The 48,605-nt window shown below is 28.7% G+C and carries 35 protein-coding genes and 1 pseudogene (1 of these 36 running past the window's edge); 25 read left to right on the top strand and 11 right to left on the bottom strand.

Features of this window, described 5'->3' with window-relative positions:
- The first annotated feature begins 234 nt into the window (after positions 1 to 234).
- Positions 235 to 1,215, top strand: coding sequence for a site-specific tyrosine recombinase/integron integrase (gene xerA / locus MCJ_RS01965; RefSeq protein ID WP_012751616.1), 981 nt, complete (start codon positions 235 to 237; stop codon positions 1,213 to 1,215).
- Between the two features lie 4 nt (positions 1,216 to 1,219).
- A complete protein-coding gene (locus MCJ_RS03730; protein WP_012751615.1) occupies positions 1,220 to 2,467 on the top strand; it encodes a restriction endonuclease subunit S in 1,248 nt (415 codons plus the stop codon).
- Here the strand turns inward: MCJ_RS03730 and MCJ_RS01955 are convergent.
- From MCJ_RS01955 to MCJ_RS03790, 4 genes and pseudogenes are all read right to left on the bottom strand, one after another.
- Entirely contained in the window at positions 2,464 to 2,955 is a 492-nt protein-coding gene (locus MCJ_RS01955; protein WP_012751614.1) for a restriction endonuclease subunit S domain-containing protein, read from the bottom strand. The genes MCJ_RS03730 and MCJ_RS01955 overlap by 4 nt on opposite strands.
- Positions 2,956 to 3,241: 286 nt before the next feature.
- A complete protein-coding gene (locus MCJ_RS01950) occupies positions 3,242 to 4,882 on the bottom strand; it encodes an N-6 DNA methylase (RefSeq protein WP_012751613.1) in 1,641 nt (546 codons plus the stop codon).
- A 23-nt stretch (positions 4,883 to 4,905) separates the two neighbouring features.
- Positions 4,906 to 6,420: a type I restriction enzyme subunit R domain-containing protein gene (locus tag MCJ_RS03795; RefSeq protein WP_231833535.1), complete on the bottom strand. Its 1,515-nt coding sequence runs from the start codon at positions 6,418 to 6,420 to the stop codon at positions 4,906 to 4,908.
- A gap of 66 nt (positions 6,421 to 6,486) precedes the next feature.
- A pseudogene (locus MCJ_RS03790) lies at positions 6,487 to 8,024 on the bottom strand (type I restriction endonuclease); the annotation flags it as partial.
- A gap of 419 nt (positions 8,025 to 8,443) precedes the next feature.
- On the opposite strand from MCJ_RS03790, the gene MCJ_RS01940 reads away from it, so the two are divergent.
- The 16 genes from MCJ_RS01940 to MCJ_RS01860 all read left to right on the top strand — a co-directional run bounded on the left by MCJ_RS01940 (position 8,444) and on the right by MCJ_RS01860 (position 35,892).
- Entirely contained in the window at positions 8,444 to 9,739 is a 1,296-nt protein-coding gene (locus MCJ_RS01940) for an ATP-binding protein (protein WP_012751609.1), read from the top strand.
- 157 nt (positions 9,740 to 9,896) lie between these two features.
- Positions 9,897 to 10,160 (top strand): KilA-N domain-containing protein, encoded by a 264-nt coding sequence (locus MCJ_RS01935; RefSeq protein ID WP_318025590.1) that lies wholly within the window; start codon positions 9,897 to 9,899, stop codon positions 10,158 to 10,160.
- Between the two features lie 663 nt (positions 10,161 to 10,823).
- Positions 10,824 to 15,041: a P97 family adhesin gene (locus MCJ_RS01930; RefSeq protein WP_012751606.1), complete on the top strand. Its 4,218-nt coding sequence runs from the start codon at positions 10,824 to 10,826 to the stop codon at positions 15,039 to 15,041.
- A 26-nt stretch (positions 15,042 to 15,067) separates the two neighbouring features.
- Positions 15,068 to 17,911 carry a P110/LppT family adhesin N-terminal domain gene (locus tag MCJ_RS01925; protein ID WP_012751605.1) on the top strand — a complete coding sequence of 948 codons (2,844 nt, stop codon included), beginning with the start codon at positions 15,068 to 15,070 and terminating at the stop codon, positions 17,909 to 17,911.
- Between the two features lie 214 nt (positions 17,912 to 18,125).
- A complete protein-coding gene (ptsP, locus tag MCJ_RS01920; RefSeq protein ID WP_012751604.1) occupies positions 18,126 to 19,853 on the top strand; it encodes a phosphoenolpyruvate--protein phosphotransferase in 1,728 nt (575 codons plus the stop codon).
- 62 nt (positions 19,854 to 19,915) lie between these two features.
- Entirely contained in the window at positions 19,916 to 20,350 is a 435-nt protein-coding gene (locus MCJ_RS01915) for an RpiB/LacA/LacB family sugar-phosphate isomerase (RefSeq protein ID WP_012751603.1), read from the top strand.
- Complete coding sequence (gene mutM, locus MCJ_RS01910; protein WP_012751602.1) at positions 20,350 to 21,165, top strand: DNA-formamidopyrimidine glycosylase; 816 nt, start codon at positions 20,350 to 20,352, stop codon at positions 21,163 to 21,165. Before MCJ_RS01915 ends, mutM begins: the two co-directional genes overlap by 1 nt.
- Positions 21,140 to 21,433, top strand: coding sequence for a hypothetical protein (locus tag MCJ_RS01905; RefSeq protein ID WP_012751601.1), 294 nt, complete (start codon positions 21,140 to 21,142; stop codon positions 21,431 to 21,433). Before mutM ends, MCJ_RS01905 begins: the two co-directional genes overlap by 26 nt.
- 98 nt (positions 21,434 to 21,531) lie before the next feature.
- A complete protein-coding gene (locus MCJ_RS01900; RefSeq protein WP_012751307.1) occupies positions 21,532 to 22,713 on the top strand; it encodes an IS3 family transposase in 1,182 nt (393 codons plus the stop codon).
- A 201-nt stretch (positions 22,714 to 22,914) separates the two neighbouring features.
- Positions 22,915 to 23,772: a hypothetical protein gene (locus tag MCJ_RS01895; RefSeq protein ID WP_012751600.1), complete on the top strand. Its 858-nt coding sequence runs from the start codon at positions 22,915 to 22,917 to the stop codon at positions 23,770 to 23,772.
- A gap of 513 nt (positions 23,773 to 24,285) precedes the next feature.
- Positions 24,286 to 30,111, top strand: a complete 5,826-nt coding sequence (locus MCJ_RS01885) for an SGNH/GDSL hydrolase family protein (RefSeq protein WP_012751598.1) — start codon at positions 24,286 to 24,288, stop codon at positions 30,109 to 30,111.
- 118 nt (positions 30,112 to 30,229) lie between these two features.
- Positions 30,230 to 31,582, top strand: a complete 1,353-nt coding sequence (gene eno, locus MCJ_RS01880) for a phosphopyruvate hydratase (RefSeq protein ID WP_012751597.1) — start codon at positions 30,230 to 30,232, stop codon at positions 31,580 to 31,582.
- Between the two features lie 6 nt (positions 31,583 to 31,588).
- Positions 31,589 to 32,833: a serine--tRNA ligase gene (gene serS, locus MCJ_RS01875; RefSeq protein ID WP_012751596.1), complete on the top strand. Its 1,245-nt coding sequence runs from the start codon at positions 31,589 to 31,591 to the stop codon at positions 32,831 to 32,833.
- A 57-nt stretch (positions 32,834 to 32,890) separates the two neighbouring features.
- A complete protein-coding gene (locus MCJ_RS01870; protein ID WP_012751595.1) occupies positions 32,891 to 34,390 on the top strand; it encodes a phosphohexomutase domain-containing protein in 1,500 nt (499 codons plus the stop codon).
- Positions 34,383 to 35,348 carry a glycosyltransferase family 2 protein gene (locus tag MCJ_RS01865; RefSeq protein ID WP_012751594.1) on the top strand — a complete coding sequence of 322 codons (966 nt, stop codon included), beginning with the start codon at positions 34,383 to 34,385 and terminating at the stop codon, positions 35,346 to 35,348. The genes MCJ_RS01870 and MCJ_RS01865 overlap by 8 nt, the downstream gene beginning before the upstream one ends.
- A gap of 10 nt (positions 35,349 to 35,358) precedes the next feature.
- The gene (locus MCJ_RS01860) at positions 35,359 to 35,892 is read left to right on the top strand and encodes a DJ-1/PfpI family protein (protein WP_041594516.1); all 534 of its coding nucleotides are present in this window, start codon (positions 35,359 to 35,361) and stop codon (positions 35,890 to 35,892) included.
- Here MCJ_RS01860 and MCJ_RS01855 read toward each other — a convergent pair.
- The 3 genes from MCJ_RS01855 to MCJ_RS01845 are packed head-to-tail and all read right to left on the bottom strand — an operon-like array spanning position 35,889 to position 38,087.
- Positions 35,889 to 36,698, bottom strand: a complete 810-nt coding sequence (locus MCJ_RS01855) for an alpha/beta fold hydrolase (RefSeq protein ID WP_012751592.1) — start codon at positions 36,696 to 36,698, stop codon at positions 35,889 to 35,891. The genes MCJ_RS01860 and MCJ_RS01855 overlap by 4 nt on opposite strands.
- Complete coding sequence (locus MCJ_RS01850; RefSeq protein ID WP_012751591.1) at positions 36,691 to 37,698, bottom strand: lipoate--protein ligase; 1,008 nt, start codon at positions 37,696 to 37,698, stop codon at positions 36,691 to 36,693. Before MCJ_RS01850 ends, MCJ_RS01855 begins: the two co-directional genes overlap by 8 nt.
- 53 nt (positions 37,699 to 37,751) lie before the next feature.
- Positions 37,752 to 38,087, bottom strand: coding sequence for a hypothetical protein (locus MCJ_RS01845; protein ID WP_012751590.1), 336 nt, complete (start codon positions 38,085 to 38,087; stop codon positions 37,752 to 37,754).
- A gap of 75 nt (positions 38,088 to 38,162) precedes the next feature.
- Between MCJ_RS01845 and MCJ_RS01840 the strand changes: the two genes are divergently transcribed.
- The 7 genes from MCJ_RS01840 to rsmI are packed head-to-tail and all read left to right on the top strand — an operon-like array spanning position 38,163 to position 44,165.
- A complete protein-coding gene (locus MCJ_RS01840) occupies positions 38,163 to 39,023 on the top strand; it encodes a DegV family protein (protein WP_012751589.1) in 861 nt (286 codons plus the stop codon).
- Complete coding sequence (gene dnaX, locus MCJ_RS01835; protein ID WP_012751588.1) at positions 39,016 to 41,013, top strand: DNA polymerase III subunit gamma/tau; 1,998 nt, start codon at positions 39,016 to 39,018, stop codon at positions 41,011 to 41,013. Before MCJ_RS01840 ends, dnaX begins: the two co-directional genes overlap by 8 nt.
- 52 nt (positions 41,014 to 41,065) lie before the next feature.
- Entirely contained in the window at positions 41,066 to 41,347 is a 282-nt protein-coding gene (locus MCJ_RS01830) for a YbaB/EbfC family nucleoid-associated protein (protein ID WP_012751587.1), read from the top strand.
- 3 nt (positions 41,348 to 41,350) lie between these two features.
- Positions 41,351 to 41,935, top strand: a complete 585-nt coding sequence (locus MCJ_RS01825) for a toprim domain-containing protein (RefSeq protein ID WP_012751586.1) — start codon at positions 41,351 to 41,353, stop codon at positions 41,933 to 41,935.
- A 2-nt stretch (positions 41,936 to 41,937) separates the two neighbouring features.
- Positions 41,938 to 42,567 carry a dTMP kinase gene (gene tmk, locus MCJ_RS01820; RefSeq protein WP_012751585.1) on the top strand — a complete coding sequence of 210 codons (630 nt, stop codon included), beginning with the start codon at positions 41,938 to 41,940 and terminating at the stop codon, positions 42,565 to 42,567.
- A gap of 1 nt (position 42,568) precedes the next feature.
- Positions 42,569 to 43,456, top strand: coding sequence for a DNA polymerase III subunit delta' (locus MCJ_RS01815; protein ID WP_012751584.1), 888 nt, complete (start codon positions 42,569 to 42,571; stop codon positions 43,454 to 43,456).
- Positions 43,449 to 44,165 (top strand): 16S rRNA (cytidine(1402)-2'-O)-methyltransferase, encoded by a 717-nt coding sequence (rsmI, locus tag MCJ_RS01810; protein WP_012751583.1) that lies wholly within the window; start codon positions 43,449 to 43,451, stop codon positions 44,163 to 44,165. The genes MCJ_RS01815 and rsmI overlap by 8 nt, the downstream gene beginning before the upstream one ends.
- Before the next feature lie 32 nt (positions 44,166 to 44,197).
- Here the strand turns inward: rsmI and MCJ_RS01805 are convergent, their stop codons facing one another.
- From MCJ_RS01805 to MCJ_RS01785, 4 genes are all read right to left on the bottom strand, one after another.
- The gene (locus MCJ_RS01805; RefSeq protein ID WP_012751582.1) at positions 44,198 to 45,520 is read right to left on the bottom strand and encodes an ABC transporter permease; all 1,323 of its coding nucleotides are present in this window, start codon (positions 45,518 to 45,520) and stop codon (positions 44,198 to 44,200) included.
- A 213-nt stretch (positions 45,521 to 45,733) separates the two neighbouring features.
- Entirely contained in the window at positions 45,734 to 46,876 is a 1,143-nt protein-coding gene (metK, locus tag MCJ_RS01795; protein ID WP_012751580.1) for a methionine adenosyltransferase, read from the bottom strand.
- A 170-nt stretch (positions 46,877 to 47,046) separates the two neighbouring features.
- A complete protein-coding gene (locus MCJ_RS01790) occupies positions 47,047 to 47,847 on the bottom strand; it encodes a TIGR00282 family metallophosphoesterase (protein ID WP_012751579.1) in 801 nt (266 codons plus the stop codon).
- A protein-coding gene (locus MCJ_RS01785; RefSeq protein ID WP_050731551.1) for an HNH endonuclease crosses the window boundary here: on the bottom strand, positions 47,847 to 48,605 show its 3' portion. 240 nt of this gene lie beyond the right edge of the window; the window shows 759 of its 999 coding nt (coding positions 241-999); its start codon lies beyond the right edge, outside the window; its stop codon occupies positions 47,847 to 47,849. Before MCJ_RS01785 ends, MCJ_RS01790 begins: the two co-directional genes overlap by 1 nt.

Raw genomic sequence — 48,605 nt, 5'->3', positions numbered from 1 at the left:
GGACCGCAGAAACTTTCACTTCAATTCTTCATAAAATTCCAAAACCAATTTCTCGAACAAATTACAGAAAATATTCTGTTCAAACAGAAAAATTCACCGAGCTTCGCGATTATCTACTACCTCTTTCTTTTAAATGGCCAAGTTACTATTGAAGACTAGACAAATAAATTATCGTTTAGTTGAATATATAATTAAACTCAACTGCTTTAAACCAGTTTTTATTTAGGAGATTATATGAATGATAAATATATTAAAAATATTTTGCAGAAAATGCAACACTGCTTAAATAACAAGCAAATGAATGAACTTAAAAACGTTCTAAAACAGGAATTAATATTAGCGCAAAATAATTCAAATAACAACGATGATGTATCTAATGAAAAAATAGTTGAATTATTTATAGGTTCAAAAACATTAGAAGGTTGTTCCGACAAAACAATAAAATACTATATTTCTACTATTGATTCAATGGTTAAATCAATAAATAAACAAATTAATGAGATTGAGACAAATGATTTGAGAAATTATTTGTCAAATTATCAATACAAAAATAATTCAAGTAAGGTAACAATAGATAATATAAGGAGAATATTATCAAGTTTCTTTTCCTGACTAGAGGATGAAAACTACATCGTAAAAAGTCCAGTTAGAAGAATTAAAAAAGTTAAAGCACCAATAACCGTTAAGGAAACATATTCAGATGAAGAACTTGAAATAATGAGAGATAATGTCAATAATTACCGAGATTTAGCATTGATTGACATTTTAGCTTCCACAGGAATGAGGGTTGGGGAGTTAGTAAAACTAAATATTGAAGATGTAGATTTTAATGAACGGGAGTGTATAGTAGTAGGAAAAGGAAATAAGCAACGAATTGTATATTTTGATGCTAGAACAAAAATTCATTTAAAAAAATATTTAGATTCAAGAGTGGATAAAAACAAATCCTTGTTTGTTTCATTAAAACTGCCATATGGTAGAATTAGTATAAATGGAATAGAATCAAGACTCAGAAAAATTGGTAAAGATCTTAATATTAAAAAAGTTCATCCTCACAAATTCAGACGAACATTGGCAACAATTGCAATAGATAAAGGAATGCCAATTGAACAAGTTCAAAGGCTATTGGGTCATGAAAAAGTCGATACGACACTAAAATATGCAATGGTAAAGCAAAGTAATGTGAAAAAAGCACATCAAAAATATATAGGGTAGAAAAATGAATGAATGAAAAAAAGTTAAAATCAGTGAAATTGGTAAAGTAGTTACTGGCAAAACGCCAAAAACATCAAATAGTTCATTTTATGGTGGAAAAACACCTTTTTTCACGCCATCTGATGATTGATCAACGAAATATATTAAAAATACGAATAAATATTTGACCGAAGATGGTAAAAACTCAGTAAAAGGATCAATTATACCTAAAAATGCAATATGCGTAAGTTGTATAGGCTCTATTGGTAAAGTTGCAATGACTTCCTCAGAAACAGTTACAAATCAACAAATAAACTCAATCATTGTTAATGAAACAAAATATGATATAGATTTCATTTACTATGCGATGCTCGAATTGGGTAAGGTATTAAATTTACATAGTGGAAGTTCAACTGTTGTGCCAATTATTAGTAAAAATACTTTTTCTGAATATAAGTTAGCTTGCCCAAAATTGGACGAGCAGAAAAAAATTTCAAATGTTTTATCGATTATTGATAAAAAAATCGAAATAAATAGACAAATAAACGATAATTTAGAGAAGCAAACCAAACTGCTTTATGATTATTGGTTTACTCAATTTGACTTTCCTGATGAAAATGGAAATCCATACAAATCATCAGGTGGAGAAATGGTATTTAATGAAGAATTAAAGAGATATATTCCTAAAGGATGGTCAATTGAAACATTAGCTAATAACACTATATCAAGAATAATTAAACCCGGTGTTAATATATTCAAAGAAAAAACTTACTTTGCAACAGCAGACATCAATAACAAAGAAATATCATCAGGGAATAAGGTTTTATACCAAAATCGAGAAAGCAGGGCTAATATGCAACCAATAAAAAGCTCTGTTTGATTTGCAAAAATGAAAAATAGTGTTAAACACTTATTCATTACGGATAATATGGATTTTATGATTAATGAAGGGATTTTATCTACAGGTTTTTGCGGTTTAGAATGTGAAAAAAATTCTTTCGAGTATATATCTTCTTTTATAAATAGCTCATACTTCGAAATGGCAAAAGATATTCTTTCTCACGGAGCAACGCAAGAATCTGTAAATAACAATGATTTGAATTTTATTAATATTTTAATTCCGGACCGCAGAACTTTACTCAATTTTCATAAAATTACAAAACCAATTTATGAACAAATTACAGAAAATATCTGTTCAAACAGAAAAATTACTGAGCTTCGCGATTATCTACTACCTCTTCTTTTAAATGGCCAAGTTACTATTGAAGACTAGACAAATAAATTATCGTTTATTTTATTATTTATTTCAATTTTTTTATTAATGAAGTAGATAAAATCACCTATCTTTTCCTTATTTTTAACATCAGGTATTGAATAGTTCATAATATGATTTTTATCACAACGAGGCAATATTGAACCTTTTACTCCAAGCATTGCATATTTAAAAAAAACATCATTTAAAAGGTGTGCATAAATATATTTTCCAAATCTAGATTCTAATGGTTTTATAACCAAAACATCAGGACTTGCTAACCCAGTTTTATCTGCTAGTCAAATCTTCTTTAAATAAGGACCTATATTACCTAGCAAAATATCATATTTCTCAAATTTAGTATATTTCCCGGTTTTTGGCACAAACGAGGAAGGTTTAATACCCTTTTTATTTGGCAAAATGTTTTCAACACCAACATAAAAAACATCAAGACCATCAATACTTAATTTTTCATTTGAATAAATTGCATAATTCATTAATTTTTTCATTCCATCACCTTAAAGTCATTTTTATTGGTAATATTTAATGTACATATTATCGTTATTTTTCCTTTGTTAAAACGTAGTTTTAGAGTTTTTTAATAATTTAATGCGCGGAGTTTTATTTATTATAACTTTATAACACCGCAATTCAATGTCTGTGTCTTGCTTACTATCATCTTTAACTTAGAATATTGAATAAGCACATTAGTTTTGTGTATTGTTGCAATCAATATCAACTTCAATTTATCATTTACTGCATCATATTCATTTTTCTAGGCCACAAATAAAAATGTTATGAAATATTTTTTTTAGATAATTTTAAATTTTGCAGTTGTTCCATTATTTCTTTTTGAAGCTTATCTCCCTCTTCAAAATATTTTTGAAGTTCGCTTTGATATTTATTCATTTTAGCTTCAAATTCTTCTTGGGTTATTTCAACATAATCAATTTTAATATCAAAATACTGGCCGGCTGACAGTGAGTAGTTTTTTTCTTTTATATCATCATATGAGACCGCTATTGAAAAGTCGGCAATTGATTCTTTATTGTTAAATGTGTTTATTATTAAGTCAATATCTTTTTCAGTTAATCTTCTTTTTTTGTTTTTTCCATCCTTGTAATCTTCGCCTAGTTTTGAGGCATCAATCAAAATTACTTTATCGTGGTTTCTAGCATTATCAAAGAATAGTACTGTAACATTAGTGCCAGTATTTGCAAACACATTAGATGGCATACTTACACAACCATAAACTATTTTCTCATCAACAATTCTTTTTAAAATTTTACTTTCAACACCCGATTTAGATGTGATAAAGCCGGTTGGAATAACAATTGCGCCTTTACCTGTTTCGTTCTTTAATGAATTAATAACATGTTGAATAAATAAAGTATAAATTGCCATACTATCTTTTTTTGTTGGCGGAACCTTAGGCACACCACCTCAAAAACGCTCAGGCATAGTAGATAATTTTTCTCTAGTTTCTGAAAAATCTAATTTAAAAGGTGGGTTAGAAACAACAAAATCAAATTGTCTTAATGATTTGTTGTCATCACTTCTGTGATATGGAGAGGTCAAGGTATCTCCTTGAATAGCGTTTTGTAATGAAGAAACTAATCCATTTAAAATCAAATTAAATTTCAGCATCTTATTACTTTTTTGTGAAATATCTTGAGTGTAAATAGTGCATCTATCAATACCTATGCTGTGTGATAATGCCATTACAAGCGTTCCTGTCCCAGCAGAAGGGTCATAAATTTCAATGCTATTAAACTCTTTTTGTTCACCAATGAGTAATTTTGCCATTATTTTGGCAATTGATTGAGGGGTGTAATACTCTGCGTATTTTCCACCTCCATTTGTGTTGTAGTCCTTTAGAAGATATTCAAACATATCTGCAAAAAAATCATAGTGTTCACCAAGAGCTTCTTCAAAAGAAAAATTAACCAATTTATCAACTAATGCTCTGGCAAAATCTGACCTTTTGATATCATCGGTAACATAAATTGTAAGTTTTTCAAAAATAGGAATTCTTGTTTTATGAACAGTTTCTGTTGCGAAAATTGCTTCATTTTTAGCAGCTATTTCTTCCATTGTTGAATCGAAAATTTGTGCAAAATTACCTTTTTTTTGCTGATTTCAAAGTCCAGAAATTAAATGCTGGGGCTCAAGAAGCGGAACATCTGCTTTAAGTCTATTAAGTAATGATTTTCTTTTTTCTTCGCTCATATTAGCATAAGATTCATCTCATTTGTCTGCGACATTTAATTCAGGACTAACTTTTTTAATTTCATATCCAAACTTATCATTTATGAATTTATAAAGAAAAACCTGGGTAATTACCTTATACTCATTACCATCATTTCCAATTCCATAATGCTGACAAGTTGCTTTTAATGCATCAATTAAACTAATTGTCTTTTCTTTTAAGTTCATTTATTATTTCCTTATTCTATAAATTATTGTTTGATTTGACTAATGTATCCCTCTTCAATATTATTAATAATGAATTTAATATCTTCATTATTCATTTCAATTTTTTCTTCTTCAAAAATGTTATATATTGTGCTACTAATTGTTTTTTTAAAGAAACCTTGATTATTTAAAATAGAACGCTTTTTATAAATTTCATTATCTATGTTGTTTTTTATCATTTTTAACACATTCATTATTTCATGATTATTGTTTGAAAGAATTAATTCACTTTTTTCATCAGCATGTTTTTTGTTTAAATCCAAAATCCGTTTATGTATACGAACAAATTTTTGGTCATTGTCATACTTGGCTAGTAAATTGTTATTATCCTTGTTAATCTTTTTTATATTAGATAATGTTTTATCCAAAAATGTGGAAGATTCATAGAATTCATCCATATTTTTAATAATGAAACCTCTTTTAGCAAATTTGTCTCTTATTATTGAGAGTAAAGATGAGTACTCTGGATCTTTTGTATCGATATTTGCTTCAAATTCTCTTGATATTTGAACCCATTTTTCATTTAATATATCTGTAGAGACAATTTTTAATTCATCATTAACCAAAGTTTTTTTAAATATGAATTCAATATTATTCATGATTTTGTTCATAGATGATTGAAATGATTCATTATCTTTTAATGCAAGTTTTTGGTTTACTATATTTATTCTTTTTGTAAGTAGATTAATCAAAATTGGGAGATTTTCAATTTTGATTTCATTAAATTTTTCCTTCAAAACTTCATCGCCTCAAGTTCTAACCAAATTAAATGAATCTCTTGCGCTAAATAATACATTTCTTAAGTCGATTAAATGTTTTTTATCGTCAATTTCAGATATTTCTGAATTAAAAATTTCCAAGTTGTTAATTGTGTATTTAAATAATTTGTTTGATGCATTTTTTACATTTTCAATTAATTTGTCTTTATCTTCAATAATGCTATTTAACACATCATATGATTCTATTTCACTTGGTTCACTTATTTTTTGTAATTCGTGAAGGTATGCCTTGTTTGTATCATCAAAATTTTTCTTAATGTCAGCAAAATCAATAATATAACCGTATGTATTTTGTTCATATGGTCTATTAACGCGAGTTATAGCTTGTAGCAATGTATGGTCAGTTAATTTTCGACCAAAATATATTTTTTTTAGTCTAGGTGCATCAAAACCAGTTAAAAGCATGTTATAAACAATTAAAATATCAATATTGTTCCCTTTTTTAAAGTCGTTGATATACTTTATTCTGGTGGCCTTATCATCAGTGTCATGTAAAATTAGAGCAGCTTTTAAATTGGTTTTTTCAAACTCATTATCTTCTGCATTGCTTTGGATCTTGTTGAAAAAATTATATATTTTTTTCGCTTGGTTGCTTGTTTCGCAAATAACCATGCCTCCTAATGAATTGCTCTCGCGAGATATTTGAAATTGTTTAAAATCTCTGATTATGAATTTTGTAAGTTCCTCAACATATGAATCATGTTCAATAATATTAGACATTTTTACATCTTTTTTTTGCGCTAATTCTTGTAGGCTGTCATATATTTTTTCTAGTTTAAATTTACATGAAGTTTCAACGTCTTCTCTGATAATTTTTAGTGTATAGCCATCTTTTATAGATTTATCATAATAATATGTGTGAATATAATTGCCAAATATAGACCATGATTCTTTATCTTTTCTTAAAAGCGGTGTGCCAGTTAGCCAATTTTTATTGAGTTAGTATCAGCATTAAATAAATTTGCTAAAAAACTACCACCCTTTTTATAACTTCTGTGCGCTTCATCTATTATAAAAATTCTTTGTAAATTTACTGAGTAATCAGGAATATTGATCTCATCTTTTTCATCAAATCGTTGGATATTAACTACGGTTATTTCCATTTTTCCATCAATGCCTTCGGTAGCATGTGTTGTTTGGAATTGTGCCATTAATTCTTCTTTATTGCGAGGCGTTTTAACTGACAAACCACGATATTCGAATTCTTGTTTAGCTTGTTCTAGTAAATCCAATCTGTCGACAATAAAGTAAAATTTAGCAACCTTGTTTTGGGAAGAAAAATAGTCATTCAAATATCTTATTAAATAATATGACAGTGCAGTTTTTCCACTCCCTTGAGTGTGTCAAATAATTCCTGACTTTTTACCTTCATTAAGGGTATCACGAACCGCTAATGTAGCTAGCAATTGTTGATATCGCATTATGTGTTTTAGGTTAAATTGCTCGATATTACCATCTAGTTCTTTATTATAGTTTAAATAGGCAATACCGTATTTAATGATAAAAAGCAATCTTTCTGGAGAACATAAAGATGTGATAATTCTATTTGTGGGGGTATCAAAATATAAATTTGTTTTGTATTCTGGAGCCCAAAGTAATGTATGTGCATTAAAATCACCAATGATTTGTTTTTCTATATCTTTATCTATAGGTCCATAAGGATAGTCATTGATAAACTTATCTGAATCTTCTCTAAAGCAATTGAAAAACGCTTTTTGCTTTGCCGCAGTGCTGTAAAACGCGCCCTCAACTGGCGCAATACCGTCAACATTATCGTATTCCATATTATTTGAAAAAATCATTAATTGGTTAATGTTTATATATCTTTTAAATTTGCGATTTGGTAATCTTTTGTTATTCATCCTTTCGGCTTCAGCAACGACACCTCCAGGATTATTAGGTGTTTTAACCTCGATAAAAACTAAGGGTAAACCATTAATAAATAAGGTTATATCAGGTCTTAGTTCTTCGCCTTCGTTACGGTAAGAAAATTCTCCAGTGAAATGAAAAGAGTTGTTATTGATATTATCAAAATCTATTAATTTTTGATTATCTGAGATTAAACGGTTATAAAAACTCATTCCTAAATCATCATTGTTTAGGTCGTGTTTTATTTCACGTAACACCTCGTTAAAATCACCTTTAAAAGTCGGATTTAATTGAAAAAATTTTTCTTTAAAAATCTCGATAGCAATATTGGTAGTAGCATCATATTCAAATGATTTTTTACTATCAGAATTTCTTCCAAGATATATGTATCCAAGTCTTAACAAATGCACTAATGCAGGTATTTGAACTCTTGTTTTTTCGTTAAATTCAGCCATATTTATATTATCCTTAATAATTTATATATAAATTATAAATTAGATTTTAATATAGTTGATTTTAATGGCAATATTTTATAAATTCTTAAGATAAAATGCTCCGCTTTTGTAAGCGCTGTGTAAATGATAGAAAATTTAAAAATCCACATTAACTAAATGTCAAAAATAAATTTAAGAAATAGAAAAAATGAATTAAGTCAATATAAACTAAGACAAAAAAGCCAACACCTCAACTTTAACTTTTTTGTCTTAGTTTATTTGTTTTTTAGAAGAAATATTTTTTAAAAAACTTTGAAGTAAAAAGGTGGAAATCCACTTAAATTTTTCAAACTATTACTAAAGATGAGTTTTTTTATGCTAAAATTATTTTGAAATAAAAAGGTGGAAATCCACCTAAATTTTTCAAGTGAGGTAGCAAAATGATAATAAAACGCGATTTTTATCTAAACCAAATAATTGATAAAAAAGAGAATGGCAGAATCAAGATTATTACTGGCATAAGAAGATGCGGAAAATCATATTTATTATTCAATTTATATCGCGATTATCTACTTAGCAGCGGAATTAAAGAAAATCAAATTATAACAATTGCTCTTGACCAAATTGATAATATTGAATACCGAAATCCATTTAGATTAAATGAATATATTAAGCAAAAAACAAAAAATATAAACAAAATGTACTACATTTTCATTGACGAAATCCAATTATCTGAAAATGTATCAAATCCCTATATAGAAAGTAGTGAAAAAAATATAACCTTTGTTGATGTGCTTTTAAGCCTTATGAAACATAGTAACTTAGATATTTATATTACTGGTAGCAACTCTAAAATGCTTTCATCAAATTTATTAACTCAATTTAGAGATCGCGGAGACCAAGTACATGTACATCCTTTATCTTTTGCTGAGGTTTACGAATTATTTGATGACAAATCAGAAGCTTTTGAACATTATTTTGTATATGGCGGTATGCCACATATTTATAAATTGCAAAATGATGAACAAAAAAGTCATTATTTAAAGCAGTTATTCAAGCAAACGTATATTAAAGACATTCTTGAGCGCAATCAAATATATAATGAGCAACAAATACTTGAAATCCTGCTTGACTTTACGTCTTCAAATATTGGCTCTTTAACCAATCCCTCTAAGCTTGCAAAACGTTTTTTGTCAGAAAAACAAATACACATATCATCAAATACAATTTTTAAGTATCTTAAATTTTTTGAAGAATCTTATATTATTCAATGCGCTTATCGCTACGATGTAAAGGGTTCTAAATATTTTTCAACCCCGCTTAAATATTATTTTTCGGATATTGGCTTAAGAAATGCAAGATTAAATTTTCGCCAAATAGAAAACACTCATATAATGGAAAATATAATCTACAATGATTTACTTCGAAGAGGATACAATATTGACATTGGCGTTGTCGAACATGAATTTAAAAACGGCTCAACAAGAAAAAAAATTCAGCTTGAAATAGATTTTGTTATAAATAAAGGTCACAAAAGATACTATATTCAATCAGCACTTAATATTGATAATTTAGAGAAAAAAGAACAAGAAATAACCTCGCTGAAAAAAATAAATGATTCATTTAAAAAAATAGTTATAGTAAGAAACAAAATAATTCCAAAACACGATGAAAATGGGATTTTATATATTGGTTTAGAAGATTTTTTACTTAATGAATCAATAATAGACTTATAATTTTTAAATAACAACTTATTATTTAATAAATTTCTTAACGCAATCAAAATGCCTTAATCCTTAGTGGCATTTTGATTTTTACTTTACTAAATATAAACTTTAATTTTCTAATTATGCAAACGTAAAATTAATAACTTAACTATAATAAAATGATTATATAAGCTTAACAGATATAGCAAGGTATAAAAATATGCATGAACCTAAAGATGTTGTTAAAAACTGGTTAAGGGTAAGAGATACAATTGAATTCCTTGGTCTATGGGAGACTATTAACAACCCTAATTCTAAAGGAGTCGAATTCGACTCCTTTAGAAAGAAAGCAGGTAGCAATGCATTTACATTATCTCCACAAAGATGGATTAAAAATACAAATTCAATAGGTATTATTTCTAAATCAGGTAGAGAATATGGGAGCAGTTAAATAATCTTGAATTTAACCCCCTCGAATTCGAGGGGGTTTGAAAAAGGCTGGTAGCAATGCATTTACATTATCGCCACAAAAATGGATTAATACAACAAATGCAAAAGGGATATATGTGAAACTCGCAAGAACACAGTTGACATCGCTTGAAAAACTTAATGATAGTGGCATTAAAAAATTAGAAAGCAAGTAATAATTACTCTTAGTTTGTGATTGAATAAATAAGAACCTATAAAATTAAGTGTGTTATGCAAGCAAAATTGCTTGTTTAGTCCCCAAAATTTTGTCGAAAACTTTTTTTAATATTTACCATTATTGTCAACTTTATTGTCATTATTTTCATTGATGTCTCAATCATTATATTAGTTATTATTTTTTCATCAATTATCAATGTTATACCTTTATTTTTATAGAATTTTTAATAATGTAAATAGCAATTATGAAAGCTTTTATTAGTCCTATTTGAAAATCTTGGTTTTTTATATAGAAAAATAAAGTTTTTAGGTTAAAATTTTTCTATCATATTTGTATTTATGAACTAAATTTTGCCTTTTTAATTAAAAAAAAGGTCTTTTACCTTGTTTTTTAAGCAAAAAAACTTAGAATTTTAATTATAAATACTATAAAAATTATTAACAAAAAAGGAAACATAAAAAAACTAATATGGAAAATAAAAAATTAATTATAGGTCTTGGGGCAGCTGCAGCTGGTGTAGCACTTTTTGCTATTCCAGTTGGAATTGCTTCGACTACCAAATATGATGGTGATCCTCTAAAAAATGTAGAGGAAAAAGCTAATAGTATTTCAAATATTGTCTTCAAAGACGAGAGCATAGGTGTTAATACTACATATGCTAGTTTAAAAAGTAAATTAGTAGAAAATGGTCACAAAAAATCTGATGTGACTGCTTTTGGTTTTTTTGATTTTTTTACAACTAAAAACAATCAACCTACATTAATAACTGATTCAGAATGAAATTGTTGTGAAATTGTAATCAAAGACATCATTGCCGATGATCAAGATCAATCATTTAAAGTTTATTATTATGTCCAAAGCAAGCTTGATAATAATGATGTTGCAAAATCAAATCTTAGAGTTAAAACACTAAGTTTTGGTTTTCTTCCAGAATTTTCATTAGCAAGTTTTGCTCACAAAGGGCAACAATTATTTAAATCCATCAGACCAAGAACTTATGGTGAATTTATTGCTACTTTAAAAGGACAAGCTGAGAAAAATTCAGTTGTTCCACTTGAGTTGACTTCTTCAAATGATTTTGCTAAGGATGTCAATAAAGCACAATCATCAGATGAGGCACAACAAATAGTTAATAAATATTTTGATCTACAATCTGTAATTGATAGAATTGCAAGTGATACCAATAATGTGTTTGATAATAATGGTGTCACAATTTCCAAATATAAAGTTTCCTTAATCAAAAATCCAAACACTAACAATGAATATGCACTTCCATTAGTAGACAATAAAGATGAAGTAGTATTATTTTTACAAACAGAATTTAGTGATCAATTTAAAAAAACTATCACCAATTTTGATGGTAAAGATTTCAAACACATTGATATTTTAAGATTAAATCTAAAAGATTTATTGACTTCTACTAAACTTGAAGATAAAATTAGTATTACTCCATTTAGTGTTCAAGATTTTTACTCTCGTAAAGATAAAACAAATCCATTCACTATTGCAACTAAGGAAAAACAAAATTTTGCAAACATATTAAATGAATTTGTTAAAAAAAATATTGCAAAAGCTGATTTTAATAAACCTGGAACTACTAGAGTTCGTAGATCTCCTTTAATTTCGAAATCAGCAATAACACAAAGTTATGAAGATACATCTGTTCCTCAAACATCATCTGCCGGAGCAACTGGAGCAGGAGCAACTACTACACCTAAAACCACTGCTGATGCTACATTAAATGATCCAACATTGGCAGCTTCTGATATTAGTGCTCTTGCAAATCAAGTAAGAACAGCCAAATTTGACTTTAGATTAGTTGACCCTATTGAATTTATTCAATTTATCAATGGTTCACTTTTTACTAACAAAGAAGATCGTGATCAATTTTTAACTTTTGTTGTTCAACAAGGTTTAAATCAAGATTTAGCTAAATATATTAGATTTGAAACTGGATTAGAAAATCTACCACTTGGAAGTGTTGATAATTTCTTAAATTTTGATATTACCTTAGATTCCTCACAGTTAGACTTGGTATTATACGATGGTCGCCCAGTTGTCAAAGTTGGTGGAACAATTGTTGCTAAAAGTAATGCTGGTACAATTATCTTTACTAAAGAATTTAGTACTATTTTAGGTGCATTTAAAAATTCACTATTTACAATTTCTAAAGAAAAATATGCTAGCTTGCCAGATAATATTCGTCTAAGTTTAAATAAAATTAGACAAGGTTTACAAAACAATAACTATACTAGAGATGCCTCAAGTATTAACGAATATGCTTATTTAGATTTAGCATCTGGAAAAGAAATTGATCAATTAATTAAAAATTCTAAATTTGATCAATTACAAAAATTATTATCAGATCGCTCAAGATATGGATATCAATTTAATAATCAACAAATTTTAAAAGCATTAACCCAAAAATTTGTTTTACCTAGTGTTGAAGATTTTGCTACCAAGTCAAAAAGATCTAATTTGGAACAAGAGACAAACTATAAAATTTTAAACTTCAATAATGATTACTTTACAAATGACTTTGATGTTGCTCGTTTTTATACTAAATTAGCACACCAAGGTGCAGAAACTGTGGCTAATTATTTTATAGAATTATTAAAAGCAAATAATTTAATTGATAGCAGTGTTGAAATTAGTAATCCAAAACAACTTTTCCAACAATTAAGACAAATTAGTTTTAAAGATGGTGCCAAATTCCAATACTTTTCTTTTAACAGAAATTATCAAAGATATTCAAATCTTGGATTTATTTCTACACTTTCCTTACCACAAGGTCTAAGAGACAACGCAGTTGAAGAAATATTAGACCTTGCAATTGTTGATGGTACAACTCAAGTTAGCCAACCTGGCAAAACACAAGCAGTCATACCTACTTATTCAACAGCAAAAATTGCAAGTGCTGTTGATACCAATGAAATTATCAACTTTATTAGAGATTATGCTCAAAATAATGCAGACCCAGATGAACTTAGTGATCAATTAAACTCATCTGCAGGTGTTGAAATTGCAAATCTTGGAGATCTTTTAGTAGCCTTTTACTACAAAATTTTCTCACAACAATTTACTGACACATTACTACCAATTTCTTCTTCTCTAACTTATAACACTCACTTTAGTCAAATAACAGTTGACGAATTAGAAGCAGAAAAAAAAGCAGCTGAAGCAGCAGCTGAAAAAATAATAGATGCTATTAAAAAAAGAACAAATACAAGTTCAACAGGCATAGATTCTGAATTTGTTGATATTGATGGATCAAAAAACGCTCTTATTATACAAGAAGTGCTAAAAGAGAAAGATTTTGTTAAAAAACATGTCCGTCTTTTACAATATAACTATAGTTTAGGTTTCAAAGATGAAAAAACTAATACAGTAAACAATACTTTTATAAGTGATAATTATAATTTACTTATTTTTGTCAAAGAAAGTGATGGAAAACAATTTAATACAAGTGGTCAACTTGACCAAGTAGTAATTGGAATTCCAACTATTTATAAAAATGTTTACTTATCTGAAGAAGAATATAACAAATTAGATACAACTGTAAAAGAAATAGAAGACAAAGCTAATAAAACTGGAATTACTGATGTTAAAGATATTGAATCAATTGTTGGTACATCATTAGTTGACTATCTAAAAGCAATTAATCCAAATTACAATTTAGTAGCAAAAAGAATTGTGCTCAAAGATGGTGAGTTACAACCTGGTGACAACGGTCTTGAAGGTGCTACTTCAATTTTAGTAGACTCCACTTCACCATTTACTAATAAAAATCAAAAAATATTATCACTATACTTAACAGATAGTCCTAAATTTGATAAAAGTAAAATTGACAACCAATTATTTTTAAATACCAATTATTCTTCTATTCCACTCAAAATTATTATTCACAAAGCTGAAAAAGAATTTAAATTACCAGTTAATGAAACTTTAGCTCAAGAGCAAACTGACCAAAACACTCAAAGCTCACCTAACACACAAGGTGGTACTCCAAGTGGAAATAATGGAAATACTTCAACAAATGGTCAATCAGCTGGTACAAGTGGATCTCAACAATCTGGATCTCAACAACCTGGATCTACAAATGGACAAACTAGTGGTCAGGGAACAAATAGTACCCAGCCAACACAACCACAAACATCACCACAATCTTCAGGATCAACAACTAATTCCTCAATTACAAATAGTAGTACCACCCAAACTAATAGTCCAGCACCAAGTCAACCAGGAACTGCACAAGGTGGTGGATCATCAAATGGTGGAGGATCAAGCACTCCTAGTTTTAATGTAGGATCAGGAGGATCTACTACAACACAACCTGGTCAAGGATCAGGAGGGGGTGGTTCATCTTCAAGTTCTGCAGGCTCTTCAAGTTCTGCAGGCTCTTCAAGTTCTTCAAGCTCTTCAAGTTCTTCAAGCTCTTCAAGTTCTTCAAGCTCTTCAAGTTCAAGTAGTTCATCATCCTCACCAACACCAGGAGCTACTACCCCATCAGCGCCTGCCCCAGCTACACCTGGCCCATCTGCGCCAGCTACACCAGTTCCTCCTGCTACTCCTCCTCAACCACAACCTCAACAACCATCTCAACAACCATCTCAACCTCAATCTCAACAACAAGGACAAAAAGGAAATCCATTCGGTGGAATCTTTGTTCCAGAGTTAGTAAGATAAAAGCAAGAAAGGAAATTATTTAAACAATGAAAAAACCTAATTTTAAAACATCATTAATTATTGGACTTTCAGCAGTTGCTGCTCTTACTATTGTTGTTGCACCAATTGTTGCAGTTAGAGCAAAAGCCAATGACTATCAAAGAAAATTAAATGCTAGTTCACAAGAAATTGCAAAAGCAGTTGCTTTTAAGAGCAATTTCGACTTCACAAGAGATGACTTTATACAACTAGCTAGTTCACTAACTGTCAATGAGGCTTACAAAAATAGAATTAGTGCCCAAAGTGCTCTTGATTTACACAATGATAAAACTTATTCATTTGAATTAATTGATATTGTTGATTTAAGTCCACTTAAAGCAAAAGCACCAAATATGCAATTTGAATTACGCACTATTAGTGCCACTGAAGATGCAAATAATATTACAAAAGCTGAAGGTGGAGAGATCAAAGGAGCTATTTTAATTGGAATTGATGAAAAAAATAAACTCTACTATAGCTCAAGTGCCAATATTTTAGGTTTTGCATCTCCAAGCACCAATGCTTTTGCCAACTTTATCATCGATCAAAACACTTCTAAAATTCAACTTAGTTCAGCAAGTATTTTAAAATATCAAAGTCCTTCAACTTTAGCAATTGCGTTCCAAAAAACTTTTGAAAAAGAGTTAGCAGCTAATAATAATCAAAATGCACTTGCTTTTGCAAAAACAGTTGCTGCTTTTGGTGGTCTTAGCTTATTTGATCAAACTCAAAAACCAACCATTTTACCAGCTAATTATTCATTAGCTGCCAAAGTTGATGAGCAAAATAGATTATCTTTTGCCAAAGTTGATAGCTCAACTGGTGAGCTTAGCATCATTTTAGAACTCATTAATAGCAATAATAATGAAAAACAAGAAGTAATTCTTAACTTTAGTAAAATTAGTGGTTTATCACAAAACTTAACTAGTCAATTAGCTTCTACTTTTAGCAAATACTATAAAATTAAAGATAATTTGGCTAACTTATTGGCAACTAACAAGCTAAGCTTAGCACAAGTGCTCTACAGTTCCACTATTCCAAGTGTTCTTGCACAAAGTGATGAATTTAAAGACAAATCACTTGCTGATATTCAAAAATTTGATTTTTGATTTGAGCAAAGAGATCAACAACAAAGTTTACAATTTGATACAGAAAAAAATGGAATTCAAGCGAGTGATTTTAGCATTGATTTTCCAAAAACTAATGGCAATGAGTCACAATTTAGCGCCCCAGATGCAAGTGTTGTGGCAAATTTGATCAACAATGGAGAAATTATGGTCACATTAAAATTTAATAGTAATGTTAATAAAAGCGATAAAGTTCCAAATGGAGTTGATCTAATTGATGGAAAAGATGAACTATCACAAAAAATTGATGTCGTAGTTGATGCCCGTGGTGATGTTTACAAAACTGTAGTAGCAAACTACTTTAAAAATACAAATAAAATTGAAGTTGATCCAAAAAGCAATATCAACATAGCCATTAGTCAAGATGATTTAGATGCTGCGCTTTCCCCATTTTTAGGTAAGAAATTGTCAAGTCAACTTTTAGAAAAATCTGGACAACAACTCTTTTCTATTTTAGATAGAACTGGTGTTGAAATCCCAAGCGATAGTGGTGATGATCAAAAAACACCAGCTGGTCAATATCTAAAATCAATTTTAGAAAACTTACTTACTCAAAACCATTTACCAGAAAATACTTTTATTGAATTGCAATCTAGCTATTTCAATAATTATGCACTTGAGATTATCTTAAGTGATGCTCAAAAAGTAATCACCAGATTTAGCTTACCAATAGCAAATGTTGTAAAAAGCAATTTAGCTTACAATGCAGCAACTGCTTATAATGCTGACATCTTTGTCGACTTTAGCAACGCTAGCTCAAGTAGTGAACAAAAATACAAAACTAATTCACTAATCAACAATAAATTCCAATGAGAAGCTGACCAAAGTGATATTGAAGTTCAAAAAGATGGAATTCAAATTAAATCTGAAAAAAGCCTCACACTTTCTAATACAGAAGCGATAAAAACCACTTATAACAAAGACGCTAGTCAACTCACCAATGTTAAAGATGGATTAATTTATTTAGCATTTAAACCAAGTCAATTGCCAACTTCAGGAAAACTTTATCTTCTAAAATCAGATAGCAAAAATCCAAATGGGCAAGTAAATATTTTTATTCAAAAAGCACCTGATTTTCAAACAACACCAAATTTTGAGAAATTCAAAGATTCCTATCTAATTGGCTTAGAATATCAAGGTATAAAATCTAGTAATTCTGTAACAGAAATTCCTACCTTAATTGCTCTTTTAACTAAATCAAAATCATTTGATGTTCTTCCTGGTACAGAGTCTGCAACTAATGTGAGCCCTAACACAGATAACAAAATTTTATCTATTATTGATAAAAGTGAAAAAACCGCTAAAGAAAATATACTCAAAAAATTTGATAATTTAAAATTTTTCTCATTTTTCAATGGTGGAACAGTTGATCAAGACTTTGCAATTGGTAAAGATCAAAGCGTACTATTAGAAATAAGAGTGCAAGAAAATCGACTTAAATTTGTTCTAAGATCATCTATAGCTAAAGACCCACTCGGTGATGCTATTGAATCTGAATTTAATTTAAAAGATAGTACAAGTCTAGATGATTCTCTAGCAGCCCTTCTAAAAAGAGGACTTGACTTTAGCCAAATTGGTGGAAAAGATAAAGCTGAGACTGCTGGAGATATTACTTTCCAAGCACTTGCTGTCTTTAATAAAAACGCTACCGGTGATATTGATAGTGTCTCTGCAAGACAAGCAATTGCTAAGAAATTTATTGAACAATATTTTAATAAAAAATAATTATCTTAATAATCTTATAGATACAAAAAACAAGAGTTAAATCTTGTTTTTTTATTTTTAAAAATATTTAATATCACCTTTATAAAGATAAAAATTATGATAAAATTATAGTTGTATTTTTAAAGTTATAAACCGAAATAATTAATTCAAAAAAATTATTTTTTTGACTTTCTGGTGTATAATAAGTTATCCTAAAAAATTGAGAGGTACTATTATGAAATCAATAAAAATTAAAGGTATTGGAGCTTCTAGCGGAGTAGCAGTTGCTAAAGTTTTTAAATTAGAAGAAATAAAAATTGATGTCAACGATGCTAAAATTAGTGACATTGATGCTGAGATTAAATTATTTGAAGATGCTGTTAAAAAATCTGTTTTTCAAATTGAACAAATTAAGCAAAAAGCGACTAAATTAAAACCAGAAGAACTTGAAATTCTTGAAGCGCATGCACTTTTAGCTAGTGATCCAGATATTGCTGAAGATGTTAAAAATATGATTAGACAACAATATAATGCTGTTTATTCTTTAAAAACGGTTGCTAAACAAAGAATTCAATTCATGTTAGATACTCAAGATGAGTATTGAATTGCAAGAATTGCCGATATCAAAGATGTTGTTTCTAGAATTAGCAAAAATATTTTGAATATTAACATTTTAGATCTCTCAAGTATTTCTGAAGATGTAATTATTGTTGCTGATGATTTAACACCTTCTGATACAGCACAACTAAATTCATTTGTCAAAGGTTTTGCTACAAATGTTGGATCAAGAACATCTCACTCTGCTATTATGGCTAGAAGTTTAGAAATTCCAGCTATTTTAGGTTTAACCAACATTGTTGAACAAGTTAAAAATGGTGATGTTTTAGCAATTAATGGTGATAGTGGTCAAGGAGTGATTAACCCAAACGAAGAAGAACTTGCTGATTTTGCCCAACAATATGCTCACTATGTTGAGGGAAAGAAAAAACTTGATGAATTTTTATATAAACCAGCTATTTCTGCTGATGGGCGTAAAGTTGTTTTAGCAGCTAATATTGGTTCTGTTGAAGATGCAGAGGGTGCACAAAAAGCTAATGCTGATGAAATTGGACTTTTTAGAAGTGAATTTTTATACATGGATGCCTCAAATTGACCAACAGAAGATGAACAATTTAATTCCTATAAAAAAGTCTTACAAACTATGGCTGGTAAAAAAGTAGTTGTTCGTACATTAGATATTGGTGGTGATAAAACCTTAAAATACTACAATTTCAACAAAGAATTAAATCCCTTTTTAGGAAATCGTGCAATTAGACTCTCACTTGATAAACAAGAAATTCTTGCCACACAATTGAGAGCACTTATTCGTGCAAGCGAATTCGGACCAATTGCAATTATGTTTCCAATGATTGCAACTTTAAACGAATTTTTTGCTGCTAAAAAGGTATTTAATGAAGTTTATGAACAATTAAGATTTATTTATCCAAAAATAGCTAAAAAAGAAGAGATTAAATTAGGAATTATGATTGAAATTCCAATCGCTGCTGTTATGGCGAATCAATTTGCTCACCATGTAGACTTTTTCTCTATTGGAACTAATGATTTAATTCAATATTCATTAGCAGCTGATCGAATGAATGAAAAAGTTTCTTATCTATACCAACCATTAAACCCTGGAATTCTTAAACTAATCAAAATGACTATCGATGCAGGTCATAGACACAATAAATGAGTAGGAATGTGTGGAGAAATGGCTGGTGATGTCAATGTTGTACCAATTCTACTTGGTCTTGGTCTTGATGAGTTTTCAATGTCAGCTAGCAGTATTACCAAAGTAAAACAGTTAATTTCAACTCTTGAGTACAAAAAAATGCATGAAATTGCTCAAAAGGTTGTCAACTTTGAAACTGAACATCAAGTTATTAAATATCTTGAATCACTTGATTTGATTTCCCCTAAATAGAATAAATAGTTACAACAAAAACAGAATGAAAATTCTGTTTTTGTTGTAAAGAAAGGACAATTATGTACAAAAGAATAGCTTTTGCCTCCGACCATGCAGGTTTTCAACGAAAACAAGAATTAATTGATTACTACCAAAAACAAGGTTATGAAATTATTGATTTAGGCCCTAGTGATGAAACTTCTACCTCATATGCAACATATGGTAAAAAATTAGCTACCCATTTATTAGAAAATCCAGATGAACTAGCAATTGGAATTTGTGGCACTGGTCTTGGTATGTCATATGCACTCAATCGCTTCAAAAATGTCAGAGCTGCAAGAATTACAAGTGAAAATGATGCTTATTTAGCAAAACTACACAATGATGCCAATGCGCTTGCACTCTCTGCCCGTTTTAATAGCAAAGAAGATTCTATTAGCTTTGTTAACAAGTTTTTAGATACTAGATATGAAGGTGGTCGCCACCAGGATCGAATAGATGAGCTTGATAAATAATGCCAGAATTACCAGAAGTTGTAACCGTAGTACGCGCACTTTCGCAAAAAATTATTGGTAAAAAAATTACTCAAATCAAAATTCGTAGTGATAATTTCATCAAGGAAATAAGCCCTAAAAATTTTATTGCAGAAGTGAAAAATGCAACAATTATTGATATCAAAAATCATGCTAAACATATTCTAATCTTCTTAGATAATAATAAAGTTATTATTTCTCATTTGAGAATGAATGGCAAATATTTTACTTATAAATCAGCCAAATGATTTGCTCATGATTATCTCCAATTTATTTTTAGTGACCAGAGTGTGCTCAATTATAATGATAGCCGCAAATTTGGAACTTTTCATCTTCGAAGACTAGAATCCTTGTATAGTTTAGCACCATTAAAAAATGTTGCTAGCGAACCTTTTGACATTGATGTTGAACAATTTTTTGCAAAATTACAAAAAATTAATAAAACTATCAAAGCAGTATTACTGGATCAAAAATTAATTGGTGGAATTGGCAATATTTATGCTGATGAGATTTGTTTTGCAACAAAAATTTCACCTTTGACAATTGCCAAGACACTCAATTTTCAAGAAGTTAAATTACTAATTGAAAATGCCAAACGAATTTTGGCAGCCTCAATTAAATTAGGAGGCTCTTCGATTAATTCTTATACTTCACTCAATGCTAAGCAAGGATCTTTTCAAAATTTTTTACAAGTTCACACAAAAGTTGGCAAACCCTGCCCTGTTTGCCAACAAACAATTGTGAAATTAAAAGTAGCCGGGCGAGGAACTTATGTTTGCAACCAATGTCAAAAATAAAAAACCAAACGAAGATCATTACCGATCATCTTTGTTTGATGATGAGATCATTTCATCACATAGTGCATTTGCGCAACAAGAGCTTGCCAGTCAACCACTTCATAAAAACAACTATTTTACAAGTTGTCCACTTGAGTTTGATTTTCATGGTTTTGATCGGCAAGAGCTTGCTGCCAAATTACCTACCTGTTTGTCTTCATTTTTAAGCTCTAATTGTCAAAGCGCAATTTTTATTACAGGCAAAGTAAACCAGGACAAAAAAAATTAACACTAAGGTGTTGGCTTTTTTGTTTAAGTTTAGGAAAAAACTAACACCAAAAGTGTTAGTTTTTTTAAATTTTCAAATGCAACAAAAGGAGAATACTAATGTCAAGACACTTTATAAAAGACGAGTTTGATATGATTTATAAAATTTACAATGAATTTGGATTAAAACAAACAATAAATTATGTAAATGAAATTTCGCCAGATACAAATTTTATAACCAGAGAACAGCTAGTTCGAAGAATCAAAAAAATTATTATATACTATAATAATGGTATGCAAGATCAATTATTAGATAAAAAGGGTGCAAATAGAAAGCCAGGAAGTGGCAAACCTAAAAAATCAATTGAACCCGATTGAAACGAATTTACAAAAGAAGAATTAATAGAAATAGCTAAGAGATATTACGAAATCAACAAAAATAAATCAAAATCAGGAAAACTTAGTGAAGCCAAAAAACTAAATATTTCCTTTAGCAAATCTGCAAAAATTTTTAATGTATGCAGACAAGCAGTGGCAAAATCTAAAACTAGAGTTACAAAAGTAAGGGAGCACAAAAATGACGCAATAATTAAAAAATCCTTTCTTGATAACAAAGGTAGATATGGTCGCTTAAGATTGAGTGCTTATATTTCTATGAAATATAATATTTACATTAACCCTCGAAGTCTTGGAAGAGATTTAAAAAGATTGAATTTAGTATGCAAAATTAGAAAACAAAGAAGAAAGAGCGAAATTAAGAATACCAAATTCACACTGCCCGATATTGTTAAACGCGACTACAATGATAAATTAAATAGAAATATTTTTGCTACTGATGTTTCATACATAAAAGCTCCCAAAGATGTTAAGGATAGTCATGTATTTTTGTCTGTAATAATTGAGCATAAAACTAAAAAAATCAGAGATTTTAAATTATCTCTAAACAATGATCTTGATTTAGTTATGGATAATATAAAGACATTTAGCTCTATTGATAAAGATTTTGTTATTCATTCAGACCATGGATTTCAATACACCTCAAAAATCTATATTGACAAAATAAATAAAATGGGAGGAACTGTTTCATTGTCTCGTGTAGGAAATTCACTAGATAATAGAGAGGCTGAATACTGATTTTCAATTATAAAAAGTGAATGTTTAAACGAGTTAGACTACAGTAAAATAACTTTAGAAGATCTGAAAAAAATAATTGCAGATTATATATTTTGATACAACAACTATAGAATTCAATCGATTTTAAATTGAAAAACACCACAGCAATATGCTATGATGTTAAAATAATATTAAACTGTTAATTTTTTTTGTCCTAGTTTAAAGGGCAAAGCATTATTTTTACCGATGTTATTGGTGAGCTTGACAAGCATAGTAGTAGTTTACAATATCAATCAATCAACCAAGGTGGAGCGCTTTTAGTAGAAAAAATTAACTTTTAAGAACTATTTTGTGGTATAATTTGTGCTTACCTAGGAAGGAGTATTGCTAATGAAAAAAGCAATAAAAACTCTAGTATCTTTTTTAGGCATTCCCTTTGTTTCATTTTTAGTTAGTTGCGCTACCCAAAATGAACTAGGGAATAATTTGCCATTGATAAATAGTGTTTCTAATCAAGAAGTCAATTTACCAAAAGAAGTAGATTTTGATATTAACGGTTATGAAACAATTAAAATTATTAGTGATAAATTCTTGGCTAAAAAAGACACCATTGTTACCACAGTTGCTACTTTTAAAGGTTTGAATGCTCAAAGCCAACCAGAATTTTATAATGTAAAAGGGGTGGTTAAAAACAATAGTGCTTTATTTAATAGTAGTCAAATTAAAGGAGCTAATTTTTTAAAGCTAGAATCAATCAACATCAAACATGTTAGTCAACAAGATCAAAAAGTCTTAGTTGAAAGTCAAATTGAAAATAGTGACTTACCTCAAGATTTGAGAGATTTTCAAATCATAACTACAAAAGCAAATTTGAGTTTTCAAGATGAACAAATTTTTGTTGAGCTTAACAAACCTTACTTGGAAACATTTTTGAATAGCAAAATCAAAAATGTAACTCGTGATTTAATTGTAGAATTTATTCAAACTCCATTGAGCAAATCAACGAGTTTGAATAATAATTTGCCAGAAGAGAGCACTAGTACATCTAGTGAGAAAACACCTCAATTAAAAAGTGTTGTTCTTAAATATGATAATAATATCAAAAAGTTTGCAGCAAAGACAAACCAGTTACCTCAAGGATTTAGCTACACCTATTCAACTATTCAAGTAAAACAACAAGAAATTGAACAAAAACCAAGAATTTTTCGTCTTCAAGTCAAACCTTTTTCACTAAAATTAAGATATTAAAACTCATTTATTAAAATCAAAAAACTAGTAAGATTTTTGCTAGTTTTTTTAATTTAGAAATTAGGAAGATTATTAACTATTAAGGCAACAATTATTAAAATAAAATCAAAATAATAAATATAGTTTTTGATTTTATTTTAGTTATTTAGATATTATTCCAACAAATATAATTTTTGTTTTTTGTGTAAAAATGGTAAAATTTTAAGTTATATTTGGAGGTTATCATGTGAATTAAAAAAACAAAACAGATAAAAGAAACAATACAATTGTTTGATAAATTTCTTAAAAACACTTTTAAAAAATGACTTACCAAAATATTTATTAACTTCGAACAACAAATTATTAAACTAATATTCACAAATAACTATCAAAAAATTTTAAATAAATTAGATAATAAAAATCGCAATAGATCTTTATCTTTTTTTGATATCAAATGACACCTTTATAAAATTATTAACTACTCCTAAAAAGTATTTTTTTAAATAAACAAATACTTTTTAGGAGTAATATATAATGAAAATTAAAAACTCAATTCTTAATAAATCAATTAAAACATTGGCAGGTACAGCTCTTATTGGTATAACTACAGTAGCAGCTGTTGCTTGCAGTATCACAAGTAATGAAAAAATTAAAACTAAAAACTTAAAATCTAATAAATCAAAAAGAAAAACAACACTTTTATCCAAAGTTAAATATTTAGCAATTGGTGATTCAGTGACTGCTGGGTTTAACTTTGATTATTTTTTAGATCTTCGTGGCAAGCTAGAAAAGGGCAAAGTTAGTGGTCTTTCATACCCAGCGTTTTTTGCACATTTTTTACAACAACTTAATCGAGATTCTCTGGTTTCCTTTGATAATTTAGCTCTTTCAGGAACAACAATTGAAGATTGATTGTATCTTTTAGATGCAAGTAATCCAAAATATGCAAGCTTAGATAAATCATTTTTTAAATTTAATACTAATTTAAATCAGGTTACTAATTCACCTTTTGGACAACAAATTAGTGATACATTTGGTGACTTTAGTGCTACTAGTTACCCTAAATTTATTACAAAAATCAAAGATGCTAATTTGCTAACTTTAACCTTGGGAGCAAACGATTTTATTCAAAGTCTTGATTTTAGTTTGCTATCAAAAACTTTTGGTGCATCAGCGGAAGAAAAACTACAACTTGGCAAACTTTTTGTTAAAAATGTTGAAACCGCATTTGTAAAAGTCAAAGATAACCTAGCGCAACTAGTTGGTAAACTCCTAGAAATTAATCCTAATTTGCACATTAGTTTGCTTGGTTATGATCATTTAGGTAGCACAAGTGTCAAATTTTTAGAGCATCTTTTAATTAACGAGTTAGCTCTTGAAGACAATTTTGGTTCCAAAGCAGTTAGCAAATTAAATCAAATCATTCAGGAAACTGCTCTTAATTATGGATTAAATTATGTCAATGTTTTCAACGATGAGCTCTGAGCTGATGCTAAAAATGGCTTTGCCAAAAATGAATTTGATATTCACCCTTCAACCAAGGGTTATAAAAAAATGGCTCAAGATCTTTTGCTCAAATTAGCCCTTGATCAAGATAATTTTGGCAACAAAACTTTCGAAGATATTTTACCTACTTGAAATAGCAAATACATCAACAAAGATTTAGACAGCTATTCTCGTGATTTAAATGTTGCAACAAACGAACAACTTTTGGCATTTTTAACTAATCAGCAAAAACATGATTTTGTAGCAAAAAACTCACAATATGAACAAGAAAATGAGAAAAACTTGCAACCTTTTGCAGCTTCTAATAAAGATGCAATTCTCTCTTTTGTTGACAATGGTAATTTTTTATTGCAGCGTTTTGTCAACATTTTAGGTCAAAACAAACAAATTAATGAAGTCTTAAAGCAATTAATTGTTAATTTCTTTAAAAAAGAAAACCAAGGTAATACCAATTTTGTCGAATTCTTAAAAACATTTGTTAATTCCAACTTTTTTAGTAAAGCTTTGTCAAATCTTGCCAATTACATTAAAAAAGTTGTTGATAATCAAGAATGAAGTCAAGCTACCATCGCTAAATTACTCTCATATATTCAGGAAAATCTACTTACCGAAGAAAATCTAGTCGAAACTTACAAAGAATTTGTCAAAAGCGATGTAATTCAAACTAACGAAACCGAAGTGCGCTCAATTTTGTTTGCTAGCTTATTTGGACAAAGCGCAATTCAGGAGCTCTTAATTGATAATCTTTTTAATCTAGAAGGCCAAGACAAATCTAAACTAGCAGTTATTTTCAATTTTCCTTCCTTGCGAAAATTTGTCAACGAAGTTTTTAGTGAATTTATCCTCAATTATCAAAAATACAATGATGCTAAAACTTTTGGTGATGTCATTTCTACCTTTTTAAGTCGTGATGATAATCAACGAAGAGTCATTAATTTTACGCAAAATTTTGCTTCCGAAGCACTTAGACAACCAATTTTTACCTCATTTTTAGTCGATGTGATTAACAAAAGATTAACACTGAACTTGTCAGAGGAAGACAAAAAATTAGCCGCTGATTTTCTTTTTGGTATTTCTGATACTCTTGTGCGTAGTCAAGCAATTAGTCGATTTATCCGATCAGTAAGTGTTGCGCTTGCCAACGAACTCAAAAATATTAAATTTGATAAACACAACGTTGACGCTTTTGCTAAGATTTTTTCTAGCAAATTTGAAGCCGCATTTAAAACTTTCTTTAGTGAAAAAGATCATATTTTCCTTGTAATTCAAGATTTATTAGATTTAAACTTGGATGCAAACCAGGTAAATATTATTAAAAATCTTATTCAAAAAGGTTATCCTTTATTAAAAACTGTTGATTTTCAATCCATTGTTTCTGATAGTAAAGATTTTGAAAATTACCGACCAATTTTTGAAGCAGCTAAGGATTTTTTAACCAAAGAAGACTATAAAAATATAGACTTTTTGGTAAAAAACCTTTTAACTGATTTTTTTATAACTCATAGAAATGAGTATCAATCTTCTCTTGATTTAGATGCTTTTGCTCTACAATTAACTGGATACAATACTGATACATTTAAAATCCTTTTATATCGTTTTATAGGTCAAAATGGTAATAATGAAAAAGTTTTAAATGCAATTGCACAACTTATCGCAAAATTTGTCAAAAAATACAATTTAAGTCAACAAGCGCTTGAAACATCAGTTAAACTTATCAAAGAAATATTAAAAGATTTTGCACAAAAATGACAATCTCACAATGGTGATGATGTTAAACTAGAGCAAATAGAAGCGCATTTAAAAGGTAATATTTTGGCAACTTTTGTTGAAAAAACAGCAAAAAGTTTAAAAAATTTTGTCCAAAATAATGCCCAAGAATTAAAAACAAAATTAGAATTATATGAGCAAGTTAGGTTAGAAGGCAATAATGAAAAAATTGCTAAAGCTCAGCAACAATGATTAGAAATCAAACGTGGTCTTACAGTACAACAATTTTACAAATCATATGCTAGCGACTTTCTAACTTTTGATAATGCCTACCAATTGATCAAAGATTTTAGTAGTATTTTTACAAATATTAACAGCAAAGATCAACAAGAGCCTAACAATTCTGCCAATTTAAGCATTTCAGAGTTGAGTAGTTTAGTTCAAGAAATTATCCAATCACCTGAAATTGGAAATGAAATTGTCAAAACTTTTAATTTAGATAAGCTAATAAAAAATTCTAAAATTCGACAAACAATTGTTGAGATTTACAAAAAATTTGTTAGCTCAGATGAAACACAAATTTTATTACAAGGATTTCTCCTTTATATCTTTAATAAAACTAATCAAGAAAAATCTGCTACACTTTTAGACCTATTTGCTAACTTTTTAAAAGATAAGCACAAACTCGTTGAAGACTCACTTTCAGTATTTTTAGATCAATTAGAAATTGAGTCTAATTTTAGGGATCTAACTAATGGTCTGCTTGAAGAATTTGGGATTAAATTGCAATCGCAAAGTATTGAAACCCTAGTTGAAATTGCTAAAAAAATTGTTAACTCAAATGCTAATATTGCAAAAAAACAATATACTAATTTGTTTACAAAAACAAATGATAATCACACTACCAAACCAGAAATTAGAAACATAATTTCTGGTGCTAGTCAACAAAATAATTCAACTTTTGATAAACAAAGACCACTTATTATTACTAAGTTACTCGATATTCTATCAGATTTTTTATCAAATAAACTAAATTTAAAAACTTTAAAAATTAATCAATCAATTGATATTTTAGTTGGAAATATAATTTATGATATTGCCGAGTTATATTACAAAAATAATCAGCAAGAAAATAAAATTCCTGATCTAATTATTGATGTTATCAATAATGATTTTGTTAAGAAAAATATTGATTTAGCACTTACAAGAGCAGGTCTTGAAAATATTAGTCAAGATATTATTTCTTTACTAACTAGTTTATTTGAGAGCCCAAATTCAAAAGAATTTATTAATGGTGTCTTTAAATTAATTGCGGCTCAAGAAAAAGATGCTGATTTATCAGCACTCAAAATTATTAACTCAATTGTAAAAAAAGAAGAATTTAAAAAACTAGTTGCCAACTTTGTTGCCAACATCACAACTGATGATAAGGTTGCTAATTCATTAGCAAATATTTTTAATACAATATTAAAAATCGAAGATCCAAAAATTAGCTCTAATGAGGTTGCTTCACTTGTTAAATGAATTAAGCAAATTTTGTTAAAAAATGTAGATAAATCAACACAAAATGACAACTACAAAATAGAAAATAGTTTAATTTCCAAAATACTTTCCATTTTATCCAAATTTTTAGAATCTTCAGTTAACCAAAAAGAATTTGATCTAAAATTATTACAAAATGAGTTACTAAATGAAGCTTTTATAGTAGATTTAATTAAGCAATTAGCAATTACTTTTGACACAAATATTTCACAAAATGATCAAGACAATATTACTAATTTAGCAACTAAAATTTTGGGTTCACAAATTATTGAAACCTTCATAAATAAATTAGATTTAACCAGTTTAACTAGCAGTTTAAAAATCGAAGATGCCGAAGCTAATGTTAAAAAATTCATTGCTAATTTTATCAAGCAATCTGGACACTCTAGATTTATTTTTAAACTATTAACATTTATGTCGCAAAATATTGATAAGTTTAAGAATCAAACTACTTTTATTGGATTAATCAAAACTTGAATTCAAAATCAAAGTGTGCAAGCTAAAAAAGAATTAAAGCAATATATTTGAGAAATTCTTCAGTTTGCAGTCAATGATGAGCATATGGTAAAAGTTGTCAGCTTAGTTGTTGCTAAAAATCTGAATATCAATATTGATAAAATTAAAGACACTGAGTATCAAAAAATTGCCAAATTTTTCCAAGAAGTTGTCAATTTAGGAATTGAAGAGCCAGGAATTGTTTCTCAAGTTATTGACAAAGTTTTAGAAGCAATTCAAAAAATAAATGACTTTAGCCCAGCTTCGCTAACACAAATTATTCAAGCGGCTTCTGGAGTTGATTTTTTTGCAAATAGTGATTTTATCGCACTTTTAGATTCAATGATTTCTGAAGAAGAACAAAGTAAAACAGATATTTTACTAAAAAGTGCTCGAGAAGCAAAAATGAACAAAAAACAACAAGTTTCGGCTGAAACTTTTGCAAACTTTTTTGATACTATTTTAAAATATGCAAATGAGTGAACTACTAATGATGGTGATACTAATTCATCACCAATTTTAAAAGCGCTTAACCATGTACCTAGTCAACCTTTAACTTTCGGTGAAATTATTGGCAGTGGAACTGGTCAGGTTGATAAGCAATTATCTACTATTGGAAAGCTAATAGCTAAAATTTATAAAACTAATTCTTCAATTACAAGTAAAAACTACAAAGATAGCGCTCAAGGAAGAGTAATTTATCGTCTTATTCTTACAGTTCTGTTTTACGGATATGAAAACAAAATTAAAGACTCAGGTTCTTTGATTCGCCCAAATGCGCTCTATGGTGGAATTTCACCTAGTTCAACTTTTGGTGAAAAGTTGAAAAAATCAATCAAGGATTCAGTAACTGGTCAAAATAAAGGTGAATTTGAAAAACTAATTGAAACTATTTTTGGAAATCCGATTAAAGGTAGAGGTTTTTTATGAACTATAAATTTCTATGGACCTCGAGATTTCCTACCTTCTGATATGCTAACTATGGTCTATTACAACGCTGATAAAAACCAATCTAAATACGACAATTCTGGCAAACTTGCCAAAATTAGGGATTTAATTTTAGAATTAATTCGTCAAGGTTATGGAGAATATCCTGCTAAGAAAAAATAGTATTAGCAAACTTTGATTTCAAAGCCTAACTATATAGAATAGCAAGAAATATTTATTGATTTTTTGAATAAAATAGTATAATTTTATACAATAAATTTTTCAACAAAGGAGTCAAAAGATGTCAAAAATAACTAAAATTCATGCACGTGAAGTACTTGATTCAAGAGGAAATCCAACAGTTCAAGTTGAAGTTTATACTGAAAAAGGTGGTTTTGGATCAGCTATTGTTCCCTCTGGAGCTTCTACAGGGTCTCGTGAAGCGCTTGAACTACGTGATCAAAATACCCAATATGCAAACAATTGGTTTGGTGGTAAAGGAGTTCAGACAGCCGTTGATAATGTCAACAAAATCATTGCGCCTGCTCTTGTAGGAAAATGCGTTATTAACCAAAGAGGTCTTGACAAAATCATGATTGAGCTTGATGGAACCGCAAATAAAGAAAAACTTGGTGCAAATGCTATCTTAGGTGTCTCACTTGCGCTTGTAAAAGCAGCAGCTGATGAGTTAAAAATTCCTTTATATCGCTATTTAGGAGGAACAAATCCAAGTGAGCTTCCAGTACCTATGTTAAATGTCATCAATGGTGGTGAACATGCATCAAATACACTTGATTTTCAAGAATTTATGATTATGCCTTTGGGAGCAAAAACATTTAAAGAATCACTTCAAGTAGCCAATAAAATTTTCCACACATTAGCTAAATTATTAAAACAAGCTGGTCATGGAACCCAAGTTGGTGATGAAGGTGGTTTTGCACCTAACTTAAAATCACATGAAGAAGCACTTGATTTTTTAGTTGAAGCTATTAAACAAGCTGGATTTAGTCCAGCAACTCATGGTGAAAATGCAGTTGCAATAGCAATTGATGCTGCAGCTAGTGAACTTTACCAAGATGGAATTTATACATTTAAAAAACTTGAAAAAGCAATTTCTGAAAATCGTTTAGGTTTCCAAGCTAGCAAAACTAGATTTACAAGCGACGAGTTATTAGACTACTTTGGTGAACTATTTGCTAAATACCCAATTATTTCAGTTGAAGATGGTTTTGCTGAATCTGATTGACAAGGTTTTATTAACTTTACAAAAAGATTTGGAACAACTCACCAAATAGTAGGTGATGATTTAACTGTAACTAATGCCAAAATTTTACAAGAAGCAATTGATCAAAAAGCTATTAATTCTATTTTGATCAAACTAAATCAAATCGGAACTGTTAGTGAAACAATTGATACTATTCAGTTAGCACAAAAAGCTGGCTTTACCGCTGTTATTTCCCACCGCTCTGGTGAATCTGAAGATACAACAATTGCAGATCTATCAGTAGCTCTCAATGCTGGTCAAATCAAAACAGGTTCACTTTCTCGAACAGATAGAATTGCAAAATACAATCGTCTACTCTTAATTGAAGAAAGAATTTCATCTCATGCTTCTTATAAAGGTAGAAAAGCTTTTTACAACATTAAAAAATAAATTAATATGGACATCCGTTTTATTTTAAATAACAAAGAATTAGTCAAAGCAAAGTTGGCAACTCGTAATTTTGATGTTAGCCGAATTGATAATTTTTGTCAACAAGCTTTACTAAAAAATCAAATTCAAAAGCAATTTGAAGAGCTTTTAGCCAAAAGAAATAAGATATCAGCGCAAATTGGTCAACTCACTCGGCAAAAAGTTGATGCTACTCTTTTAAAAAAAGAAGTCGAAGATATCAAGATACAGTTAGCAAACATAGAACAAGATTTTTTAGAAATTGAGTCTAAAATCAAAAAGGAAATTTTAGAATTTCCTAATTTACCTCTAGATGAAGTTCCAGTTGGCAAAGATGAAAATGATAATCTGATAATTGCTAAAGTTGGATCTCCAAGATTGTTTGATTTTCCTGTTGTACCACATTATGATTTTGGTGTTAATCAAGATTATTTGGATTTTAAAAGAGCTGTAAAATTATCAGGTAATCGCTTTGTTATCTATAAAAATTTAGCTGCCAAACTTGTGCGTGTGCTCATCAACTTAATGATTGATACACACATAAGTCGTGGTTATCAAGAAATTTTACCAAACACACTAATTTTAGAAAAATCTCTTTATGGGACAGGTCAACTACCAAAATTTAGTGAGGATTTTTATAAAATCGAAAACTCTAGTCATTGATTAATTCCGACAGCTGAAGTACCAATTACCAATTACTTTCAAGATGAAATTATTGATTTAGCAAATGCTAAAAAATTTGTGGGATACTCAAAATCATACCGCTCTGAAGCAGGTAGTGGTGGTCGTGATACAAAAGGGATTATCCGTTTGCATGAGTTTCATAAAGTTGAATTAGTAAAAATTACTAATGCAGAAGATGGAATTTTTGAATTTGAACAAACTGTTGAAGATGCTGCCTATATTTTAGAATTATTAGAAATTCCTTATCAAAAAGTAGTCTTAAGTACTGGAGATTTAGGTTTTTCTGCAAGAAAAACCGTTGATTTAGAAGCTTGAATGCCTTCAGAAAATAAATATCGTGAAGTTTCATCAATTAGCTATTGTGGTGATTTTCAAGCACAACGCGCCAAAATTCGTTATCGTGATCAAAATGGCAAAGTTGTTTATGCACACACCATTAATGGCTCTGGTTTAGCAATCGATCGCATTGTTGCAATTTTACTTGAACAATATCAAGAAAAAGATGGTACTTGAAGAGTGCCAACAATATTAGAAAAATACTTTAATTAGTAAATAATGAAAAAATACCAATTAAAATGGTATTTTTTCATTATAAAGGAGAATGAGATGTTAACATTTGGAACAGCAGGAATTAGGGCAATTTTAGGTCATCAAGCTAAGCAACTCAATCATAGCCATATTATTTATGTCGCAGACGGCTTAGCTCGCTATTTGCTCAAAACTTTTCCCAATGCTCGTCAAAAAGGGGTGGTAATTGGTAGAGATAATCGCAAAATGTCATATCAATTTGCCAAAATGGTTTGCTATATTCTAGCTAAAAAATATAAAATTAAAGTCTATATTTCCCAAAACCTTTTTGCTACCCCACTAGTAAGTTATGCAATTGGCAAACTACAAGCAATCGCTGGTGTCAATATCACAGCTAGCCACAACCCCAAAGAATACAACGGAATTAAGATCTATAATCAAGCTGGCTACCAAATTTTAGATCATGAAGTTGAAAAATTAAGCAAATTTTTTCGCAAAGTCAGCAAATTTTCCAAGCGCAAAATCAAATGACAAAAAATCCATTTTGATCAAAAAAGAATTATCAAAATCGATTATTTGCAACAAGAATATGTTAAAGAGCTAGCAAATTTTGTCGAGGTTGATAGCTCTTGAGAGCCCACTTTTACCTACTCACCACTACATGGTTGTGGCGCTAAAATGGCTAGCTTGCTCGCCAAAGAAGCCAATGTTAAACTAGCATATGTAAGTGAACAAATGCCAGCTTCTACCAAGTTTCATTTTGCAAGCAAACCAAACCCTGAAGAATTAGAAGTTTACCAATTAATTGAGAAAAAAATGTTGGAAAACAACATTGACTATGGTTTTGTGACTGATCCTGATGCTGATCGCTTAGGTGTAATTGAAAAATTACCTAACAACACTTTTTATCACTTTAGTGGCAACGAACAAGCTAGCTTACTTGTTTATTTTTTGTTGAAAAATAAACACTTTTCAACAAATCCTTTAATTATTTACTCCTTTGTCAGCTCTTCACTACCGGCTTTAATTGCTAGCAAAAATAATATAAAATCGATGATTGTGCCAACAGGTTTTAAATGAATCGGTGAGCAAATTGTTGGCCATCAAGGAAGTGTTTTTGCTTTTGAAGAGAGTTATGGAAGTTTGATTTTTCCACAATTATCGCTTGATAAAGATGCTTTTCAAATAATGTATTATTTTTGAAAAATACTTAAAAATCAAGATATTTCTCTGAAAAAAACACTTGATTTAATTTATCAAAAATATGGTTTTGTTCAAACTCAAGTAAATTCTTTTAACTTCAAAGGTGAGCAAAAACTAATTAATCAATATTTTGATGAGTTTTTAGAAACTGATTTTGGCTTGCCAATTGAAGAAATTGTTGACTACCGAAAAAACAATGAAAAAATGATTCAAATCTTTTTTAAAAATAAATCTTGAGTTGCTCTAAGACCCTCTGGCACTGAAGCAAAAGTTAAATTATATATTTTTAGCATCGCTTCTTCTTCCCAAATAGCTATTGATAATAGCAATCTTATTGCCAAAAAAGTAGAAGGTATTTTTACAAAAAATGAATAAAATTACAATTTTAATTCCTTGTTTTAACAAGCAAAAATATTTATCTAGATTATTTAAAAGTCTAGAAAATCAAGTAGATCCTAATTTTAATGTTATTTTATTAGATGATAATTCTAGTGATAATTCTTTGTCAATGATTGAAAAATTTATTGCAAACAAAAGTAATTATCAAGTTATTAAACTTAGCAAAAATAAGGGGGTAGCAAACGCAAGGAATATTCTCATCGACTCATGTCAAAGCAAATATTTTTACTTTTTAGATGCTGATGATTTGATTAGCAAAAAAACTATTTACTATTTAAATAAAGCAATTCAAGAAAATGATTATCAAATTGTATATAGTAGATTTTCGCTCATTTTTTACAAGCTACCAGTCATCAATTTTTTGAGCAGAATAGCAAAAGTCAAATTTAAAAATCATATAGACTTCATTTCTAATTCGTCACCTTTTATTTGAAATAAACTTATTTTAAAAAAATGATATCAAGAAGAAAATATAAAATTTACAACAGGCTATGATTTTGAAGACACTTATGTAACATTTATGCTATTTTTGAGTGCCAAAAATACCTATTTTGTTAATAAAAAACTTTATAAATATGACCTAAATTTATCAGGAATCTCTAAAAAACAAAGTGTTAATAAAATCGAAGGTTTATCAGAAAACCTAAATATTTTGTACTCTGAAATCAAGAAAAAAAACTTGAGTTTCATTTGAAATAATGAAGTTGAAGAATTCTTTTTTAAAAACATCATGATTCATTTATTTTTTGGAAATAACAAAAATGTTATTATAAAAAATAAACAAGAATATCAATTAGCTTTTGAAAAATTATTAAAAACTTTTGAAGAACATAATTTGGAATCAAAAATTGCTAAATATAAAAATAAATTTAATTTATTTTTATATTTAGCAATTAAAAATTACTTCCAACTTAAACAAATTTTTTCTAAATAATAAGGATAAAATGAATAAACTTTTAGTAATTTTAATGGATGATTTTCAAGATATTGAATTAGTCACCTTCATTGCTTTAGTTCAAAAAGCAAACATTTTTCAACAAATTGATTATTTTAATCCTGAGTCCAAAAATGTTTTTGGTCAATTTGGTTTAGCTCAAATAAGAACAAAAAACAAGGTTAATCTACAAGATTACAACAGTATTTTTATCCCCGGTGGCAAAGGTGCTAGACGATTAAGAAATGATGTCATAAGCCTTGAAATTATTAAACATTTTTTTGAAAAAGCAAAAAATGTTTTTGCAATTTGTGATGCACCAAATGCTTTGTTTGAGAACAATATTTTAAAACAAGCTTTTAGCTCCTACCCAATCGATGATCTACCAAAAACAACACTTCGGAATGAAAATACGATAACAATTAGCGACTATATTATCACTGCTAGAAACGCCAATTCAGCAGCTCAATTAGCATATGAAGTAATAAAAAAACTAGCTTCAAAAAAGCTAGCTGATCAAATTTTAAAACATCATAGTGCTTAAAATGTAGAAATTATTTCGTGAATTTTTTCATTTATTTCTTCAGGTTTTTCAAAAAAGGTAGCATGACCACACTTATCTAAAATAGTAATTTTTTTACTAAAATCACTTGCTAGTTTTTCAAGCCCTCCAATTGGAACAAATAAATCTTGTTTACCTGATATAATTTCGTAATCCAAGCTAGATGCATATAAAGGTAATAAATTCTCTTTTAACCATTTAGTGTTTAAAATTTGTTTATTAACCATGGGTGCTAATAATTTATATTTAGTTTGACTAATCTTGAAAAAGAGAGCACCAATTTTTTTGACTTGGTCTTTATAGTTATTTTTATTACCAAAAACCAAGCTTTTCATACTCTCAACAGCATCACTTAGGCTAACAGGCAATAATCAATTTTTAAGAATTTCAACTCTATTTTTAATAGCTTCTTCCAAAATATAAGGATTTAATGGGGCAACTAAGAGTGCTTTTTTGGCTCATTTTTGTTCTAAAATATAGAGTGCGCTTGCAGCTCCGAGCGAATGGCCAACTACTAATGATTCTTCAATTTTAAAGTGTTTGGCCACTTCAAGCGCGATTTCTTGATAATACTTTATATCAATTTTTTCATTACTGGTACTTTTGCCCGCACCTGGAAAATCAAAGCTAACAATGTCATATTTTCTATCTTTAATATTATCAATTTGAAAAGTAAAGCTATGTGAGGAATTAAAACCGTGTAAAAATAAGACTTTTGGTCGGCCTGTATTTTCGTAGTGGCAATAAATTGCTTCATTTTTTATCATAATTTTTTCATGATTAAACATTGTTTTCTCCAAAAATTAATTCTAGTATTTCATCAATGCTAATATTACTAAAATATTCATCAAGGTTTGTAATTTGGCTCAAAATTAAGCGAATTTCTTTTTTATCATAAGCTACATTAGTTAATAATTTTTCAATATCTTCAACTTCTCTTTGTGATAAAAAATCACCTTCAAATTTGATATTTTTTATTATATTTTTATCAACATTAGCTAAAACTTTTAAAATTCCCCCAGATGTTTTAGCTATATTTTCATAGCTGAAAGCAGGATTTGTCCCAAAAATTCACTCACTTGATCCTCTTAATTTGCTAAGCTGTTGAAAAGTAGCATTTTTTTCTGGTGAATTTAAATATGCATCAACTACATCTCTAGCACTTGTGTGATATTTATTTTCAAAAAACTCAATTAGTTTTTTAATAAATTCACCATCGGTCATACCATTATTTAATTCTGCTAAAATGTTTGTAACACGTTGGCGAATTGATTTAATTCCTTTCGATTCAATTTTTAATTTATTAGGTATGAGCACCTCAGATAGCTTAGCTAAATTTGCATTAAACAAAATTGTTCCATGGTGAACAATTTTGTTTTTATATATAATTTGAGCATTACCAGAAACTTTAGCTCCATTTACTAAAATATCATTTCTACCTTTATATTCTGCTTGAAGACCTAGTGAATTAAAAAACTCAATAATTGGATTTAAAAATTTAGCATAACTGTGTTGATCTTTGTCGGTAATAAAAGAAAAATTTATATTACCTAAATCATGATAAACAGCGCCTCCACCAGAGAGTCGACGATAAACTTGTATTTTTTCAGCTTCGACAACTTCTAATTTTACTTCTTGATAAATATTTTGATTTTTACCAATAATGATTGCATTATCATGTTGATAAAAGTACAAAATATCTTCATTTATTGTCTCATCTTTTAGTAGCATTTCTTCAAGTACAAGTGTAATAAAAGGGTTAGTTTTTGTATTAGTAAAAATTTTCATATTTTCGTTACATCCTAAAAAGTCTATAAATTTATAGGTTAATTTAATATAAATTATTTGGCTATTAAATCAAAATTGGTCACTGATTTAAATTTTGATACAAAATTGTCTTCATCTTTTCCAAGATTTAAACTTATTATATTTTCAATATAAATTTTTTGATAATCTCAACGCCGAGCATATCCATTTTTATCTAAAAAGTAAATTAAATCTTCAACAAATCAATCAAAAAATTTTTCAGAATAACTAATTTTGTTTGCAAAACCATCTAACTTGATTGTCAAAATTCTATAATCATAGCTAGCAACAGAAAAATTAAAAGATAACTTTAATTCTTTGCTAGTTATTTTTTGTAAATTATCATTTGGTATTAAGTTTAAAAAGTTCATAATAATATAATTTTAATACTATAAGAAAAAAAATATTTTTTTTATTAAAAATTATTTAGATTATAATATTATTTTATGAAAATAGCAATAGTAATAGATTCCTCCTCAGGATTAAACCCAAAACAAGTCGAAAAATTAGGCTGACATTTTCTTCCTTTGGTTATCGACATTGATAATAAAGAATATTTAGATGGAATTAATTTAGATCAAGATCAATTCTATGAACAATCCAAAAATAAAAATGCCAATATCAAAACTGGAACTACTCCATATGGGATTATGTCAGAAAAATTAACAAAGTTGGCCAAGGAATATGACAAAGTTGTTGTCTACCCAATTAGTAAATATTTTTCATCACAATATAATTTTTTAGCTGAATTAAAAATTGATAATCTTTATGTGGTAAAATCTTTAAAACTAACTTGATTAATGGTTTTAGATTTACTAACTTTTGAACGAGATATTGCAAATGGTGTTGATTTTAAAGTAGCTTTTGAAAAAATGAACCAAGATTATAAAGGGAAAATACTGGCATTTCCTTTTACAACGGATGCAATTGTTCGCTCAGGACGGCTCTCTCCGACAGCTGCAGCTGCAGCTAGACTTTTTAAAATTGTGCCTGTTATTAAATTAGAAAATGGTAAACTAGAAAAAGAAACTATCGGTCGTAATTTTGAAAAAGTCATTATCAAGGAGTTTGAAAAATTAGAAGCTAAATTCACAAATAAAGAATCTTATCTACCAATAGTTTTGCACTCCCAAAATGAAAATATTGACAAAATTGTCACTAGTTTGCAAACTAAGACTACTAAAAAAATCATCACCGGCTTACTACCAAATGTTGTAACTGTGCACATGGGAATTCAAGGTGTTGTAGTCGCTTATATAGAAGTGGGGCAATTTTTGGACAAAATAGTGGAAATTGCCAATGAGTAGTAAATATATTGCTTGGTATCGTAAGTATCGACCACAAACTTTTAATGATGTTGTAGGTCAAGAATTGATTGTCCAAAGCTTAAAAAATATTATTACTAGTCAACAATATTTTCATGCTTATTTGTTTGCTGGTAGTCGAGGCACAGGAAAGACTTCGCTTGCCAAAATTTTTGCAAATACACTCAATTGTCAACACAAAAGAGATCTGCTTATTCCTTGTGAGACTTGCATTGCAAACATCAATAATTCATTAGACATTATTGAAATTGATGCTGCGAGCAACAATGGTGTCAAAGAAATTCGTGAACTAATTGAAAATGTGGCTAATCTCCCGCAAAATTCGCCTTATAAAGTCTATATTATGGACGAAGCCCACATGTTAACCACTAGTGCCTTTAATGCTTTTTTAAAGACACTAGAAGAGCCGCCAAAGCATGTTATTTTTATTTTAGCTACCACCGAAGTTCACAAAATTCCACTTACAATTTTGTCAAGACTACAACGTTTTAATTTTGTCAAAGTACAAATCCAAGATGTCATCAAAAGGCTTGAATTTGTCTTGCAAAAAGAAGCAATTAGTTATGAAATTGGTGCCCTAGAAATGGTTGCAAAATTAAGTGAAGGTAGTCTTCGTGATGCACTTTCAATTCTCGAGCAAGTCTCTACTTTTGGCAATGGTAAACTCAACTTAAGTGATGTTGAGACTCTTTTTGGGCTAACTTCGAATGAAAAAATTGTTGAATTTATTAATAGCTTGTATGCCGAAGATATCAAAGAATCACTTGCAATTTTAAAGCAAATTTTTGAACAAGGCAAACAAACCAAACTATTTTTAAACTCAATTTTAAATTTAATTAAAAATTGACTAATTTACAACATCGCTCATTCAACAGATTTATTATCTAATAGTGATATTGAAATTTTAGATAAAATTAAAATTGACAAAGCATTTGCTTATAAATTGCAGCAAATTATTTTCGAGACAATTGAAAAATTAATTTATAGTGACAATAGCAATAGTTTTTTAGAAATGATGGTAATTAAAATTATTGCCAAAAAAGAAGAGAGCCGCACTGTTGAAAGCTATGCAAATCCTGTTAGTTATTTGCCAAGCAAAATTGCTGAAAACACTATAATTACAAACGATAAACAAGAATTTGACAACCAAAAAATTAAAATTAATTTTCAGCGTCCAAAAGATGAAAATCCCTTTCAATCACAGAGTTGAAAATCTAATATAAGTGTACAAATTCCTACCCCACAGCAAAGTGATAAACCAAAAATTAGTACCTTAAAAAAATCACAAGAAATTGCTAATTTTGATGGCCAAAAAGAGGGCTACCCAAGCCCAGAAACCACAATTGCAAATAATGATAGTCAATCGCTAATAGAGACAATAGATGAGCATTTTAATGAACAAGTGATGGAAAATAATCTATCATATTTAGCACAGGAGGAGCAAATTGAGCACAATTCAAGCCCAATTTTGGAACAAAATTTGACCAATAATGCTTTAGATTCACATCTAAAAGACTATCTAAGTGTTGATGAGGTTGTCAATTTGATTTTCCTAACTCGCGATTTTGTTAGCCAAAATAAAGATAGTTCAAAAGATGTACAACAAAAGTGAAATCAAGGTATTTCAACTTATGAATATGATGATGAATATATCGATATCATCAGAATTATCAAGCAATCAAAAATTTTAGCTTTTGATAACAGTTTTATTTTGCTAGGCTCAAAAGACAAAAGTTTTGATAGTGAGATATTAGATCTTGTACAAAACAATAGTAAATTACAAGAATATTTAGAAAAAATTTTTGGTGATATAATTCATATTTTTGCCATTAGCAAAAATATGATTGAACAAGCAAAGCAACAAATTGACTACTATAAACAATCTAAAATAGAGTTTACAGTAAAACCTCTTCCTCAACCAAAGAAAAAAATTGTCAATAAAGAAGATTTAGACAAAATGATCTTTGGTTAACAAAAATAATTTTTATAATATAATATTAAAATGATTTTAAAGGAGTTTAATTATGAATATGCAAGACCTCTTAAATCAAGCTCGAAAAATGCAAAAAGAGATTGATAATAAAAAAAATAATTTAAAAAATACTGATTTTACATTTGAAAAACAAGGTATTTCACTTGTAATTTCAGGCGGTTATGAAGTAAAAAAGATTTCCATCCACCCTGTTTTAGCCGATCCAGAAGATATTGAAACACTTGAAGATTTAATTTTGATTACACTAAATGAGGCACTTGAAAAAATTAATCAAGAAAATGAAAAAATAATGCCAAATCAATCAGGAATGTAAAATATGTATGGTAATGATTTTGAAGAATTGGCTAAAAAAATCAAGATCTTACCTGGAGTTGGAAAAAAACAATCGGAAAAAATTTTACATTTTTTATTAGACGCTCCTATTGATGATATCAATACTTTTATTGAAGAATTGTATAATTTAAAGAAAAATTTTCAGCATTGTCGCCAATGTAATTTTGTAAGTAGAAATAGACTGTGTTCTATTTGTCTAGATGACCAACGGGAAAACAAAATTTTAGTTGTTGAAAATTCTGACATTGTTGCCAAGTTTGAAAATAGTGGTGAGTACAAAGGTCGCTATTTTGTTCTTGGTGATTTTAATATCAAAAATTTAAGCGCGCTTGATGACAAGATTAATCAACTAAAAATTATGGCAAACAACGATAGCGAACTAATTTTGGGAATTTCATCTACACTTGATGGTTTGATAGTTACAAGTTATATCACTAAACATGAGGTAGTTGCAAATCTTAAAATCAGTCAGTTAGCAACGGGGATTCCTTTTGGCGCAAATATCGACTACCTTGATAAAATTACATTACAACAAGCACTAAAAAATCGCAGAGAAACGGAAAAATAACTATGTTTATTACATTTGAAGGAATTGATGGTTGTGGGAAAACCACAGTTTTAAATCTTTTTGCTAAATATCTCCAAAAAAAATTCCCTACTCGTGAAATTATTGTTACTCGCGAGCCAGGAGGTACAGGAGTTGTTGAAGCAGAAAAAGTGCGTGAAATTGCTTTAGATCGCAATCATGATATTTCTCCATATTCAGAAATGCTTTTAATGGCTACATCGCGGCGTATGCACTTAGAAAAATTAATTTGACCGGCCTTAAAAGAAAACAAAATTATCCTTTGCGATCGCTATATTGACTCATCAATAGCTTATCAGGGTTTTGGTTTGCAACTAGGAGAACAATTAGTTTCTATGGTAAATAATTTAATAAGCAACAACACAAAACCTGATATTACATTTTTTATTGATGTAGAGCCAAAAGTTGCTTTTGAGCGAATGTCACAAATTATCAATCACAAACGTGATCGTCTAGAAATTCGTGGACGCCAGTTTTATCTAAGAGTAATTGAGGGCTTTAATTTTGTAGCAAAACAAAGACCTAATAACTTTTTTAAAATAAGTGGCAATAACCAACCAGAAGAAGTTTTAGCAAATGTAATTAATGTTTTTGAAAAATTTTTAGCGGGTTAATATGGGTATTTGAGAACAATTTATTACAAATAGCTTGACACACAAACATTTTGTCCACTCTGTGCTTTTAGTAAGTAGGTATCGTGAGGTAATTGATGAAAAAATCAAATTTTTATTAGAGAAATTTGACAATAAAGCAAAAATTATTACTTTCGATATTCAATTAGATAAAACTTCACGAACTGATTTTCTTGAAGAAATTAACCAACTATATTTTAGCAATGTAGGAGCTTCAAATTTGCGTTTTGTGATCATTAAAAGTGTTGATCAAGGACATCCTAGCTTGTTAAATTCATTGCTAAAAATAATTGAAGAGCCACCACAGGATACTTATTTTATTTTTAGTGCACAAAAAAAGGAAAAAGTGTTGTCAACCATTTGTTCTCGAAGTCAAATTTTTTATTTTTCTAATTATGAATTTAGAAAAATTTTGTTTCAAATTTTAGAAAAAAAACAAAAAAATGAGTATAATTGGCTATTTGCTCAAATTTTTTCTAATGAGCAACAAATAGAAGAATTTATTAACCTTTGTACACCAACAATTTTAGCGCGTTTTGAAGAAATATTATCTGAATTTTCAACCAACTATAACAATTTTATTTTAGAGTTGAATAGCTTATTAGAAAAAGAAAATGCCTTTTTTCTTTTGAAAGTATTACAATATTTCTTCAACGCTTTTATTGGTGTTAGTTATCCTCAACTACCAAATAACATTAAAATAGCAATTAAAAAAACTAAAAAACACATTTTCGATCGTCAATTAAGTGTTATAATAAATGATCATATTCAAAATCTTTTAAATTCCTTAGAGACATATCAAAATTTTAACTTACAAAAACAAGCATTTCTTGTTAAAATATACGAAGTTTTTAGCAAATTTTATGACTAAAAAAATCACACTAGTCTCTACTCCAATTGGCAATTTAAAAGACATCTCACTTCGAGCTCTTGATACTCTCAGAGATAGTGATATTATTTTATGTGAGGATACAAGAGTATCCCAAAAACTGCTTAATCACTATCAAATCAATAATAAAAAATTAATTTCTTACCATAAATTTAATGAATACAAAATGCTTGATTTAATAGATAACTACTTAAACCAAGGTTTACAAATTTGCCTAATAAGTGATGCCGGTGTACCAACTATTAGCGATCCAGGGCAAATTTTGGTTAATTGAGCTCATGAAAATGATATTGAGGTAGACATAATTCCAGGCGCAAATGCATTAATAAGCGCATTTGCACTCTCAGGATATAAAGGGAGCTTTTATTTTGGTGGTTTTTTAGATTCAAAAAAACAACAAATTATTAAACAAATTAGCCTTTTAGATCCTAAAGTAAGTTATATTTTTTATATTTCACCTTTTAAACTTGTTTATACTTTAGAAATTATCAGGGATCTCTATGGGGAAGAAATTGATATCTTTTTAATCAAAGAAATTACTAAAATTTATCAAAAATATTACCGTGGTACTCCAGATAAAATTTTGAATAATTTGAGTGCTCCTAAAGGAGAATTTACAATTATTTTAAAATTAAAGGAAAAAAAGAGTATAAAAAAGAACAAATATGAACAATTTTCGAAAGTAAAATAAAAAACATGATAGTTTCAAAACTGTCATGTTTTTTATTTTCTTAAATCTTCAATGATTACTTTTTTAATTGAATTTAATAGCTGTTTTTGATCTTCAATGCTCAAATGTAAATTGGATTTTATTTCACTCATTACCCTAATAAATTCTGGATGATATCCGATTCCTAAAGGTTTGTGGTAGACTTTTCGTAATCTTACTCAGTTGTCACGAAGTCTTTGGTAAACTATTTCGCTAGGATTATTTTTGTAGTTTTTCAATAAATACAGATGTGAAAAGATATGGATAATTCCGGTGCTAATTATAACCTTGCGAAAAATTTGGTTTCAATGTACTGGAACATAAAATATAGAAGCAAAAAATAGTGATAGTGATGGTGCACTAGTTGCTACCGATAATTTTCCAATAAGTTGGTTAACTCCAGGATCAGTGCTTTCAATTTGAATAAACTTATTGACAAAAAACGGTGTAAAAAGAAATAAAATACGAATTAGATAATTTAATAATGTAAAAACACCATTTGCCAAGTAATAATTTATAAGACGGTTTGAGTGACCTTTATTTTTAACATTATTTATGTAAATGGCAATTTCTACAATAAATAAAAATCCAACTAATGACAAAATATATACACTATATTGTCAAATGCTATACTTTTCAAATCCACCAATTGCTGATCAAAACACAAACCATATTAATGAAACCATAAGAATAACAATTGTTTTATAAACAGATTGGGATAAAAAAGACATTTTATTTCAAAAAGTTTCTAAGGTATTTGGTTTAGGATTTTTATTAGATATTTCTAAATTTGATAAAATATCTTGATTTAAAACCTTAAAATTATTAGATCAGACATTAATTTTAGTACGATAGTCCATGTTATCATCAATTTCACTTAGAGAATCAATGGATTTAATTTTGGAAATTTTTTCAACAAATTCTTGCTCTGTTTTATCAAGTTCTATCTTTATTTCTTTGTTGTCATGCTTAATTTTATTTCAAAAATTAAATTTTTTTTTCTTATTTTTTTTATCTAATTCTCAATTATAAGAATCGATATTCTCAGGTTTGATAATATCTTTATTATCATTTAGTCCTAAATCTGAATCCTCTAGAATTATCTCGTCTTCGCTTTTTGATAAATTATTAGAATTGAAAGCGTCATGATCTTCAAAAATAAAATCATCAAAATCTATACTGTCTTCTACTTGACTCTCAGCTTCATTATTGGTAGTTTTGTTCTCATGTTTTTCAAGCATATCAGAAGCCTCATTTGTAGCATTGTTGACTAGATCTTTGTTTTTTGATTGATGATCTTTCTCTTTAAATTTTAATATTTTTTTTCAAAAACTCATTTTTGCTCACTTACTCAACTAAAATATTATTAAAATATAATTCTACCATATTTAAAGCTTTATATTTTGGAAAATCATTATTATTTTTGAAAAATTTTTTCATTTTTAGCAAAGCTCAAAAATAAATATTTATTCTCGAAAAAGCTATAAATTTATAGCAAAAATTAAAAAAAAATGGATAATTAATTTTTTCCATTTTTTTAATTTAAATTATTATTTTATATTTAATAATTGTTTTATTTTGTCTACCTTATTTAAGCTCTCTCAAGGTAAGTTTAAATCATCTCTTCCAAAGTGTCCATATGTAGCGGTTTGTTGGTAAATAGGAGCTTTAAGTCCTAACTCATTAATAACATTTACTACACTCAAATTAAATACTTTTTTGACAACATCAATAAGTTTTGATTCTTCAAAGAGGCGTTCTCCTGATTGACTAATAGCAATAGATGTTGGCTCTGGTAGACCAATTGCATAAGATAGTTGTACCTCAATTTCATCAGCTACACCCGCAGCTACTAAATTTTTAGCAACTCAGCGCGCAGCGTATGCTCCCGAGCGATCAACTTTGGTATAATCTTTACCACTAAAAGCACCACCACCATGATGTGCACGATCACCATAAGAATCAATAATAATTTTTCTACCAGTTAAGCCAGTATCGCCTATTGGACCACCAATGACAAATTTACCAGTTGTGTTAATAAGGGTTTCAAAATCTGTATTTAGTCCAAAACTAACTGCTACTTTTTTCATAATTTTCTCTTTTATGAAGCTAACAAAAAGTTGATGATCATAATTAGCATCGTGTTGAACCGACATAATAATTTTATTGATTTTAGGTTTTTGATTACTAAAATCAATTTCTACTTGTGATTTCATATCAGCTTTTGCTCAGAGAAAATCACCGCTGACACGTAGTTTTTCTGCTAATTTTAATAGTTCATGAGCTATTGTATGAGCAAGTGGCATATAAGAAGTTGTTTCTTTAGAGGCATAACCATAAACAATTCCTTGATCACCAGCTCCTATAAGCCCACTCTCTTTGTCAACACCTTGAGCAATATCGGCACTCTGTGAATTAACATTTGAAATAATTGTAAAATCATTTTCGCTGTAGCCAAGAGATTTTACTATATTTCAAGCAATTTGAACAAAATCTACATATGAATGTGTTTTAATTTCACCGGCAATAATAATTAATCTATTAGATGCCATAGTTTCAATTGCGACCCTAGCATTTGAGTCTTGCTTTAAAATATTATCTAAAATAGCGTCACTAATTTGATCACAAATTTTGTCTGGATGACCTTTTCCTACCGATTCAGCTATTGATAATTTCTTTGATAAAAATTCCATATTTTATTTACTCCATCATAATCTATCTTTTTATAAAAAAAGTTAGCTATTAATGGACATTGTATAAAAGGTTACGGCTAAAATGTATTATATCTTATTTTAAAAAATAAAAAAACATTTTTTCTTTTTTAAAATTTTTAACTTTATTTTTAAACACTTTTAAAAAAATATTATTCCTCGTAGGAATAAATTGGTGTAATTTTTTGCTGACTCATAGGATTGGATAATTCTAAAATAACAGCATTAAATTGACATTTATTTTTAGATGTAGTAAATTTGGAGTTTTTTGCATAACGCATTTTTTTATAAACATCTAAAAATTTAACTCCGATTGCATCATTACTAGGACCTGTCATGCCAACATCTGTAATGAAAAGTGTTCCATGCGACATCACTCTTGCATCGCTTGTTTGCACATGGGTGTGAGTTCCTACTACCGCTGAGACTTTACCATTTAAGTAAATTCCTAAAATATTTTTTTCGCTGGTAGTCTCTGCATGAAAATCAACAATATGAAAATCTGATTCATCTTGGTAGACAACTTTGTCAATTGCATCAAAAAAATTATCCGCCTCTTCTTCTTGTCAAGGCTTATTTAGTTTATTAAAGGTAATTCCTAACAAACTGGTAACACGAAAAGTTTTGCCATTTTTTTCAATCACGGTGGTACCATGTCCTTGATAATGTTGAGCAATATTTAAAGGTCTAACGATATCTTTATTATTAATAAAGAGGTTAATTTCTGGATTAAATCAGACATGATTACCAATAGTAAAAACATCAACTCCAACTTTTTGTAAATATTGATAATCAGATTTATTAAGACCTTTTCTACCAGTGATGTTTTCAGCTTGAACAATTACTAAATCAAAATTGTGTTCTTTTTTAAGACGTGCTAACTCTTTTTCAAAAAAGTTAATCCCTGGCTGACCAAAAATGTCACCTACAAACAAAATTTTTGCTTTTTTCATTATTTATTCTCTAAATTACTTGCTTCACTTTCAAGGTTGAATTTATATCACTGATCATTAATTTTATCAAATTTAGCTTCATTGCTTAATAAATTATAAAAATGTTGGTCAACCACATATGAGTGCTTAGGTTCATCTTTGAAATCTCACCTTGAAAACTCTTCTAGTTGGTTATTAAAGTCTTTGATTTGGAAATCTAAAAAATCTTGTTTATTTTTGCATTTAAAACTTCATAGAAAAAATTTAATTATAGAATTATTAGTTTTATCAATATCATGAATTTTATATAGTATTTTAAAAATTTCTTCAATTTTTAGCATGGGTAATGAGAAGGTAAAAAATAATTTATCATTTTCTGCAACTTTGTAAAAATTATAATTAAAATTATTTTTTTTCTCTTTGAAAATTAAATTAATTTGCTGAAAAGTTTTAAAAAAATTAGAATCTAAAAAATTTAAACTTATATAGTGGTGTTCAAAAATTGATTCATTTTCTATCTTCATAATTGAATCAAAATAATTTTTAAGTGTGGTTGTTGATTTTTCGCTTTTGTCTTCTGCTTTTTTATCAAATAAAAAGTAGTTATCAATTTTTTCTCAATGTTCATTACCAGGTGCTGTATTAAAGTCTAGTTCTGCTACTTTTAGTAAAAAAGCATTCATATCTTTTTGTTTTTCTTCTTTAAACTTAGTATTAAAAAAAATTGTAAATTCTTTCTTCTTACTGCTTGTTTTAATTTCAAAGGTAGTTTTATCCTT

The sequence above is a fragment of the Mesomycoplasma conjunctivae genome (genome assembly GCF_000026765.1).
GTDB lineage: Bacteria > Bacillota_I > Bacilli_A > Mycoplasmatales > Metamycoplasmataceae > Mesomycoplasma > Mesomycoplasma conjunctivae.
Note: the sequence above shows the minus strand (reverse complement) of the source record. Positions and strands in the feature narration are given on the sequence as shown.